Origin of the sequence: Reyranella sp. (assembly GCF_017305915.1) — a bacterium.
Lineage (GTDB): Bacteria > Pseudomonadota > Alphaproteobacteria > Reyranellales > Reyranellaceae > Reyranella.
On the sequence record NZ_JAFKJN010000026.1, the window covers coordinates 56,990 to 105,783 of the forward strand.

At 66.7% G+C, this 48,794-nt stretch carries 53 protein-coding genes and 1 tRNA gene (1 of these 54 cut by a window edge); 34 read left to right on the top strand and 20 right to left on the bottom strand.

Annotated elements, in window-relative coordinates; genetic code table 11:
* A protein-coding gene (locus tag J0J01_RS24420; RefSeq protein ID WP_296385483.1) for an enoyl-CoA hydratase crosses the window boundary here: on the top strand, window positions 1-545 show its 3' portion. The gene continues 241 nt to the left of window position 1, outside the view; only the last 545 of its 786 coding nucleotides appear in the window; its start codon lies off the left edge, out of view; the stop codon is at window positions 543-545.
* 2 nt (window positions 546-547) lie between these two features.
* On the top strand, window positions 548-2,344 hold the full coding sequence (locus J0J01_RS24425; RefSeq protein ID WP_296385485.1) for an acyclic terpene utilization AtuA family protein: 1,797 nt from the start codon (window positions 548-550) through the stop codon (window positions 2,342-2,344).
* A gap of 165 nt (window positions 2,345-2,509) precedes the next feature.
* On the opposite strand, the gene J0J01_RS24430 is transcribed toward J0J01_RS24425, so the two are convergent.
* Both J0J01_RS24430 and J0J01_RS24435 read right to left on the bottom strand, forming a co-directional pair.
* A complete protein-coding gene (locus J0J01_RS24430; protein WP_296385486.1) occupies window positions 2,510-3,220 on the bottom strand; it encodes an HXXEE domain-containing protein in 711 nt (236 codons plus the stop codon).
* A 39-nt stretch (window positions 3,221-3,259) separates the two neighbouring features.
* Window positions 3,260-4,144 (bottom strand): haloalkane dehalogenase, encoded by an 885-nt coding sequence (locus J0J01_RS24435; protein ID WP_296385489.1) that lies wholly within the window; start codon window positions 4,142-4,144, stop codon window positions 3,260-3,262.
* 19 nt (window positions 4,145-4,163) lie between these two features.
* On the opposite strand from J0J01_RS24435, the gene J0J01_RS24440 reads away from it, so the two are divergent.
* From J0J01_RS24440 to J0J01_RS24490, 11 genes are all read left to right on the top strand, one after another.
* A complete protein-coding gene (locus J0J01_RS24440) occupies window positions 4,164-4,307 on the top strand; it encodes a hypothetical protein (protein ID WP_296385490.1) in 144 nt (47 codons plus the stop codon).
* The gene (locus J0J01_RS24445; protein WP_296385492.1) at window positions 4,304-4,471 is read left to right on the top strand and encodes a hypothetical protein; all 168 of its coding nucleotides are present in this window, start codon (window positions 4,304-4,306) and stop codon (window positions 4,469-4,471) included. The genes J0J01_RS24440 and J0J01_RS24445 overlap by 4 nt, the downstream gene beginning before the upstream one ends.
* Window positions 4,472-4,538: 67 nt before the next feature.
* The gene (gene dcd / locus J0J01_RS24450; RefSeq protein ID WP_296385493.1) at window positions 4,539-5,093 is read left to right on the top strand and encodes a dCTP deaminase; all 555 of its coding nucleotides are present in this window, start codon (window positions 4,539-4,541) and stop codon (window positions 5,091-5,093) included.
* An 11-nt stretch (window positions 5,094-5,104) separates the two neighbouring features.
* Window positions 5,105-6,385 carry a UDP-N-acetylglucosamine 1-carboxyvinyltransferase gene (gene murA, locus J0J01_RS24455; RefSeq protein WP_296385495.1) on the top strand — a complete coding sequence of 427 codons (1,281 nt, stop codon included), beginning with the start codon at window positions 5,105-5,107 and terminating at the stop codon, window positions 6,383-6,385.
* On the top strand, window positions 6,385-6,810 hold the full coding sequence (locus J0J01_RS24460) for a DUF2948 family protein (RefSeq protein WP_296385497.1): 426 nt from the start codon (window positions 6,385-6,387) through the stop codon (window positions 6,808-6,810). Before murA ends, J0J01_RS24460 begins: the two co-directional genes overlap by 1 nt.
* Window positions 6,811-6,851: 41 nt before the next feature.
* Entirely contained in the window at window positions 6,852-7,520 is a 669-nt protein-coding gene (gene hisG / locus J0J01_RS24465; RefSeq protein ID WP_296385499.1) for an ATP phosphoribosyltransferase, read from the top strand.
* Window positions 7,510-8,811, top strand: a complete 1,302-nt coding sequence (gene hisD, locus J0J01_RS24470; protein WP_296385501.1) for a histidinol dehydrogenase — start codon at window positions 7,510-7,512, stop codon at window positions 8,809-8,811. The genes hisG and hisD overlap by 11 nt, the downstream gene beginning before the upstream one ends.
* A gap of 2 nt (window positions 8,812-8,813) precedes the next feature.
* The gene (locus tag J0J01_RS24475) at window positions 8,814-9,299 is read left to right on the top strand and encodes a UPF0262 family protein (RefSeq protein ID WP_296385503.1); all 486 of its coding nucleotides are present in this window, start codon (window positions 8,814-8,816) and stop codon (window positions 9,297-9,299) included.
* Window positions 9,296-9,739: an arsenate reductase ArsC gene (locus tag J0J01_RS24480; RefSeq protein ID WP_296385505.1), complete on the top strand. Its 444-nt coding sequence runs from the start codon at window positions 9,296-9,298 to the stop codon at window positions 9,737-9,739. Before J0J01_RS24475 ends, J0J01_RS24480 begins: the two co-directional genes overlap by 4 nt.
* A gap of 41 nt (window positions 9,740-9,780) precedes the next feature.
* Window positions 9,781-10,284, top strand: coding sequence for a matrixin family metalloprotease (locus J0J01_RS24485; RefSeq protein WP_296385507.1), 504 nt, complete (start codon window positions 9,781-9,783; stop codon window positions 10,282-10,284).
* A 277-nt stretch (window positions 10,285-10,561) separates the two neighbouring features.
* A complete protein-coding gene (locus J0J01_RS24490; RefSeq protein ID WP_296385509.1) occupies window positions 10,562-11,008 on the top strand; it encodes a matrixin family metalloprotease in 447 nt (148 codons plus the stop codon).
* A 4-nt stretch (window positions 11,009-11,012) separates the two neighbouring features.
* Here the strand turns inward: J0J01_RS24490 and J0J01_RS24495 are convergent, their stop codons facing one another.
* The 3 genes from J0J01_RS24495 to J0J01_RS24505 form a co-directional block, all read right to left on the bottom strand.
* Window positions 11,013-11,351, bottom strand: coding sequence for a DUF805 domain-containing protein (locus J0J01_RS24495; RefSeq protein WP_296385511.1), 339 nt, complete (start codon window positions 11,349-11,351; stop codon window positions 11,013-11,015).
* A gap of 69 nt (window positions 11,352-11,420) precedes the next feature.
* Window positions 11,421-11,951, bottom strand: a complete 531-nt coding sequence (locus tag J0J01_RS24500; RefSeq protein WP_296385512.1) for a hypothetical protein — start codon at window positions 11,949-11,951, stop codon at window positions 11,421-11,423.
* A 3-nt stretch (window positions 11,952-11,954) separates the two neighbouring features.
* Complete coding sequence (locus J0J01_RS24505) at window positions 11,955-12,686, bottom strand: hypothetical protein (RefSeq protein ID WP_296385514.1); 732 nt, start codon at window positions 12,684-12,686, stop codon at window positions 11,955-11,957.
* Between the two features lie 113 nt (window positions 12,687-12,799).
* On the opposite strand from J0J01_RS24505, the gene infA reads away from it, so the two are divergent.
* The 7 genes from infA to J0J01_RS24540 all read left to right on the top strand — a co-directional run bounded on the left by infA (window position 12,800) and on the right by J0J01_RS24540 (window position 16,118).
* Window positions 12,800-13,018 carry a translation initiation factor IF-1 gene (gene infA, locus J0J01_RS24510; RefSeq protein ID WP_296385517.1) on the top strand — a complete coding sequence of 73 codons (219 nt, stop codon included), beginning with the start codon at window positions 12,800-12,802 and terminating at the stop codon, window positions 13,016-13,018.
* 3 nt (window positions 13,019-13,021) lie between these two features.
* On the top strand, window positions 13,022-13,579 hold the full coding sequence (locus tag J0J01_RS24515; RefSeq protein ID WP_296385519.1) for a Maf family protein: 558 nt from the start codon (window positions 13,022-13,024) through the stop codon (window positions 13,577-13,579).
* A complete protein-coding gene (locus tag J0J01_RS24520) occupies window positions 13,576-14,760 on the top strand; it encodes a ribonuclease E/G (protein ID WP_296385521.1) in 1,185 nt (394 codons plus the stop codon). Before J0J01_RS24515 ends, J0J01_RS24520 begins: the two co-directional genes overlap by 4 nt.
* Before the next feature lie 96 nt (window positions 14,761-14,856).
* Window positions 14,857-15,258, top strand: a complete 402-nt coding sequence (locus tag J0J01_RS24525; protein ID WP_296385522.1) for a hypothetical protein — start codon at window positions 14,857-14,859, stop codon at window positions 15,256-15,258.
* 88 nt (window positions 15,259-15,346) lie between these two features.
* Window positions 15,347-15,571 (top strand): DNA gyrase inhibitor YacG, encoded by a 225-nt coding sequence (yacG, locus tag J0J01_RS24530; protein ID WP_296385524.1) that lies wholly within the window; start codon window positions 15,347-15,349, stop codon window positions 15,569-15,571.
* A 32-nt stretch (window positions 15,572-15,603) separates the two neighbouring features.
* Window positions 15,604-15,679: transfer RNA gene (locus tag J0J01_RS24535), tRNA-Phe, on the top strand.
* A gap of 130 nt (window positions 15,680-15,809) precedes the next feature.
* Entirely contained in the window at window positions 15,810-16,118 is a 309-nt protein-coding gene (locus J0J01_RS24540; protein ID WP_296385527.1) for a hypothetical protein, read from the top strand.
* A gap of 3 nt (window positions 16,119-16,121) precedes the next feature.
* On the opposite strand, the gene J0J01_RS24545 is transcribed toward J0J01_RS24540, so the two are convergent.
* Window positions 16,122-18,059 carry a primary-amine oxidase gene (locus tag J0J01_RS24545; RefSeq protein ID WP_296385529.1) on the bottom strand — a complete coding sequence of 646 codons (1,938 nt, stop codon included), beginning with the start codon at window positions 18,057-18,059 and terminating at the stop codon, window positions 16,122-16,124.
* Between the two features lie 111 nt (window positions 18,060-18,170).
* Between J0J01_RS24545 and J0J01_RS24550 the strand changes: the two genes are divergently transcribed.
* Both J0J01_RS24550 and J0J01_RS24555 read left to right on the top strand, forming a co-directional pair.
* Window positions 18,171-18,584 carry an SET domain-containing protein gene (locus J0J01_RS24550; protein ID WP_296385531.1) on the top strand — a complete coding sequence of 138 codons (414 nt, stop codon included), beginning with the start codon at window positions 18,171-18,173 and terminating at the stop codon, window positions 18,582-18,584.
* A gap of 16 nt (window positions 18,585-18,600) precedes the next feature.
* Window positions 18,601-19,581, top strand: coding sequence for a 2-dehydropantoate 2-reductase (locus J0J01_RS24555; RefSeq protein ID WP_296385533.1), 981 nt, complete (start codon window positions 18,601-18,603; stop codon window positions 19,579-19,581).
* Here J0J01_RS24555 and J0J01_RS24560 read toward each other — a convergent pair.
* Window positions 19,573-20,571 (bottom strand): LacI family DNA-binding transcriptional regulator, encoded by a 999-nt coding sequence (locus J0J01_RS24560; protein WP_296385536.1) that lies wholly within the window; start codon window positions 20,569-20,571, stop codon window positions 19,573-19,575. The genes J0J01_RS24555 and J0J01_RS24560 overlap by 9 nt on opposite strands.
* Window positions 20,572-20,700: 129 nt before the next feature.
* Here J0J01_RS24560 and J0J01_RS24565 point away from each other — a divergent pair, with 129 nt between their 5' ends.
* Genes J0J01_RS24565 through J0J01_RS24590 form a run of 6 tightly spaced genes read left to right on the top strand, consistent with a single transcriptional unit; the run spans window position 20,701 to window position 27,639 of the window.
* Window positions 20,701-22,281, top strand: a complete 1,581-nt coding sequence (locus J0J01_RS24565) for an ABC transporter substrate-binding protein (RefSeq protein ID WP_296385538.1) — start codon at window positions 20,701-20,703, stop codon at window positions 22,279-22,281.
* Window positions 22,278-23,102, top strand: a complete 825-nt coding sequence (locus J0J01_RS24570; RefSeq protein WP_296385539.1) for an alpha/beta hydrolase — start codon at window positions 22,278-22,280, stop codon at window positions 23,100-23,102. Before J0J01_RS24565 ends, J0J01_RS24570 begins: the two co-directional genes overlap by 4 nt.
* 33 nt (window positions 23,103-23,135) lie before the next feature.
* Complete coding sequence (locus tag J0J01_RS24575; RefSeq protein WP_296385541.1) at window positions 23,136-24,140, top strand: GTP-binding protein; 1,005 nt, start codon at window positions 23,136-23,138, stop codon at window positions 24,138-24,140.
* Window positions 24,140-25,561 carry an amidohydrolase family protein gene (locus tag J0J01_RS24580; protein ID WP_296385543.1) on the top strand — a complete coding sequence of 474 codons (1,422 nt, stop codon included), beginning with the start codon at window positions 24,140-24,142 and terminating at the stop codon, window positions 25,559-25,561. Before J0J01_RS24575 ends, J0J01_RS24580 begins: the two co-directional genes overlap by 1 nt.
* Window positions 25,562-25,575: 14 nt before the next feature.
* Window positions 25,576-27,024 carry an APC family permease gene (locus J0J01_RS24585; protein ID WP_296385545.1) on the top strand — a complete coding sequence of 483 codons (1,449 nt, stop codon included), beginning with the start codon at window positions 25,576-25,578 and terminating at the stop codon, window positions 27,022-27,024.
* A gap of 33 nt (window positions 27,025-27,057) precedes the next feature.
* Window positions 27,058-27,639, top strand: coding sequence for a VOC family protein (locus J0J01_RS24590; protein ID WP_296385547.1), 582 nt, complete (start codon window positions 27,058-27,060; stop codon window positions 27,637-27,639).
* A gap of 48 nt (window positions 27,640-27,687) precedes the next feature.
* On the opposite strand, the gene J0J01_RS24595 is transcribed toward J0J01_RS24590, so the two are convergent.
* From J0J01_RS24595 to J0J01_RS24640, 10 genes are all read right to left on the bottom strand, one after another.
* A complete protein-coding gene (locus J0J01_RS24595) occupies window positions 27,688-28,395 on the bottom strand; it encodes a response regulator (protein ID WP_296385549.1) in 708 nt (235 codons plus the stop codon).
* Window positions 28,396-28,517: 122 nt separating this feature from the next.
* The gene (locus tag J0J01_RS24600) at window positions 28,518-31,241 is read right to left on the bottom strand and encodes an ATP-binding protein (protein ID WP_296385551.1); all 2,724 of its coding nucleotides are present in this window, start codon (window positions 31,239-31,241) and stop codon (window positions 28,518-28,520) included.
* A 40-nt stretch (window positions 31,242-31,281) separates the two neighbouring features.
* Entirely contained in the window at window positions 31,282-31,767 is a 486-nt protein-coding gene (locus J0J01_RS24605; protein WP_365738192.1) for a molybdopterin-dependent oxidoreductase, read from the bottom strand.
* A 131-nt stretch (window positions 31,768-31,898) separates the two neighbouring features.
* Window positions 31,899-32,429 carry a 6-carboxytetrahydropterin synthase gene (locus J0J01_RS24610; protein WP_296385553.1) on the bottom strand — a complete coding sequence of 177 codons (531 nt, stop codon included), beginning with the start codon at window positions 32,427-32,429 and terminating at the stop codon, window positions 31,899-31,901.
* Complete coding sequence (locus J0J01_RS24615) at window positions 32,426-33,010, bottom strand: GTP cyclohydrolase I (protein WP_296385555.1); 585 nt, start codon at window positions 33,008-33,010, stop codon at window positions 32,426-32,428. The genes J0J01_RS24610 and J0J01_RS24615 overlap by 4 nt, the downstream gene beginning before the upstream one ends.
* 388 nt (window positions 33,011-33,398) lie before the next feature.
* On the bottom strand, window positions 33,399-33,746 hold the full coding sequence (locus tag J0J01_RS24620; RefSeq protein WP_296385557.1) for a hypothetical protein: 348 nt from the start codon (window positions 33,744-33,746) through the stop codon (window positions 33,399-33,401).
* 289 nt (window positions 33,747-34,035) lie between these two features.
* Entirely contained in the window at window positions 34,036-35,082 is a 1,047-nt protein-coding gene (gene selD / locus J0J01_RS24625) for a selenide, water dikinase SelD (RefSeq protein ID WP_296385559.1), read from the bottom strand.
* 53 nt (window positions 35,083-35,135) lie between these two features.
* Complete coding sequence (locus J0J01_RS24630) at window positions 35,136-35,933, bottom strand: N-acyl homoserine lactonase family protein (RefSeq protein WP_296385561.1); 798 nt, start codon at window positions 35,931-35,933, stop codon at window positions 35,136-35,138.
* 325 nt (window positions 35,934-36,258) lie between these two features.
* Window positions 36,259-36,639, bottom strand: a complete 381-nt coding sequence (locus tag J0J01_RS24635; protein WP_296385562.1) for a hypothetical protein — start codon at window positions 36,637-36,639, stop codon at window positions 36,259-36,261.
* A gap of 10 nt (window positions 36,640-36,649) precedes the next feature.
* Window positions 36,650-36,874, bottom strand: coding sequence for a hypothetical protein (locus J0J01_RS24640; protein WP_296385564.1), 225 nt, complete (start codon window positions 36,872-36,874; stop codon window positions 36,650-36,652).
* Between the two features lie 198 nt (window positions 36,875-37,072).
* Between J0J01_RS24640 and J0J01_RS24645 the strand changes: the two genes are divergently transcribed.
* Window positions 37,073-37,408 carry a hypothetical protein gene (locus tag J0J01_RS24645; protein ID WP_296385566.1) on the top strand — a complete coding sequence of 112 codons (336 nt, stop codon included), beginning with the start codon at window positions 37,073-37,075 and terminating at the stop codon, window positions 37,406-37,408.
* A gap of 329 nt (window positions 37,409-37,737) precedes the next feature.
* Here J0J01_RS24645 and J0J01_RS24650 read toward each other — a convergent pair whose 3' ends face one another.
* Entirely contained in the window at window positions 37,738-38,895 is a 1,158-nt protein-coding gene (locus J0J01_RS24650; protein WP_296385568.1) for a hypothetical protein, read from the bottom strand.
* A 59-nt stretch (window positions 38,896-38,954) separates the two neighbouring features.
* Between J0J01_RS24650 and J0J01_RS24655 the strand changes: the two genes are divergently transcribed.
* Window positions 38,955-39,725 carry a class II aldolase/adducin family protein gene (locus tag J0J01_RS24655; protein ID WP_296385584.1) on the top strand — a complete coding sequence of 257 codons (771 nt, stop codon included), beginning with the start codon at window positions 38,955-38,957 and terminating at the stop codon, window positions 39,723-39,725.
* Between the two features lie 250 nt (window positions 39,726-39,975).
* Here the strand turns inward: J0J01_RS24655 and J0J01_RS24660 are convergent, their stop codons facing one another.
* Window positions 39,976-40,422: a nuclear transport factor 2 family protein gene (locus tag J0J01_RS24660; protein WP_296385570.1), complete on the bottom strand. Its 447-nt coding sequence runs from the start codon at window positions 40,420-40,422 to the stop codon at window positions 39,976-39,978.
* Window positions 40,423-40,670: 248 nt separating this feature from the next.
* On the opposite strand from J0J01_RS24660, the gene J0J01_RS24665 reads away from it, so the two are divergent.
* Window positions 40,671-41,144, top strand: coding sequence for a (2Fe-2S)-binding protein (locus J0J01_RS24665; protein ID WP_296385572.1), 474 nt, complete (start codon window positions 40,671-40,673; stop codon window positions 41,142-41,144).
* Window positions 41,141-43,255 (top strand): molybdopterin cofactor-binding domain-containing protein, encoded by a 2,115-nt coding sequence (locus tag J0J01_RS24670; protein WP_296385574.1) that lies wholly within the window; start codon window positions 41,141-41,143, stop codon window positions 43,253-43,255. The genes J0J01_RS24665 and J0J01_RS24670 overlap by 4 nt, the downstream gene beginning before the upstream one ends.
* Before the next feature lie 57 nt (window positions 43,256-43,312).
* Here J0J01_RS24670 and J0J01_RS24675 read toward each other — a convergent pair whose 3' ends face one another.
* Window positions 43,313-44,407, bottom strand: a complete 1,095-nt coding sequence (locus J0J01_RS24675) for a hypothetical protein (RefSeq protein WP_296385576.1) — start codon at window positions 44,405-44,407, stop codon at window positions 43,313-43,315.
* Between the two features lie 200 nt (window positions 44,408-44,607).
* On the opposite strand from J0J01_RS24675, the gene J0J01_RS32760 reads away from it, so the two are divergent.
* Together J0J01_RS32760 and J0J01_RS24680 are read left to right on the top strand one after the other, a co-directional pair.
* Window positions 44,608-44,835: an RHS repeat domain-containing protein gene (locus J0J01_RS32760; RefSeq protein ID WP_365738195.1), complete on the top strand. Its 228-nt coding sequence runs from the start codon at window positions 44,608-44,610 to the stop codon at window positions 44,833-44,835.
* A 241-nt stretch (window positions 44,836-45,076) separates the two neighbouring features.
* A complete protein-coding gene (locus J0J01_RS24680) occupies window positions 45,077-48,649 on the top strand; it encodes a DUF6531 domain-containing protein (protein ID WP_296385578.1) in 3,573 nt (1,190 codons plus the stop codon).
* Window positions 48,650-48,794: the final 145 nt, after the last annotated feature.

A 48,794-nucleotide genomic window follows, 5' to 3' on the forward strand; every position in this document is an offset into this window, starting at 1 on the left:
ATCCCGAGGACGGGCGCCGCTTCCTCACCCAGATCCACAAGCTCTGCCAGGCGATCCGCGACGTGCCGGTGCCGGTGATCTGCAAGGCCGAGGGCTACACCTTGGGCGCCGGGCTCGAGGTCGCGGTGGCGTGCGACATGCGCATCGCCGCCGACGATGCCTGGTTCGGCATGCCGGAAGTGAAGGTCGGCCTGCCGTCGGTCGTCGAGGCGGCGCTGCTGCCGCGCCTGATCGGCTGGGGCCGCACCTCGTGGCTGCTGCTCACCGCCGAGAACATCGACGCCGCCACCGCCGACCGCTGGGGCCTGGTCGAGCAGGTCGTGCCGGCCGCCAAGCTCGACGCCGCGGTCGAGCGCTGCGTCACCTCGATCGTCGAGGCGACGCCGAAGGCCGTACGGGCGCAGAAGCGGCTGATGCGGCGCTGGGAGCGGCTGTCGATCGACGAGGGCATTCAGGCCGGCATTGACGCCATGGCCGAGTCGGTCGCCGACGGCGAGCATCTCGAGCGCATGACCGCGTTCGTCAACCGCAAGCGGAAGGAGTGAGCATGCCCAGGACCGTCCGCATCGGCTGCCACTCCGGCTTCTGGGGCGACACCGAGACGGCCGCCGCGCAGCTCGTGCGTCACGGCAACGTGGATTATCTCGTCAGCGACTATCTCGCCGAAGTCACCATGTCGATCATGGCCGCCCAGAAGATGCGCAATCCGCAGCTCGGCTACGCCACCGATTTCGTGACCGCTGTGATGGGTCCGCTGGCCAGGGAGATCGCCGACAAGAAGATCAAGGTCATCACCAATGCCGGCGGCGTGAACCCGCAGGCCTGCCGCGACGCCGTCATCAAGGCCTGCGACGAAGCGGGGGTGAGCCTCAAGGTGGCGCTGGTGCTGGGCGACGACCTGCAGCCGCGGCTGGAGGAGCTGCGCAAAACAGATATCCGGGAAATGGACACGGGCGCGTCGCTGCCGGGTCGCATCGCCAGCATGAACGCCTATCTCGGCGGCTTCCCGATCGCGCGGGCGCTCAGCGAGGGCGCCGATGTGGTGATCACTGGCCGCTGTGTCGATTCGGCGGTGACGCTGGGCGCGCTGATCCACGAATTCGGCTGGGGCATGGACGACCATGACCGGCTCGCCGCCGGCACCCTGTGCGGCCACACCATCGAATGCGGGGCGCAGTGCAACGGCGGCAACTTCACCGACTGGCGGCTGGTGCCGGGCTACGACGACATGGGCTTCCCGGTCGCCGAGGTCGAGGCCGACGGCAGCTTCGTGCTCGGCAAGCCCGACAATACCGGCGGCCTGATCACGCCGGCGACGGTGGCCGAGCAGATGCTCTACGAGATCGGCGATCCGCGCGCCTACATGGTGCCGGACGTGGTCTGCGACTTCACCGAGGCGCGCTACGAGCAGGTCGGCCCGGATCGCGTGCGCGTGTCGGGTGCGAAGGGCCGGCCGGCGACCGATACCTACAAGGTCTCGACCACCTTCCCCGATGGCTACAAGCTCTCGACCATCTTCATGCTGGGCGGCCGCGAGGCGGTGGCCAAGGGCAGGCACAGCGCCGAATCGATCATCAAGAAGACGCGCCGCGTCTTCGCCGAGAAGGGCTGGGCCGACTACCGCGACGTCAGCATCGAGATCATCGGCGGCGAGGCGACCTACGGCCCGCACGCGCGCACCGCCGACAGCCGCGAGGTCGTGGTCAAGATCGCGGCCAAGCACGACCAGAAGGAAGCGCTCGGCCTGCTCGGCCGCGAGATCGCGCCGATGTCGACCGGCGGCGTGGTCGGCATGACCGGCAGCTTCGGCGCCGGCCGCGTCTCGCCGACGCCGGTGATCCGCATGTTCTCCTGCCTGATCCCGAAGACCCAGGTGCCGGTGACCATCGATCTCGAGGGCCGCCGGATCCCGATGCAGGAGGGCGCGCGCTCCGGCGGCTTCACGACGGCGCAGCTTCCGGCCGAGGCGCCGGCCGCGCCGTCGAAGGTTTCGGGTGCGACCGAGACGGTGCCGCTGGCGGCGCTGGCTTACGGCCGCTCGGGCGACAAGGGCGACAACGCCAATATCGGCATCTTCGCCCGCGCGCCCGAATACGTGCCGATCCTGGAGTCGGAGGTGACCGAGGACGCGGTCGCGACGTACTTCGCCCATCGCATCGGCGGCCCGGTCACGCGCTGGCGGCTGCCCGGCATCGGCGGATTCAACTTCCTGCTGCGCCAGGCGCTGGGCGGCGGCGGCATGGCCTCGCTCAAGGCCGATCCGCTGGCCAAGGCCTTCGCCCAGATGCTGCTCGACATGCCGGTCAAGGTGCCGGCGGAGATGGCGAGGAGGCTGGCGGCCTGACGTCGACCAAGTCGGGGTGGGGGATGGCGTTCCAGGACGGCTGTTTTGACCCGCTTCGCGGTATCCTAACACCGTGGGGGAGGGGGTGTGTGTCGGCGGGATTCGCGAGAATCCCGTACGCCATCGACATCGGAGGCTTCCCACGAGTGTGGGAACTTTGTGGAATCAAGTCGCGAAGCGGCGCACGACCCGACGGCCGCTGAGGATCACGACCAGCAGCGCCGACAGCAGCGGATTGGCGATCTGCAGCAGCACCAGGGTGTCGAGGTCGAGCCGGCCGTTCACGAAGGACAGCAGCGATCCCATCAGGATTGCGTGCAGGACGGCGCCGGCGAACAGCGTCGCCAGCACGGCGCGCACGCCGAGATGGTAGCGCGTGATCGCCGCCGCGAAGGCCAGCAGCGACAGCGGCGGGAAGAGGGCGAGGGCGGTGAAGAGCCCGGGATTGTAGCTCTGCAGGGTGAGCGTCGGGAAAATGTGGGCGAACAGGTTGGCCGACGGGATGGCGAAGAAGCTGAGCCCGATCACCGGCCAGCGCGCCGCCAGCAGGGCCGACAAGGGGCCGGCCACCCACACCGCGGCGACATTGACGGCGGTGATGAAGGCGAGCGGCACCGGGCAGGTATTGGTATCGGCGAAGCCGATCTCGGCGCACAGGAAGCCGCGGAAGGCGTACACCCGATTCTGGACGTCGATGCCGTGCTCCTCGAACTGGTGCACGAGGTAAGCGAAGACTGCCGCCCAGGTCAGCCAGACCAGGTCGCGCCAGCGCGACACCGAACGGTCGCTGCGCAGCGCATTGGTCGACAGCAGAACGAACAGCACGCCCGCCGCACCGAGGCCGATCCAGGGCCAGACGTGGCTGAAGGCAAACATTCACGAAAAGGTAATGGCGTGGGATTCGGGCGTCGACGCCTAGAGTGTATCGCACGCGATACGAGCAATGGGTTGTCCCCATTCCTGCAGGAAATGGCCGCCGTCGGCGATCTCGAACGGCTGTGGACAGTTGCGGATATTGGCATGGAGCGCCTGCATCACCGGCGGCCCGAGCACCGGGTCCTTCATGCCGATCGCCATCAGGCTCTTGCCTGTCCAGTCGCGCCGCCAGAAGTCGCGGGCCTGTCGCGACAACGCCGCGCCAGGGGCATCGCGGGTCTCCGGCACCAGGTTGGGGAAGGCGCGCGCGCCCGCCTTGTAGGTCGCGTCGGGGTAGGGCGCGGCGTAGGCCGCCGCCTCGTCGTCGCCGAGGTGCGGGCAGGCGCGCTTCATCAGGCGCGCAATGTCCATGTCGGGGTTGCGATTGGAGAAGGCGCGCCAGTCGAGGAAGCCCGGGGAAAGCGGCTCGTCTCCAGTCGCCAGCATCGTGTTCATCACCAGCAGCGAGCGGAACCGCTCGGGCATGGCCATCGGCAGGGTGAGGCCGATCAGGCCGCCCCAATCCTGCACGACCAGGACAATATCGGTGAGGTCCAGCGCCTCGATCAGCTCGAGCAGGCTCTGGCGGTGGAGGTCGAAGCTGTAGGCGCTCTCTTCGGCCGGCTTGTCGGAGCGGCCGAAGCCCAGGAAATCCGGGGCGATCGCCCGATCCCCGCAGGCGACGAACAGCGGCATCATGCGGCGGTAGAGGTAGCTCCAGGTCGGCTGGCCGTGCAGGCAGAGCCAGGTGCGCGGCGGCCGGCGGGCGCCGGTATCGACATAGTGCAGGCGCAGCCCGTCCGGCTGCAGGTGATAGAAGGGCGCATAGGCCCAGCCGTGCAGCCCCTGGAATCGGTCATCCGGCGTGCGCAAGGCCTCAGCCAATGGTGTATCCTTCCGGCCAATGACCGCCTCTGCCAAAACGCCCCCATCGAAGGACGAGCGCGCCGAGCGGCTGGCGGCCGCTTTGCGGGAAAACCTCAAGCGGCGCAAGGCCCAGGCGCGCGCCAAGGAGCGGATCGAGGTCGCCGAGAAGGAGGAGCCGTGATCGCCTATACGCTCGCCGTCATTGGCGCCGGCATCGTTCTGGCGCTGGGCATTCCCCTGATGGAGCGTCTTCTGCGCTGGGTTCGGCCCCTGACGCCGCGACAGGAGGAAGCGGAGCACTTCCGCCGGCAGGCGCATCGCAGCATCGACGGGTTCCTCCGCTAGGAGTCCGGTTGAGCGGTCCTGTCCGCTCGTCTAGAAGCCTCGAACCCCCTCCCGGACAAGATCAAGAATGGCCATCCTTTCCGACCGCTGGATCCGCCGCATGGCGCAGGAAAAGGGCATGATCGAGCCCTTCGTCGACGCCCAGAAGCGCGAAGGCATCATTTCCTACGGCCTCAGCTCCTACGGCTACGACGCCCGGGTCGGCAGCGACTTCAAGATCTTCACCAACGTCGATTCGGCGGTGGTGGATCCGAAGAACTTCGCCGAGAACAGCTTCGTCGACCGGACCACCGACGTTTGCATCATCCCGCCCAATTCCTTCGCGCTGGCCCGCACGATCGAATACTTCCGCATCCCGCGCGACGTGCTGGTGATTTGTGTCGGCAAGTCGACCTATGCCCGCTGCGGCATCATCGTGAACGTGACGCCGCTCGAGCCCGAATGGGAGGGCCACGTCACGCTCGAGTTCTCCAACACCACGCCATTGCCGGCGAAGATCTACGCCAACGAGGGCGCCTGCCAGTTCCTGTTCCTCCAGGGCAACGAACCCTGCGAGGTCTCCTACCGCGACAAGGCCGGAAAGTACCAAGGCCAGCGCGGCGTCACCTTGCCCAAGATCTAAGGAACCCCCTCATGGATCGCATCAGGATCAAAGGCGGCAAGCAGCTCAAGGGCGAGATCGTCGTCTCGGGCTCGAAGAATGCCTGCCTGCCGCTGATGGTGACGGCGATGCTCACCGACAAGCCGCTGGTGCTGAAGAACGTGCCGCGGCTCGCCGACATCACTACCATGATCGCGCTGCTGCGCCAGCACGGCGTCGAGATCACCGCGGCGCCCGGCGAGAACGGCCACAGCCACGGCACGACGCTGACCCTGCAGGCGAGCAAGATCACCTCGACCACGGCGCCCTACGACATCGTGCGCAAGATGCGCGCCTCGGTGCTGGTGCTGGGCCCGCTGGTGGCGCGCGAGGGTGAGGCGAAGGTGTCGCTGCCCGGCGGCTGCGCGATCGGCGCGCGGCCGGTCGACCTGCATATCGCCGGCTTGAAGGCGATGGGCGCGGAGATCGAGATCGACGGCGGCTACATGGTCGCCAGGGCGCCGAAGGGGCTGAAGGGCGCGCGCTACACCTTCCCGAAGGTGTCGGTCGGCGCGACCGAGAACCTGATGATGGCGGCGGCGCTCGCCAAGGGCACGACCGTGCTCGCCAACGCCGCGCGCGAGCCGGAGATCACCGATCTCGCCGAGTGCCTCGCCAAGATGGGCGTGCCGATCAGCGGCATCGGCACCGAGACGCTGACCATCGAAGGCGTCGAGCAGCTCAAGCCGGCCACGCACGCCGTGATCCCCGACCGCATCGAAACCGGCACCTATGCGATGGCGATCGCCATGACGGCGGGCGACGTCGAGCTTGTCGGCGGGCGGCTCGACCTGATCGAGGCGCCGGCGCAGACGCTGCGCGCGGCCGGCGTGGTGCTCGACAGGACCAACCGCGGTTTCCGCGTCAGCCGCGCCAACGGCCTGCACGGCGTCGACGTCATGACCGAGCCCTATCCCGGCTTCCCGACCGACCTGCAGGCGCAGATGATGGCGCTGATGACCCGCGCCGAGGGCGCCTCGATGATCACCGAGACGATCTTCGAAAGCCGCTTCATGCACGTCCCCGAGCTGATGCGCATGGGCGCCAACGTCACCATCCATCACGAGTCGGCGCTGGTGCGCGGCGTGCCGCGGCTGCGCGGTGCCGACGTCATGGCGACCGACCTGCGCGCCTCGGTGTCGCTCGCCATCGCTGGCCTCGCCGCCGAGGGTGAGACCACGCTGCACCGCGTCTACCATCTCGACCGCGGCTACGAGCGGCTGGAGGAGAAGCTCGCCGCCTGCGGGGCGGAGATCGAGCGGCTGAAGGGCTGATGGACGGCAAGCTCAAGCTCTCGGCGCTCGACGCCGACGACCTCGGCGTCATCTCGGCGGCGGTCCAGGACTCGCTGGTGGCGGTGCGCGACTGCGCCTTTTTCGCCGCCGAGAACCGTTTTGTTCTCCTGCTCAACCGCTTCCGCTGGGAGGCCGACGCGACCGTCGAGACGGCCTACTGGCGGACCCATTCCGCCTTGGTTTTCAATGCGGTGCAGGCCGTCCACCATCACAAGATCCCGCTCCAGGAGCCCGACCGGGTGCTGGAGCTGCTGGCGCTGGGCATGGAAGGGGCCGGGACGGTGGTCCTGCGCTTTGCCGCGGACCGCGCCATACGGCTGGAAATCGACCGTCTCGCGTGCCATTTGGGGGATGTCGGGGAGCCTTGGCCCACCCCGTGGAAGCCCGCCCATCCGGCCGAGTGACGCCGGGCCCGGGGCGGGCGTTCGCGTCTTGGAGCTCTGTCGTGCGTAGCGAAGCCAACGAAAAGCTGATCCTGGCCCTGCCGAAGGGCCGGATCCTGAAGGAAGCCGCGCCGGTTCTGGCGGCGGCCAAGATCGAGCCGGAAGCGGCGTTCGCCGACCCGGACTCGCGCCAGTTGCGCTTCACCACCAACCATCCCGATCTCGACATCATCCGCGTGCGCTCGTTCGACGTCGCGACCTTCGTGGCGTTCGGCGCGGCCCATCTCGGCATCGCCGGGTCCGACGTGCTGATGGAGTTCGACTATCCCGAGATCTACGCGCCGATCGATCTCGGCATCGGCAAGTGCCGGCTGGCCGTCGCCGAGCCGGCCGAGATGGCGGGCAGCGACGATCCGCGGCGCTGGAGCCACGTCCGCATCGCCACCAAGTACCCCGAGGTGACGCGCCGCCACTTCGCCGCGCGCGGCGTGCAGGCCGAGTGCGTGAAGCTCTCGGGCGCGATGGAGCTCGCGCCGTCGCTCGGCCTCAGCCATCGCATCGTCGACCTGGTCGACAGCGGCCGCACGCTGCGCGACAACGGCCTGGTCGAGATCGAGCACATCGCCGACATCACCTCGCGCTTCATCGTCAACCGCGCCGCGCTCAAGACGCAGCCGCAGCGGGTCGGCGGCTGGGTCGATCGCTTCCGCGAGGTGCGCCGTGCCGCTTAGGCTCGACGCCTCGGCACCGGGTTTCGAACAGGACTTCTCGGCGTTCCTCGGCCGCAACCGCGACGCCGACGAGAATGTCGATCGCGTGGTCGCCGACATCATCGCCGACGTGCGCGCCCGCGGTGACGCCGCAGTGGTCGGCTACACGCGCCGGTTCGACCGTGTCGACACCGATGCCGCGGGCCTGCGTATCTCCGACGCCGAGCGACACGCCGCCGCGCAGAAGGTGCCGGCGGCGCAGCGCGAGGCACTCGAGTTCGCGGCCAAGCGCATCGAGACCTTCCATCGCGAGCTGCTGCCGCAGGACGTCGACTTCACCGACGACACCGGCACGCGGCTCGGCGCGCGCTACCGGCCGATCGATGCGGTCGGCGTCTACGTGCCGGGCGGCACGGCAGCCTACCCGTCGTCGGTTCTGATGAACGTCGTGCCTGCCAAGGTGGCGGGCGTGAAGCGCATCGTCATGGTCGTGCCGACGCCCGACGGCGTGCTCAATCCGCTGGTCATGCTGGCCGCCGAGATCGCCGGTGCCGACGAGGTCTGGCGCATCGGCGGCGCGCAGGCGGTGGCGGCACTCGCCTACGGCACCGCGTCGATCAAGCCGGTCGACAAGATCACCGGCCCGGGCAATGCCTATGTCGCGGCCGCCAAGCGCCGCGTGTTCGGCCAGGTCGGCATCGACCTGATCGCCGGTCCCTCGGAGATCCTGGTGGTCGCCGACCGGCACAACGATCCGGCCTGGATCGCCGCCGACCTGCTGTCGCAGGCCGAGCACGACGCCTCCTCGCAGTCGGTGCTGATCGCCGATCATGCGCCGTTCGCCGACGAAGTCGCGAAAGCCGTCGATGGCCAATTGAGGACGCTGACGCGAGCCGACATCGCCGGCGCGAGCTGGCGCGACAATGGCTGCATCATCCTGGTGCGCGACCTCGCCGCTTGCGCGCCGATCGTCGATGCCATTGCGGCCGAGCATGTCGAGCTCGCGCTGGAGCCCGACGCCGCCGAGGCGCTCAGCCAGACGATCGCCCATGCTGGCGCGATCTTCATCGGCCGCCACACGCCGGAAGCGATCGGCGACTATGTCGCCGGCACCAACCACGTGCTGCCGACCTCGCGCGCGGCGCGCTTTTCGGGCGGGCTGTCGGTCGCCGACTTCCTGAAGCGCACCTCGATCGTGGCCTGCACGCCGGAGTCGCTGGCGGCGCTGGGGCCCGCGGCGCTGGCGCTGGCCGAGGCCGAGGGCCTCGATGCCCATGGCCGCTCGGTGTCGATCCGGCTGAACCGCCGCTGACCATGGCCGCGGCCCCCACCCAGGTGCGGCGCATCGTCGACATCGCCCTCGACGAGGAATCGGTGGCGCGACGCACGCCCGAGGTCGAGCACGAGCGTGCCGTCGCCCTGTTCGACCTGCTGGAGGAGAACGACTTCTGCCTGATCGAGGGCGAGCCCGGCCCCTACAAGCTCCACATCGGCATCTTCGAGCAGCGGCTGGTGTTCGGCGTGCACTCGGGCGACGATCGCAAGCTGCGCGACATCATCCTGTCACTGACGCCGTTCAGGAAGGTGGTGAAGGACTACTTCCTGATTTGCGAAAGCTACTACGCCGCCATCAAGAAGCTCAGCCCCTCGCAGATCGAGGCGCTCGACATGGGCCGCCGCGGCCTGCACAACGAGGGCTCCGAGCTGCTACGCGAGCGGCTGGCCGGCAAGATCGAGGTCGATCTCGACACCGCGCGCCGCCTGTTCACGCTGATCTGCGCCCTGCACATCAAAGCATGAGCACGTTGCCTGCCAGCGTACTGTTCGCCTGCAGCCACAACGCCATCCGCTCGCCGATGGCCGAGGCGCTGGCCAAACGGCTGTACGGCCAGACCGCCTATCTCGATTCGGTCGGCGTCGCGCCCGACGCGCTCGACAACTTCGCCGTCGCCGTGCTCGACGAGATCGGCATCGACCTGCACAGGCATTACGGCAAGTCGTTCGAGGACGTCGATCCGAGCGAGTTCGACCTGATCGTGACCCTGTCGCCCGAGGCGCACCATTGCGCGCTCGAGTTCACCCGCAGCGCCTCGACCGACGTCGAGTACTGGCCGATCCCCGATCCCAGCGCCGTCGAGGGCTCGCGCGAGGCGCGGCTTGATGCCTACCGGCGCACGCGCGACCTGATCCTGGCGCGCCTCAAGGCGCGCTTCGGCGCGCCGTCGTCGCCTTCGATATGACGGCGATCTCTCTCCTGCGCTGCGGGCTCGCGGGATCGGCGATGATGCTGTCCACGGCATCGCCTGCGGCCGAGCTTCCGGCCACGATCGAGACCGTCATCATCGGCCCGTTCTCCGGCGACGATCGGGCGAGGATCGCGCAGGCCCTGGATGAATGGAATCGCGCTCTGAACGGCGTCGCCCGGTTCGCGCCCGCGGCCGACGCCAACGGCCGGCGGGTCTGGGCGATCACCGCGATCGCCCAGAGCCCGGTGCAGAACCGGCGCGAGACGCTGGCCGAGGTCAAGGCCCTGCCGGCCGGCGGCGGCCTTCTGATGATCTATCTCGATCGCATTCGCGGCAAGAACCTTGACGGCATCATGCTGCATGAGCTCGGGCACGTGCTCGGGCTGCAGCACGAGGGCAGCCGCGGCCTGATGGCGGCCGAATACAATCCGCACGATCAGAAGTGCGTCGACTATGCGGCGATGGCCCAGCTGGCGGAGCTCTACGATCTGCCGCTGCAGAAGCTGCGCTGGTGCGGCGAGGCCACGCCGGCGCGCTGATCGCGGCGCAATCCCTCCCTCCCTCTCTTCTTCTGAAGGCATATTTGACACGCAACGGATGTATCCACTGACGTGCATTCGTTGACTCTTTCTCTATATTTTACTTATAGTTGAAGAGTATTTTTAAACCATTTTCTCATGTTCATTTCTCGGGAGAGCCGATATGCCGGTTTCTCTGCTTCGCCGGTTCCTCGGACTGGCGGTTCTGCTGAGCGCGCTTCAGCTGCCAGGCCTCTCACAGGCCGAAGACCTCAAGTGGCGATCTCCGGTTGTGCCGATGACGCTGGTCGGCGCCTTCTCCGACGATCAGCGCGCCAAGATCCTGCGGGCCGTCAACGAATGGAACGTCGCTCTCAACGGCGAGATGCGCTTCGAATTGCAGATCGATGCCAACCGGCCGGCGATCTGGGCGATCATCGCGGTCAGCCACAGCGCCTACCGCAACGGGCCCGAACCGCTCGGCCTCACGACGCCGTTCCCGGCCGGCGGCGGCCTCGTGCTGCTCTACCTCGACCGCCTGGGCGGCCGCGATATCGGCGCGGTGATGCGGCACGAGCTCGGCCACGTGCTGGGCCTTAAGCACGACGTCAGCGGCCGGCTGATGGCGGCGGCCTACAATCCGCACGACCAGAAGTGCGTCGATTATCCGGCGCTCGCCCAGGTGGCGGAGCTGCACAGTCTCGTGCTGCGCGAGCTGAAATGGTGCGGCGAGGCGAAGCGGTAGGATCTCAGGCGCCGACCAGCTCGCGCGGGGGGCGCAGCAGGCCGCAATCGACCAGCAGCCATAGCCAGCCGAGCACTGGGATGAACAGCAGCAGTGCCCAGAAGCCCGACTTGCCGCGGTCGTGGCAGCGCTTGACCACGATCGCGCACTGCACCCAGATCAGCGGCGCGGCAAGCGCCAGTGCGACCGTCAACCCCTCGAACACGCTGTAGGGAAACCAGCGCGCGAGCAGAGGATCGACATGCCGGCCGTAGAGCCAGAACAGGGCCAGCACCGGCACCTGCACCGTCCAAAAGGCGACGCGGCCGATCCGGCCGTCGAATCCGAAAAGCAGCTGCCGCAAGACCGGCCAGCCTCCCATTCATTTCTTGGCCGCGAAGGTGCCCGATGGCAGCGCGGCCGTCGAGCGCCGCTACGGCTGCTTCGCCCCGGCATACCACGCCGCGCGATGGGCGGTTCGCCGCACCATCGGCAGGTTGACGATGTCGATGAACAGCGTTGCCGGCCCGTCGGCGTTTTCGAGGTCGCCCTCGATCGGCGTCGCCTCGAACATCAGCCGGTCGCCGTCGAGCTTGGGCGCCTTCAGCACCACGACGGCGTCGACCACGGCGCCCCGGACCCGGTCGAACACCGAGATGGTGGCGTTGGGTGGGTCCTTGGCGAAGCTGTCGGGCGCGCTGGCGCTCCATTCCTCGAGCAAGTGTGCGGTCAGGGCATGCCCGGCGGCGCGGACCGGCCGGTCGGCGAACACGATCGCATTGGGCGACACGCCGTCGAGCGTCAGCGTCCGGCCGGCGAGCTTCGCCGCCTTGGCGTTGAGCACGATCATCGACGGCACGATCTGCGGCTGCTGCGGCGTACCGATGGTCTTGGACGGAGTCTGCGCCGCGGCACCGGTGGCGACGGCGAGCAGGGCGGCGACGGCGAGAAGGGCGATACGCATGGGTCAGTAGCAGGGCTGGAGGGGCGGGGCGCCGCACGGCGAGCGATAGTCGGGCGGCGGCGGTGCGCCTCCCGGCAGGCGGCCGAGGGTGCCGCGGTTGTTGGTGGGCCGGCCGCTCGGGGCGGGATTGGACCAGCCGGTCATGCTGCTGGTGTCGTCGCGGCTGCCGAAGGCCGGCGTCGTGCCGCCGGTCGTCTGGTTCTGGCCGAGATAGGTGAAGCCGTTCGAGCCGACGCCGAACCAGATCGTGTCGATGAACACCGAGGCCGGCCCGTCGGCATCGCCCAGGCTGCCTTCGAGCACCGCGACGTCGAAGGTCAGCCGCTCGCCCGCGAGCTTGGGATTGCGCAGGGTCACGACCGCGTCGGTCACCTTCGAGCCGTCCTTGGCGAAGGCCGAGACCGTCGCATTGGGCGGATCCTTGGCAAAGCTGCCGGTGGTCCACAGCTCGATCATCTCGGTGGTCGTCATGTGGCCCGCCGCGCGCACCGGCCGGCTGGCAAACAGAATGGCCGAGGGCGCGACGCCTTCGAGGCTGAGGGTCGGGCCGGCGAGCCTGGCGCCGCGCGCATTGAGCACGATCAGCGCCTCGGAGTGCTTGCGCGCCTGCGGCACGCCGATGGTCTTCTGTGCAGGATGGGTGATCGCGTTGGGGGCGGTCGGTGGCGTCTGGGCGTGGCACAGGCCGGATACGAGAAAGCAGGCGACAAGGCCCGCCAGGCGAAGGACTGACATGCGGGCGATTTTAGGCGGTCCGGGGGACAAGCGGGAAGGGGAGCGTTGACTAACCCCTGGACCGAGCCCATTTTCCGGGCCGTTTCGCCTTTAGTCCCTGATTTGGAGCCCGGATGGCCAAGGAAGACCTGATCGAGTTCAATGGCGTGGTAGCCGAGCTGCTGCCCAACGCGATGTTTCGCGTCAAGCTCGACAACGACCACACCATTCTCGCCCACACCTCGGGCAAGATGCGCAAGAACCGCATCCGCGTGCTGGCAGGCGACCGTGTCACCGTCGAGATGACGCCCTACGACCTGACCAAGGGCCGCATCACCTTCCGCTTCAAGTAGGCGTTGCTCGTCCTGGCGTCCGCTTCGCCGCGCCGGCTGGACCTGTTGCGGCAGATCGGCCTGGAGCCCGACGCGATCGATCCCGCCGACACCGACGAGACGCCGGCCCCGCGCGAGCTGCCGCGCGCCTACGCATTGCGCATGGCCGGGGCGAAGCTCGCCGCCGTGGCGCCGCATCATCCGGCCGATGCCGTCGTGCTGGCCGCCGACAGTGTGGTCGCGGTCGGCCGGCGCATCCTGCCGAAGGCGGAGAGCGAGGCCGAGGCGCGCGCTTGTCTGGCGCTGCTGTCGGGCCGCCGCCACAAGGTGCTGGGCGGCGTCGCGGTCGGCTGCAACGGCAGGGTCCGCGCGCGCCTGGTCGAGACGGCGGTGCGCTTCAAGCGGCTCGAGCGCACGGAGATCGACGACTATGTCAGAAGCGGCGAATGGCAGGGCAAGGCCGGCGGCTACGCCATCCAGGGCCGTGCCGCGTCGTTCGTGTCGTTCCTCTCCGGCTCCTACAGCAACGTGGTCGGCCTGCCGCTGTTCGAGACGCTGGCCCTGCTGAAGGCCGTGCGATGAGCGGCATCGATCGCTTGATCTGCCACGTCCTGCCGCAGGCCTTCCTGATGGCGCTGACTGCCGCCGGCCGGCTGGTCGAGCTGCAGATCGCCCGCCGCGACAGGCCGTCGATCGAGGGCAGCGTGTTCCTCGGCCGGCTCGAGCGGGTGATGACCGACCTCGATGCAGCCTTCGTCGATATCGGCACCGGCCGCTCGGGCTTCCTGCGCGCCGAGGACCGCGCCGGCCTCGATGGCTGGCCGCAGGCCGGCGCACCGGTGCTGGTGCAGGTGCGCAGCGAGGGCGAGCACGACAAGGGTCCGCGCCTCAGCATGAACATCGCCGTGTCGGGCCGCTATCTCGTCTATCACCCGCTGGGCACGGGCGTGAGCTTCTCGCGCCGCATCGAGGGCGAGTCCGAGCGCGAGCGGCTGGCCGGCCATGTCGCGACGTTGCTCGAAGGCGGCGTGATCCTGCGCACCGCCGCAGCCGGTGCGACCGCCGAGCTGCTGCGCACCGACGCCACGCGCGTGATGGAGCGCTGGGAGCGCCTCCGCCGCCGCGCGCTCGACGCCGTGCCGCCGGCCGACTTGAGCGCGCGCATCCCCGGCGAGCGCGATCCGATCGAGCGCATGCTGCGTGACTACGGCGCCGGGCTCGAGGAGGTGATCATCGACGACCGCGCCATGGCGCGTACGTTGCAAGACGAAATGGACCGCCGCCAGGAGCGTATCCGCGTTCGCTGGCACAACGGACCCATGCCGGTGTTCGACGTCGACGACGTTGCGGGCCAGATCGACACCGCTCTGGCCCCGCGCATCGCGCTGCCGAGCGGCGTCGAAGTGCTGTTCGAGCCGGGCGAGACGTTGTGCGCGATCGATGTCGACAGCGCCCGTGCCGGGGGCCGGCAGGGCCGGGCGCCGCGGCGGCCGGTCGAGGTCAATCTCGAGGCCGCGCCGGCGATCGCCCAGCAGCTTCGCCTGCGCAATATCGCGGGCGCGGTGGTGGTCGATTTCGTGACCATGCGCAGCGCATACGATCGTGACAAAGTGCAGGCCGCACTGGCCGAGGCGCTGGGCGACGACCCGGTGCCCTGCCAAGTCTATGGATTCACACGGCTTGGCCATTTCGAGCTGACCCGGGCCCGCCGCGGGACCACCCTGGCGGGGCAGCTCCAGGCCCTCGAACACACGCAAGATTGAGGAACGAAAATCCGCCGTCCGGCGTTTATCGGTTAGCCGTCCGACTCCCCCCATTCGGTCAGCCGAGCGGCCACCATCCTCTGGAGGCCTGTAAAAATGTGTGACTATTCCCTCGAACTGTATCGTTCCGTCCCCGCCGCTGTTGGCGAGTCCTACAAGCTGGTCCGCTTTGGCACCGGCTCGATGGGCTTCGCGGCCGGCACGAGTTGCGACACCGCCGCTTGCGTGCCTGCCGGCGCGCATCTTCGCCTCGAAGGCATCGACGAGGCCCTGCAGCAGACCCTGGGCATCGGCGCCTCCGAAGAGGTCGTGATGACCCGCCTCGAAGGCGGCCTGCACAAGGACGCCGTGCGCTTCGCCAACGGCCGCGAGATCTCGCTGCAGAGCCTCAATCCTGGCCTGTCTGCGACGATGTTCATGCCGTTGCCGGACCTCGGCCTCGATAGGCTCGACAAGGTCGCCGACGAGATCGCCGAGCGCGATCTGATCGACGCCTGATTTCTGCGGGCGGGCTGCTCGATTGTCGTCGGGCAGCCCGCCGCTCCCTGTTGACGCTTCGGTCGGCCGGCGCGATTTTGGCGACGCCATGACACCGCCGGACCGACCCGTTCCGTTGCGCGCCGTGAGGACCCAGGCGGAATGCCCGGTCTGCGGCAAGCCGGCTGACGGAAAATACCGTCCTTTCTGCTCCAAGCGCTGCGCCGACATCGATCTCGGACGCTGGCTGAAGGAAAGCTACCGCGTGCCCACCGACGAGCCGCCCGGCGACGACGAGGGGCCGCTGCAGGGACCAACTGGACAGGAACGTTGACGCGTCCTATACAGCCGCCCGCCTAACGGCGCGCCCAGGTAGCTCAGTTGGTAGAGCATGCGACTGAAAATCGCAGTGTCGGTGGTTCGACTCCGCCCCTGGGCACCATTCCCTTTCAATGAGTTAGCCGACCGATCTGCCTTCGGCAGCGCGGCGCTCGTTGCGCCGGACATAGAGCACGATCCAGCCGGCGCTCGCGCCGTAAGGGCCATCTCGCTCAGGGCATAGAGCTCGATCCATGAGGCGTAGCACGCGGGAGCGGTTGTCGGCGTTCTTCGCCTGGGCGAAGGAGAACCGCATCCTTGTTGTCGGCACGCTGCCGCCGACCTACGACGACTGGCCCGTTCCGGCTTCCCGAGACGCATCGATCCGGCAACTCTATCTCGATGCGGGGCTGCCCTTCGTCGTGCCGCCGAACCGCAGCCGATATCCCCGCGACTGCTTCTGGGAGTCCGCCGTCCGGCTGAACGAGGAGTGCCAGGCGCTCCACTCGAGGACCCTCACCGAGGCACTGGCGCCGATCCTCGCGCGGAAAGCACCGCGATGAGGGTCAGTCGACGCAACAGCTCATGCCGCGATCCGATGGCGGTACATCGAGCGCCGGATTCTCGCTGAAGAAGCCGGCGGGGTGAAGGGCAAAGCCCGACGTCGTCACGGGCTGGACCGGGAAGTCCTCGGGACGGGGAATATGGTGCAGGCCGAAGCTGTGCCAGACGACGATATCGGTATCGATCAGCGGCCGGTCCGCTGCGGTCCAGGTTGGCAGGCCGTCGCCGCCGCCGCTCTGGTTGGGATAGCGGCCGGCGGCATGGAGCTCGTCAGGGTGATAGGCGGTGACCCAGAGCTGTCGAGTCATGAAAGCGGCGCGCTTGGCCACCATCGACTGCGGGTTGGAGAAGATCGGAACCGGACTCAGCGGCAGCAGCTTGTAGGCGGTCGGCTGGCCCATCGCGTTGCGACGCTCGGTGCTCTCGATCTTCCAGAAGCGGGCCGCGTTGAAGTCGACGTTGCGCTGCGCAGCCTGCTCGGTCCTCAGCACGTTCTCGCGGATCGTGAAGGCGTTGCCGTGCGGATTGTCGGGACCGATGGGCATCGCCACGGTATCCACCTCGACGACCCGGTTGCGCTCGCCGTCGATCGCCATGTCGAGGCGGACATTGAAGATGTGCTGGTGGTAATGCGCATAGACGCCGGGCGAGACGATCGTCCCATAGTCGGGCCGCTCACCGGGCTTGAGGCCCGATGTATTCAGGATGCCGGTCGCCTTCATCTCGAAATGGATCGAGCCGTCCTGGTGGAAGTACCAGAACGAGCCGTATTCGTAGTTGCCGACCGTCGAGATCGACGACACGACCAGACGGCGCGCGCGTCGCACGTCGACCTCGCCGGTGAACAGGTCGGTGTGCTTCCACAGGATGCCGAAATCCTCTTCGTGCAGGCACACCGCGTTCTCGATGCAGTAGGGCTCGCCCTTGCTGTCGGCCAGCCAGGTATCGAAATAGCGGATGGCGCCGAGGCAATCGCATCCCAGCGTCTGGGAGTTGGCGAGGACGCCGATGCCGTATTCGCCGACATCGAAGGCGTTCTTCCGATAGTGCCCGCCATCGGGATGGCCGTAGGGTACGACCATCTCGGACAACGCCGCGCGATGCAGCACCCGCCGTAGCCTGCCGCCATCCTCGTAGCCGACGGCATGCAGCACGAGGCCTTCGCGCGCGTTGAAGCCCACCCGCAAACGCCATTTCTGCCAGAGGACTTCGTTGCCCTCGACGCGAAAGCTGGGACCTTCCGACTGCACGATCTCCAGGGGCTTCACGTCGTTGCGGTAGACGGTGCGATAGCGGGCGGCGTAGTTGCGGCTCTGCATCGGGACATCGGCAATGCCGTAGTCATCGACGCGCAGCACCTCGGCCCGGTCGAGGTCGACCACCGGGCACAGTCCCTCGATGGGATGGGCGTAGGGGTTGTCGTTCTTCTCGGTCCGGTACCAGCAGAACGTATGGCAGAGCCGCCGGCCCGCTTCGTCCGGCAGCCCGTAGTTGCCGGCCGACCAGGGATCGACCTGGACATTGTCGATGTCGGTGATGCCGCGCTTGGCCAGCGCCGCCCGGAACCGTGGATCGGCCCGGGCGACCTCGCCGACCAGGGTGATGTCGTCGACCAGGATGCGCGGCCGAACGCCGGGGACGTGTCGCCAGTCGACGACCGTGTCGGTCGCCAGATCGACACGGGCTTCCCAGACCTGGCCGTTGGCGCGGTCGAACGCGCAGACGAAAGCCTCGCGCGGGAAGGGTGCGCCCGGGCGGAAGCCCTGCACGACATCCTTTTCGGGTTCGCGCAGGGTGATGGTCTCGAACATCATGCCGGCCCCGAGATCGTGCGCGGCCCGGACGGCTGCGGACGCCTGCCGGATCTCGTCAGGCGTCAGCGGGTCGAGCGGATGGCTGGGCGCCGGAATCGTGCGGGTCTCGGCAACGGCGTCTGGCATTCGGATTCCCCTCGACGGTCGGTGTCGGAGGGTACCTCGACGGGAGTTGCGCTCGCCACCCGGAGTTGGCAAAAGCGCGGCTTGTATCGTGAGGCAAGAGTTCGTCGAGCCATGGGGAAGCGCGTGTGGAGCAAGGCCCTGCTCTATCTGGGGCCGTCGAAGATCGATGGGATCGGGTGCTTTTCGGATATCGTGATCAGGAAGGGCGAGTTCGTCCGCGTCTTCTCGCCCGAGGACAGCCGGTGGATGCCGCTCAAGAGGGCGCATACCTCGCCGCAAAAGAACCTGATCAAGAAGTTCGGCATCCGGACCGAGGGCGGCTACTGGGCGCCGATCGACTTCCTGCGTATTTCCGTCGGCTGGTACATGAACCACTCCGAGACGCCGAACCTGCAGTCGGACGACGGCGACGTGACCTACTTTGCGCTCAAGGACATCCATCCCGGGGATGAGGTGACGATGGACTATCGGCGGATGGACCCCAAGCACGACAATCTCAGCCGGGATGTCGTGCTGCCCGGTTGATGGCAAGATCGGGCCCATGAAGATCTGCATCGTCGGCGCCGGCGCGGTCGGTGGCCTCATCGGCACGCGGCTTGCCATGCACACCGAGGCCGAGGTGTGCGCATTTGCCCGCGGCGAGACGCTGAAGGCCTTGAACACCCAAGGCTGGCGCCTCAAGCAGGGTGAGGCTCTGCTGAATACCCCGACGCGAGCCTCGGCGGAGGCACGGGAGCTCGGGCCGCAGGATCTCGTGGTGATCGCGGTGAAGGCGCCGGCCATGCTGGCGATCGCCAGCCAGATCGGCCCGCTGCTCAAGCCGGACACGATCGTGCTGCCGGCGATGAACGGCGTGCCGTGGTGGTTCGCGCAAGGGCTCGAGGCAGTGGGCGGGAAACCCCTGCAGAGCGTCGATCCCGGCGGCGCCATCGCCCGAGCCATCCCGCTCCGCCATGTCGTCGGCTGCGTCGTCCATCTCAGTGCCGCGACGGCCGAGCCGGGCCTGGTCGTGCATCGCAACGGCAACGGCCTGATCGTCGGCGAGCCCGACGGGACGATGTCGCCACGCCTGAAGCAGGTGCATGACCTGCTGAGCGAGGCGCGCTTCGAGGTGACCTCCTCGCCCGCCATCCGTCACGACATCTGGTACAAGCTCTGGGGCAACATGACGATGAACCCGGTGTCGGCGCTGACCGGCGCCACCGGCGATCGCATGCTCGACGACGTGCTGGTGCGCAATTTCTGCTCCGCGGCGATGCTCGAGGCCTCGGCGATCGGCGCCCGGATCGGCTGTATCATCGATCAGGATCCCGAGGCGCGCCACGCGGTCACGCGCGAGCTCGGCGCCTTCAAGACCTCGATGCTGGTCGATGCCGAGCGCGGCAAGCCGATCGAGCTCGATGCCCTGGTGACCGCGGTGCACGAGCTTGGCCGGCGAACCGGCGTCGCCACGCCCTTCATCGACGGCCTGCTCGGGATCACGCGGCTGTTCGCGCAGACCCGCGGGCTGCTGTCAGCCTGAGGTCACCCGCGGCGGCGCGCAGGACTCGCGCAGCACCAGGTCGACCGGCAGCACCGCCCGGGATTGCGGGCCGTCGACATCGCCGCGCAGCCGCTGCAGCAGCAGCTCGGCGGCCGCACGCCCGACATCGTCGAGGCTCCAGCGCAGCGCGGTGATCGCGGGCGTATGGGCGGCGGCAAGGTCGGTGTCGCCGACCGACAGCACGGAGAGGTCGTCCGGCACGGAAAGCCCCGTGTCGCGCGCCGCCCGCAACGTGCCGGCGAGGATGCGCGTGCCGAGCGCGATGATCGCCGTCGGCCGGGCCGCGTCGCGGAGCAGGGCGAGCGTGTCGGCGTGCGCGAAGTCCATCGGCGAAGCCTGGATGCAGAGCTGCGCGCCGCCTGGATCGAGGTTCAGCTCGTTGAAAGCCTCGTGAAAACCCGCGATGCGCTCGCGGCTGGGGCGCATGCGTGCATCGGCCGTCAGGAGCGCGATGCGTCGATGCCCGAGGCCGATCAGGTATCGCGTCGCCGCCTGTGCGCCGGCGCGATGGTCGACCAGGACGGCGGGGTCTTCATCCAGCGGATCGCGATCGACGATCACGACTGGGGTGCCGGTGGCGGTGAGCTCTCGCCAGGTCGTGTCGTTGGCGTCGCTCCCGGGTGCCACCAGCATGCCGTCGAGCCGCCGCCCGCGGAACTCGCCGGCGGCCGAGCGCTCGCGTCCGGGATCGTTCGCCGTGCTGGCGACGACCAGCATGTAGCCGGCCTCGCGCAGACGGGCCTCCGCCGCGCGCACGATGGTGGCGTTGAGGGGATTGGCGATGTCGGGCACCAGGCAGCCGACCATCCCGGTCGATCGCGTGCGCAGGCCACGGGCCATGAAGTCGGGCTGGTAGCCAAGCTTGCTGGCCGCTGCGCTCACGTCGCGCGCGATCTTGGCACTTACGTTCTTGCCGCCATTCAGCGCCCGTGAAACCGAGCTGAGCGAGACACCGGCGGCTTTCGCCACGTCGTGGATCGTGACGATACGCTTGTTGGAAACGATTTCCTCCAGTCCGACTCGATAGTGTTGACTCCAAGTGTCGGCATCGGGAGGATACTGGAAACGATTTCAACAAAACAATAACCGGGAGGTCACATGCTCAAGATCAATCGCCGCCTTCTCGCGGCAGGAACGGGCGCGCTCGCCTTGCTGGCCGCGGCACCGGTGCTGGCCCAGGGCAAGGCCCTGAAGTTCGTGCAGAACGGCAATCTGACGATCCTCGACCCGATCTGGACGACGGCCTACGTCACCCGCGACCACGGCTACATGATCTACGACACGCTGTTCTCGACCGACGAGAGCAACGCGGTGAAGCCGCAGATGGTCGACAAGTACGAGGTGTCTTCTGACAAGCTGCTGTGGACCTTCACGTTGCGCGACGGCCTGGAATGGCACGACGGCGCGCCGGTGACGGCGGAGGATTGCGTCGTGTCGCTGAAGCGCTGGGGCGCGCGCGATCCGATGGGCCAGAAGCTGATGGACTTCGTCGCCGAGCTGAAGCCGGTCAACGACAAGACCTTCACGTTGCGACTCAAGGAGCCGTACGGCCTGGTGCTCGACACGCTCGGCAAACCCTCGTCGAACGTGCCGTTCATGATGCCCAAGCGGATTGCCGGCACCGATCCGTTCAAGCAGATCGACAGCCAGATCGGCTCCGGCCCGTTCATCTATGTCAACGCCGAGTCCAAGCCGGGCGAGAAGCACGTCTACATCAAGAACCCCAAGTACAAGCCGCGCAGCGAGCCCGCCTCCGGCCTCGCCGGCGGCAAGATCGCCAAGGTCGATCGCGTCGAGTTCATCGACATGCCCGATCCGACGCAGCAGGTGAACGCGCTGATCGCCGGCGAGGTCGACATGATCGAGCAGGTGCCGCACGACCTCATTCCGCTGCTGAAGAAGGACAAGGCGGTGCAGGCGGTCGACTGGAACCCGCTCGGCCAGCAGTTCGTGCTGCGCATGAACCATCTGACCAAGCCGTTCGACAATCCGAAGATCCGGCTGGCCGCGCTCTATTCGATGCGCCAGGAGGACTACCTCAAGGCGACGGTGGGCGAGCAGCAGTACTACAAGGTCTGCACCGCTGCCTTCGTCTGCGGCACGCCCAACGGCTTCGAGATCAAGGGCGACCTGCTGACCAAGCCCAACTTCGAGAAGTCCAAGGCGCTGCTCAAGGAGGCGGGCTACGATGGCTCGCCGGTGGTGCTGATGCAGTCGACGACGCTGCCGGTGCTGACCAACATGGCGCCGGTCACCAAGGCGCTGCTCGAGCAGGGCGGCTTCAAGGTCGACATGCAGGCGATGGACTGGCAGACCGTGGTGTCGCGCCGTGCCAAGAAGGATCCCGCCGACAAGGGCGGCTGGAGCGCCTTCCACACCTACGCCATTGCCGCCGACATCCTCAATCCGATCGCTGCCAACTTCACGGTCGCCAACGGCGACAAGGCGTGGTTCGGCTGGCCCAACGATCCGGAGATGGAGAAGCTGCGCGACGCCTATTCAAAGGAGACCGATCCGGCCAAGTCCAAGGCGCTGGCCCTGGCAGTGCAGAACCGCGCGCTCGAGACGGCGCAATATGCCTGGCTCGGCCAGTGGTACGGGCCGGGCGCGGCGCGGGCCAACGTCGTCGGCTGGTTGAAGGCGCCGGTCACCGTGCTCTGGAACATCGAGAAGAAGTGAAGCCGCAGCGCAGCGAGGTCCGCGCGCCCGACGGCACGCGGCTGGCGGTCTACGAATGGGGCGATCCGGCGGGGCCGGAGGTGGTGCTGATCCATGGCTTCGCCCAGTGCCACCTCTGCTTCACGCCGCAGATCGAGGCGCTGGCGACGCACTTCCGCGTCGTCGCCTTCGACCAGCGAGGACACGGCGAGTCGGAGCAGCCCGCCGATCCTGCCGCCTATCGCGGCAGCCGCGTCTGGGCCGACGACATCGCCGCCGTCATCGCCGCCAAGCGGCTGCGGCGGCCGGTGCTGGTCGGCTGGTCGATGGGCGGGCGGGTGATCCGGCAGTACCTGATGGTGCACGGCGACGCTCGCCTCGCCGGCATCAATTTCGTTGCCTCGCTGGTGGTCGAGGACCCGCGCGGCCGTGGGCCGTCGGGGCTCAAGCCGCTACCGGAGACCCTGTCGCGCGCCGAGGAGATCGAGGCGGCGATCGCCTTCGTCGATGGCTGCTACGGCAGGAAGCCTCCCGAGGCGGAGTTCCGCCGGGTGCTGGCCTACAACATGCGCGTGCCGGCGTCGGTGCGCCGCGCGATCGGCGGCTGGTCGACCGAGCCCGGGCCGACGATCGAGGCACTGGAGAAGGTGCGCGTGCCGGTGCTGATCACGCACGGCCGCGCCGATGCCGTCGTGCTGCCGCTCGCCGTCGACTCCAGCCTGGCCGCAATGCCGCACGCCGAGGTGTCGTGGTTCGACGGCTGCGGGCATTCGCCGTTTGCCGAGGACGCTGTGAAATTCAATCGCGAGCTCGTGGCCTTCGTGCAGTCCTGCCAAGGTTGACCGCGGTCTGACGGCCTGCCCAAATCGCAGGCCGTGAACCCGAGCTTCGCCCGTCTCACCGAGGTCCCTGCCGAACCGATCCCGCTGACGGTGCTGACCGGCTTCCTCGGCAGCGGGAAGACGACGCTGCTGTCCCGCGTTCTCGCGCTGCCGGACCTGCGTGACACGGCGGTCGTGATCAGCGAGTTCGGCGCCGTCGCGCTGGACCATCTGCTGCTCGAGGCCACCGCCGACGACGTGGTCGAGCTGCCCAACGGCTGCACCTGCTGTGCGGTGCGCCAGGGCCTGGCTGACGCCTTCTACCGGCTGCTGCGGTCGCGTCCGTCGGCGGCCAAGCCGTTCCGGCGCATCGCGCTCGAGACCAGCGGGCTCGCCGATCCCGGGCCGGTTCTCTACACCCTCTCGGCCGACTCTTTCCTCGAAGCGTCGCTCACCCTCGATCGCGTCGTGACGACTGTCGATGCCGTCGCCGGCCCGGCGACGCTTGATCGCTATCCGGAGGCGGTAGCACAGGCGGCCGTCGCCGACCTGCTGCTGCTCACCAAGACCGATCTCGCGTCTCCGCCGGACGGGTTCGTGCAGCGGCTGGCGTCGCTCAATCCGACCGCGCCGATCGTCGATGCCGGCGAGGTCGACGCGGGCGACCTGCTGTTCGGCGGCTCGCCCCGGGCGCTCCCGCGGCCGCGGCCGAGTGCTGCGGCCGCGCACGCCCATGGCATCTACGCCCTGGCGCTGCGGCTGCAGCGGCCGATGGACCGCCTGCGCTTCGCCATGGCGCTGGGCGGCCTGGCGCGCGATCACGGCGAGAAGCTGCTGCGCGTGAAGGGGCTGGTCGAGTTCGCCGATCGGCCGGGCGGGCCGGCGGCGATCCACGCCGTGCAGCACACGCTCTATCCGCCGCGCTGGCTGGAGCGCTGGCCGGACGCCGACCATGCCAGCCGCCTCGTCTTCATCCTCCGTGATCTCGAGCCGGACGAGATCCTGCGCCGCTTCGCCGAAGGCGAGCCGGCGATCGTCGCTCCGGCGGGAGGCTCCTGATGCTCGACCTCGCCATCACCGGCGGCACCTGCGTGCTGCCGACCGGAACCCAGGCCGCCGACGTCGGCGTCAAGGATGGACGCATCGTACTGGTCGGCGGGCCGGGCTCGCTGCCCGACGCTGCCCGTACGGTCTCGGCCAAGCACCGCCTGGTCATTCCCGGCGGCATCGATCCGCACATCCATTGCCTGATGCCGGTGCGCGCGCCGGGCCGGCCCGATGTGCTGACCGATCCGCCGTCGCAGGTGAGCAAGGCGGCGCTGCATGGCGGCACCACCACCCTGATCGACTTCGTGCAATGCGTGCACGAGCGCACCGTCCAGGAGTCGATCGCGGCGACGCAGGCTCAGTGGAAGGGCGCCTGCTACTGCGACTACGGCTTCCACCTGACCCTGATGGGCGAGGTGCCGCAGCCGCATTTCGGCCAGCTCGCCGACGCGATGCAGGACGGCCATGCCAGCATCAAGATCTTCACCACCAACATCCGGCCAGGAAATGTCGGCCGCATGGTGCCGCACGGCCATATCTGGGAGGCGCTGAAGGTGGTCGCCGGTGCGGGCGGCATCGCCTGCATCCATGCCGAGGACAACGACATCGTGATGTTCATGTACGAGAAGCTGATGCGCGAGAACCGCGTCAGCTTCGAGCACATGGCCGAGGTGCACAACGCGCTGTCGGAGGAGCTGTCCTTCAACCGCGTGATCCGGCTCGCCGAGAACGTCGAGGGCGCCGCGCTCTACATGGTGCACGTCTCGGCGGCGACCGGCGTGGCGGCGCTCGCGGCGTCGCGGGCGAAGGGCTTCCCGATGTACGGCGAGACCCTGCACCAGTACCTGATGTACAACGCCGAGGACTACAAGCGGCCGGGCGGGCAGATGTTCCACACCTACCCGTCGCTCAAGTATCCCGAGGACCAGAAGCGGCTGTGGGAGGCGACCAACCGCGGCGCCATCCAGACCATCGCCACCGACGAGCTGTGCTGTCCGCTGCGGGTCAAGCTGCAGGGCAGCCGGATCGACGACACGACCGGCGGCAACTCCGGCGTCGAGCCGCGGGTCGGGCTGATGTATACGCAGATGGTGACCAAGCGCGGCTATTCGGAAGCCCATTTCGTCGACATGATCTCGACCAACGCGGCCAAGATCATGGGCCTCTATCCGAGGAAAGGCGCGCTGGCGGCAGGCTCCGACGCCGATATCGTGCTGCTGCAGACCGGGCTCGAGAAGACGATCAAGGCCGCCGACCTGCACGAGACCGACTACACGCCGTGGGAGGGCCACGTCGTCACCGCGTGGCCGACGGTCACGATCAAGGGCGGCCACGTGGTCGTGGAAGAGGGCACCTTCCACGGCGACCTCAAGCATGGCCAGTTCCTCGAGCGTCGCGTCAGCGACGACATCCGCAGCCGGCCGGCGGTGTAGAGATGCCTGCCGATATGTCCACCGACATGCCGGTCGGCGCCCTGCGCAAGGACGCGCTGGGCGTCCCCCACATCGTCTTCTTCGTGGTCGCCGCCGCTGCGCCGTTGACTGCCGTCATCGGCGTCACGCCGGCCGCATTCATGCTCGGCAACGGGCCGGGCGTGCCGTTGACCTTCCTGCTGGTCGGCGTCCTCTATCTGCTGTTCAGCGCCGGCTTCACCGCCATGAGCGGCTTCGTCGGCAGCTGCGGCGGATTCTATTCCTACATCGTCGCCGGGCTGGGGCCTACCGCCGGCGTGGCCGGGGCGATGATCGCGCTCGCGACCTATTCCGCCATCGAGATCGGCTTGTGCGGAATGTTCGGCTTCTTCCTCAACGACATGGTGACGTCGCACGGCGGGCCCGAGATTGCCTGGTGGCTCTATCCTGTCGGCCTGCTGGCTCTCGTCTATGCCTGCGGCCGCCGCAGCATCGAGTTCAGCGGTACCGTGCTCGCCTGCTGCATGATCGCCGAGGTGACCATCCTGCTGCTGCTGGGCGTGGCGATCCTGCTCATGGTCACGGGCGGCCCGGCGGAACCGGTCGTGGTCGCGCCGTTCGGCACCGCGGCGCTCATGCCGGGGCTCGGCATGTCGCTGGTCTTCGTCGTCACCGCCTTCGTCGGCTTCGAGGCGACCGCGATCTTCGGCGAGGAGGCGCGCGACCGCGGGCGCACCATCCCGCGCGCGACCTACATCGCCGTCATCCTGATCGCGCTGTTCTATGCCTTCACGACCTGGACGGTCTCGCTCTACTACGGGCCGGACCGGATCGCGGACCAGGCGGCGCAGCACACCGCCACGCTCTATTTCACGCCGGTCAAAGTCCTGATGGGCCTGACGGCGGGCCACGTCATGGAAGGCCTGCTGGTCGCCAGCCTGTTCGCCTGCGCGCTGTCGTTCCACAATACCCTCAACCGCTACCTGTTCGCGGCCGGCCGCGAGGGGCTGCTGTGGCGGGGCCTCGGCCGTACCCATCCCGACCACCACTCGCCGCTGCTCGCCGGCGCGGTGCAGACCGCGGTCATGCTGGTCGGGATCGCGCTGTTCGCGCTGGCTGGGGCTGACCCCTATGCTGTCGTGTTCTCCTGGATGGGCGCGTTCTCGAGCCTCGGCATCCTGATCCTGCAATTGCTGGTGTCGCTCGCCGTCATCGCCTTCTTCTGGCGCAACAGCCGCGGCCTCAGCGTTTGGCGCCGCCTGGTCGCGCCGGCCCTGAGCGCGCTGGGGCTTGCGGCCTGCTTCGTGATGATGGCCGGCAATCTCGAGTTGATGAGCGGCTCCAACTCGCTCATCGTCCGGAGCTTTCCGGGGCTGCTGCTCGCGATCGGGCTGGTCGGCGCCGGCCTAGCCGTCTGGGTCAAGGCGCGCGACCCCAAGGTCTATGCCCATCTCGGGCGGACGTTCCATCAGGAGCTGGGGTAGGATCGCGTCACGATCACAGCCCGCGAGCCCACCATGTCCCGCATCCGTCCGTCGCGCTTCGTCCACGTCGTCTATCGCACCCGCCAGTTTGACAAGATGATCGACTGGTACCGCACGGTCTTCGACTGCCGGGTGCAGTACCAGACCCCGGTCCTGGCCTTCCTGACCTATGACGACGAGCACCACCGCGTGGCGCTGATCAATCTCGCTGCGGTGGCGCCGGATGCGAGCCATGACGGCCCGCGCGGCGCGGTCGGCGTCGACCACGTCGCCTACACCTATGGCAGCGTCGACGACCTGATGGAGAACTACGCCCAGCTCAAGGAGAAGGGGATCCTGCCGTACTGGTGCATCCACCACGGCGTGACGATGTCGATGTACTACGCCGATCCCGACGGCAACCAGATGGAGCTGCAGGTCGACTCCTTCGACTCGGCCGACCAAGCCAATGCCTTCATGACCGGCCCGGGCTTCGCTGCCAACCCGATCGGCGTCGAGTACGACCCGGAGGAGATCCTGGCCAAGATCAGGGCCGGTACGCCGGGCTCGGCCTTCTTGCGGCGCAAGAGCGATCTACCGGTGTCGCCGATCCGGGGAGCGATGACGCCCGCCTGAAGCGCGGGCCTCACATCGGTGCCGGGCGCCGGCGGTCGATCTGGCCGGCTAATCCTGCGGCGGGACGAACATGTAGCCGACGCCCCAGACGGTGCGGATCGCCGTCGGATGCTCGGGATCGACCTCGATCTTGCGGCGGATGCGGTTGATGCGCAGGTCGATGGCGCGGTCGAACGCCGCCATCTCGCGATGGCCGATGCGCTCCAGCATCCAGTTGCGCTCGAGCGGCCGGTTGGGATTGTCGGCGAACAGCTTCAGCAGATCGAACTCGCTAGCCGACAGCGTCTCCTCGTTGCCGTCCTGCTCGATCAGGATGTGGCGCTCGAGGTCGAGCACACGGCGGCCCATGCGGACCCGCTTGCTCGGCGCCGCGGCCGGCGCCTCGCCGGTGCGGCGCAGCACGCTCTTGATGCGGGCCAGGAGCTCGCGCGGCTCGAAGGGTTTCGGAATGTAGTCGTCGGCGCCGGACTCGAGGCCGACGATGCGGTCGACCGTCTCGCCGGCCGCCGTCACCATGATGATGCAGATCTTGCCGCTCTTCTCGCGCAGCCAGCGCGCCAACGCGAGGCCGTCCTCGCCGGGCAGCCCGATATCGAGCAGCACGAGATTCGGGATTTCGCGCTCCACCAGCCGGCGCAAGCCGACCCCCGAGGCAAAGCCCGTGACCCGGTAGCCGCGCTTGCTGAGGTAACCGATCAGTAACTGGCGGCCCGCAGCCTCATCTTCAACGACGACGATATGTGGGCGCCAATCCATTCTTCACAACTCTGGCCCGGGGAGCGCACCTGGCGCCAAGGCGAAAATGTTAGAGGACTCCAGCAGTTTAGCCAAGCTTCTGAGGCCGTTTCATCAGGCGACTCAGGCGCTTCATTAGCGACTCAAGCGTCGATCTGGCCGCGTACCCGGTCCATCTCGACCACGAGATGGCCGAACTGGCCCTCGCAGGCCACCCGGTCGCCGGTCTTGGCCGCCGTTTCAAGGGCTGCCGCGGTGCTGCTCAGCAGGCGGGCGCCGACCGCCAGGGCGCCGCTGCGTAGCCGATGGGCCGCCGATTGCAGGGTCGCGAGGTCGCCGCAGGCCATCGCCTGCTCGAGGTCGTGGGAGGAGGCCGATACGGTCTCGCTGAACCGCCGCAGGATGCTGCGCCGCGCATCGTCGTCGTTCTCGACCCAGGGATCGAGGACCGTCGGATCGATCGCCGGCGTATCGTCGGCCGGCCGCACCGCCTTCTTCACGGCCGCCACGGGCGGCAGCGGCACCTCGGTCTCTTCCGGCAGCCAGCGCCGCAGGGCGGCACGCAGGCCGTCGAGTCCGACCGGTTTGGCGAGATAGTCGTCCATGCCGGCCGCCTTGCAGCGCTCTTCCTCGCCCGCCATCGCGTCGGCGGTCACCGCCACGATCGGCGTGCGCTTGCGGCTCTCGCCCTTCTCGATACCGCGGATCTCGCTGGTCATGGTGAAGCCGTCCATCACCGGCATGTGGACGTCGGCAAACACGATGTCGTAGCCGCCGCTGCGCCACGAGCTGAAGCCGGCGAAGCCGTCGGCCGCCGAATCGGCCGGCATGCCCAGCACCTTGAGCTGGCGCAGCATGACCTCGCAGTTGATCGGATTGTCGTCGACCACCAGCGCCTTGCGATTGCTGGCAGCGGGGGCGGCGGCCGGCTGCGTCGGCTGGGCGGCGGCCTTGGGCGCCGGCAGCGCCGGCTGCTCGACCACCGTCGGCTTGAGCTTCAGGGTGACGATGAAGGTGGCGCCCGAGCCCGGCAGGCTCGACACCGTGACGTCGCCCTGCATCAGCTCGGCGAGCTGCTTGACGATCGACAGGCCGAGGCCGGAGCCGCCGAAGCGGCGGGTGATCGAGCTGTCGACCTGGCTGAACGGCCTGAACAGCCGGGCCTGCTGCTCGGCCGAGATGCCGATGCCGGTGTCGGTCACTGCCAGCACCACGCGCGCCATGAGGTTGTCGATCGGCTCGGCCGAGGCGCGCAGCATGACGCCGCCGCGGTCGGTGAATTTCAGCGCGTTCGAGAGCAGGTTGAAGATGACCTGCCGCACGCGGGTCGGGTCGCCGATGAAGGCGTCGGCCGGGCTGGAGGCGACGATGCCGACCAGCGACAGGCCCTTGCGGGTCGCCTGCGGCTTGAACACCTCGACGGCGCCGTCGATCAGGTCCTTGAGCACGAACGGCAGCTCTTCCAGACGCAGCGCACCGGCCTCGATGCGCGAGTAGTCGAGCAGATCGTTGATGTTGCGCAGCAGCACCTGGGCCGATTCGCGCATCATGTTGAGGGTGTGCGTCTGGTCCTTGCCCGGGCCCTCGGCCTCGAGCACGTCGATCATGCCCAGCACGCCGTTCATCGGCGTGCGCAGCTCGTGGCTCATGGTGGCGAGGAACTGCGACTTGTGCTGCAGCGCGCGCTCGAGCTGCCAGCCCTTTTCGCGGATCTCGTTGATCAGGCGCACGTTCTCGATGGCGATCGCGGCCTGGTCGGCGAACACCGTGGCGAGCTCGATCTGCTTGGCCGAGAAGGGCTCGACCGCCTGGCGGGCTATCGCCAGCACGCCGATCAGCTGGCCGTCGCGGGTCATCGGCAGGCCGAGCATGGTGCCGAAGCCGTTCGAGTTGGCCGATTCGCCGGCGGCGTTGGCGATCGACACGGTGCGGGCGCCGCCGGCAACGCGCACCACCAGGTCATCCCAGGCAGGCGCAGCGGGAGATGCGCCCAGCATGTCCATGCCCGAGCCGCCGCCGGCGACCCAGCGGAAGGTGCCCTCCTGGAACTGGTAGATGCCGGCCATCTGGGCGCGGCACAGGCGGGTGGCGGTGTCGACCACCGCCTGCAGCACCGGCGCGAGGTCGAAGGTCGAGCGGCTGATCGCCTTCAGCACGTCGGAGATCGCGGTCTGGTAGTCGAGCGATTCGCGCAGCTCCGCGGTGCGGTCGCTGACCTCGCGCTCGAGCTCGACGCGGGAGCGCTGCTGCGCCGAGGCGAAGCGGTAGAGCAGGACCACGATCAACAGGCCGGCGGTGACCAGCAGGCCGGTCAGCAGCCAGTGCTGGAAGGAGAGGTCGTGCTGGTCCTGCGCGACGATGTCGCCCGAGCGCACGTTGGCCGCGGCGGCGAGCTGCAGCATGCGCGGCACCTGCGGCTCGAGCAGGTTGCGGATCCTCAGCACCACCTCGGGGTTGGGCAGGCCCGGCACCAGTTTGTCGATGGTGGCGAGCGTCGCCTCGAGCTCCTCGACGTTGCGCTTGAGGTCGGGGCGCTCGGCGATGAACTCGGCGGCCTCGCCGGTGCGCAGCAGCACGAGGCGGTTGACCAGCACGTCGAGCCGGAGCGCCACGGCATCGGCGTCGATGTTGGCGCCGGGCAGGGCGGAGGCGGAGATCGTCTCCTCGAGCCGCAGCACCTCGTGCGCGGCCTGGCTCAGGAGCCAGGTCAGGTTGTAGCGGGAGACGCGACCCAGCGCCTCCTGGCGATTCACGATCAGGACGGAGTTGGCGATCACAGCGACCGCCAGGAATCCCAGCAGCAAAGCGAGCAACAGCCGCTTGATATTGGAGAACCGGCCGAACCCGGCAGCCAGTACCTTCCACATCGATCGGTCGCCCGCTTCTTCCGCCCCCGGGTCGCGCTGCCTACTTCACGACCATGCGCGCGACCTGCCATACCGAGCGGCTGTAGAAGCGCTGGTGCTGCAGTTCGGCGTTGGAATCGTAGTTGTAGACGATGAACAACGGACCCTTGTCGCGCACCGGCATGTAGTTGCCGTCGCGCTTGAAGGCGAGGACCACCGGATGGGTCTTGAAGTCCTCGACCGGCACGTCGGTGGCGTAATCGTTGAGCGCGGTCACGGTGAGGCTGGTGCCCTTGGCGCCGACCGCCTCCATCAGCTTGCTCATCGGCACGCCGGTGAAGGTCACCGGGTCCTTGTACCAGGGCGTCTTGGTGGTGAACGAGGAGCTGCCGAGCGCCTCGATCATCGGCATGTCGAATTCGGCCTTGTCGCCGTTGTTGGTATTGCCGATCAGGCCGGAGATGGTGAGCACCACCTTGCCCTGAGGCTTGGCGAGCGTGGCTGCCCAAGCCCGTGTCGTAGCCATGCCGGCGGCCGTCAGCGCCATGCCGGCCAGGCCGGCAAACTTGCGTCGCGTGACGATCATCTTCATCTCCTCGTTCCCCATTGACCAAAGGTCTTGCTCAGACGGCAGACCCTGCCGGGACGCCGGCATTCGTAGTGCTTCCGTCGAGTCCCTCAGATCGGAGGTTCGGCGTGGCGGTGTTCCTGATAGATGGCGGAGTTGCCGCTATGCTCGCGCACTTCGACCGATTCCACCCAAACCCGGCCGTCAGTGTCGGCCTTCACCATCTTGCCCACCTGGCCATGAACGTAGCGGGCGACTTCCTCGCATCCCACGGCGGGCAGGATGCGAAGGTTCATGAGTCCGATCTCGGCCATCCGCTCGAACTCGCCGATCATCGGATCGTCGGCGGCGACCAGGACGGTGTGGTCGAACATCTCGTGCAGCCAGGCGCGCACTTCCTTGAGGCCGCCGAAGTCGAGGCACCAGTTGTTCTCGTCCAGCCGGTCGGTGGCGAACACGAAGCGGAAGGCCAGCGCATAGCCGTGGATCTGCTGGCAGTGCGAATGCTCGGCTCGCCACTGGCGGAAGCAGCACGACAGACCTTCGTTGTGGTCGTAGGTCTTGATCGAGCGGTAGAGCGTCCCGGCGCGCGAGGGCTGGGACACGGACGTGAGCTGCACTTTGTCGAACACGGCCGTCATACTCCGGCCCTCCGCTCGAGGCCCCGGCATTCCTCGAGGAACTCCGACTTGAGCTTCGGATCGTCCTTGAGCAAGCCGTAATAGGCGCTGCTGATCATCTGCGATTCGTGGCTGGCAAGCACGCCGCGATGGGTCTTGCACATGTGCACGGCGCGCAGCCGGACGGCAAGGCCGCGCGGCGCGGTGCGCTCCATCAGGTAGTCGCCGATCTGACGGGTCAGCTCCTCCTGGACCTGGAAGCGGCGGGCGAAGTGGTGGACGACGCGGTCGTACTTCGACAGGCCGATGACGCGGCCGTCGGCGGCGATCACGCCGATGATGGCGCTGCCGAAGATCGGCATCAGGTGATGGGCGCAGGTCGAGCGCATCTCGATCGGCCCGGTGACCATCAGCTCGCTGGAGGTCTCGGTGCAGTCGAACTCGGTGAGCCGCGGCGGCGCGCTGAAGCGGCCGGCGAGCAGCTCGTTGACGTACATCCGCGCCACCCGCTGCGGCGTATCCTGGGTATTGGGATCGGCGCGATGATCGATGCGCAGGACTTCCAGCAGCTCGGTGAGCTTCTGGGCCGCAGCGTCGATCATGGACTTCTTTTGTTCCTGGGTGAGCGGCGCATCGAGCGCCTGATTCGCCGGCGTCCCCAAGTACAAAGTGTCGATTATATCCATGCAGTATCCTCGTGCTGCGGCTTCCCTCCACGGCACCACGATCAGCGCCGTGGCCCAGTCCGGCCAAGAGCGTTGACCTCAGATACATTTTACCATTTTTGCGTGTCATGCGGCTAGGGCTACCGCAGGCTGCGGTAGAACTTTGTTTCGCATGGTCTTTTTTTGCCGCCCTTCCCGTGAGGGGCGGACAATCGGCCGTCGCGGGCCCGCACGCCTTCCCGTTCATCACCGATGCCCCCTCACGTCGCGGCGTTCACTCCCTCCGCCGCCCGGGATGGAATGCCCATCCCGGTATCGCCCCAGGCTACGCGTCGCGATTGAGATCGCGATACATGCGCTCGAGGCGTTCGTCGTCGACTTCGGGCTGCGGATCGCTCTCGACCTCGTCGATGGCCATCCAGGGCCGGATGACGCGCCGGGCTCTTTCGAGTCCGAGGCGGGCTAGATTCATTGTCATGGGGGGAACGTCCTCCGACTCGCGGGTGAGTTCCTCCAGTTCCGTCAGCAGTCGGGCAATCCGCGCCACCTGCAGATCAACCGGGCTACTCGGCTCGGCGCCCTGCGAAGGCACGCGCGGAACAGGCTGCTGACGATAAAGTTGGCCTCTGCGGAAATCTCGGCGTCTCTCGAACTGAATAAGTTCGGCAGTCATACCCAGCCCCTTCAATGGGAATGAACGAAAATAGTCGGACCGGCAATTTGGACGCGGTACGCGTTACGCAAAACACATGGAGAAAAGCCCCCCTTTCCCCTCTCGGACCTAAATTGGTCACAGGTGTTTCGTAACGACCGCGTGTTTTGCGGCGATATCGTCCGTTTACGGAAGTTGTATCATCCGTATCGAGGCCACAGATTTGTTGCAGGGCCGGCTGGTTTCTCGGGCTCATTGCCGCGGTTTTAGTGCGCAATCGCACCTTTCAACTGCGACGCCTTTGAAACGATCAGACGACCGTGATCGACGGTTTGCCGGACTCGACGCGGCCGATGATCGCCGCCGACGGCAGGCCCGCCTTCTTGATCGTCTCGACGAGGCGCGGTGCCGCCGCCGACGCGCACGAAACAAGCAGGCCGCCCGAGGTCTGCGGATCGGCCAGCAGGTGTCGTTTCCATTCCGGCATGCCGCTCGGCAAGGCGACGTCGTGGCTATAGCTCGCCCAGTTGCGATGCGAGGCGCCGGTCACGAATCCCTGCTCGGCAAGCATTGCCGCATCCTTGAGCAGCGGCACCTGGTCGACCTGCAGAACGACCGAGAGCTTGGAGCCGCGCGCCAGCTCCAGGGTGTGGCCGAGCACGCCGAAGCCGGTGACGTCGGTGATGGCGTGCACGTCCTTGTCCTGGCCGAGCTCGGCGCCGACCTTGTTGAGGGTCGTGGTCGCCGTGATCATCTCCTGGTAGGCGGCGGGCGGCAGGGCACCCTTCTTTATCGCGGCGGAATAGATGCCGACCCCGACCGGCTTGGTCAGGATCAGGGCGTCGCCGGCCCTGGCGTCGGCGTTGCGCCGGACCTGGCTCGGATGGCAGGTGCCGATGACCGCCAGGCCATAGACCGGCTCGGGGCAGTCGATCGAATGGCCGCCGGCGATCGGGATGCCGGCCGTGGCGCAGACCGAGGCGCCGCCCTTCAGGATCTCGCGCACCATCTCGACCGGGATCTTGTCGACCGGCATGCCGAGGATGGCCAGCGCCATGATCGGCTTGCCGCCCATGGCATAGACGTCGGAGATGGCGTTGGTCGCGGCGATGCGGCCGAAGTCGTACGGGTCGTCGACCATCGGCATGAAGAAGTCGGTGGTGGCGATCACGCAGGTATTGTCGTCGACCTGCCAGACCGCGGCGTCGTCGGAATTCTCGGTCCCGACGAGCAGCTGCTTGTAGATCGCGGTGGCCGGCTGGTCGGCCAGCAGTTCCTGCAGGACGGACGGGGCGAGCTTGCAGCCGCAGCCGCCGCCATGGGCAAGGCTCGTAAGGCGAAGAGGGTAGGTGGTCATGGGCACTAGACTAGCGCCACCGGGCCGATAGAGCTAGGCGCGTCGCGTGCTGCCTAGTCGTAGTATTGCGGCGAATGCTTCTGCCCAGCGCTGGTGGGCTTATCATGATTGATCCAGAGCTGCGCCTTGTTGTCGGCCAGCACCTTGACCAACTTGGCATGCGAGGCATGGGTCTGGTCGGCACTGGTGTTCATCGACGGCACGCGGTCGTTGTCCCAGTTGTCCTTGAAGTGCGCGAGATCGCCGGTCAGCACCACGTAGCCGGTCTTCGGCAGATGCACGAGCAGCGACTGATGACCAGGCGTGTGCCCGGGCGTCGACAGGATCACGGCGCTGCCGTCGCCGAACACGTCTGTATCGCCAGCAAGCGGCTTCATCGGCCGGTCCTTCTTGAACGGCGGCGGCTTGCCGTCGGCGAACGCCCAGTCGACCTCGGCTTTCTGGATCAGCAACGTCGACTTGGGGAACATGTCGACATTGCCGACATGGTCGCCATGGCTGTGCGAGACGCCGACGAAGGTGACGTCGTCCGGCTTGACGCCGATCTCGGCAAGCTGGGTGGCCAGCTTCCTGGTCCGCGTCGCTGTGCCGATCGGGCCGGTGACGGGCTTGTCGGCGACGGCGTCCGGGTAGCCGGTGTCCCACAGCAGCCACTGCGCACCGTGCTTCATCAGGTAGCAGTTGTCGGAGAGCTCGAGCGGCTTGCCGACATTGATGCCGGGCGACCAGCGCGACTGGTCGGTCGCGGCGTTGTGGCCGCAATCCATGATGTAGAGCTTCTCGACAGCTTGCGCTGGCGCGGGGGTCTGGGCGGCGGCCGGTGACGCGAACGCGGCGGCGAGAACAACCATGGGAGCAACCATGAGGGCGCGCATGAGATCCTCCATGCAATCGACGGCGGGAGGTTAGCGCGCGCGCCGTCGGCGCCCGTTTCACGTTTTCGTTGGCCGCAGCTCCTCGGGCGCATCGTCGCGCGCCATTCGCCTTAGAGTAAGCCTTCCTCCCCATTCAAATGGGAAGGTGGCGGCGTCCGAGCGATTTTCGAGCTTCGCTCGAAAACGCGTGGCCGACGGAGGGGTCATGGGTGACTGCGGCCCATGACCCCTCCGCCCCCGTAAGACGTGGGCACCTCCCCATATGAATGGTGAGGGATTGCTTTGCGCGATTCATGTCGCTCTAGCTACCGGTGCTGTCCTGCTCGTCGAGCCAGCGGCGCGCGGCGTGCATCTCGCGAAAGATCTGCAAGGGACGTTCGGCCATCGCCGCCGTTGCGAAGATCTGCGCCTGGGCGAAGCTTGCGTCGGACCCGGCGACGAGCGCCAGCGCGCCGACCTGGCCGTGCTGGGCATACAGCACCACGCGTTGGCCCAGCCTCTTCAGATCCTCGTCGCTCACCGCGATCGGCTCGGCGCCGATCTCGAAGATCTTGCGATAGGCCATGGCGCCTTCGGTGGTGACGGCGGTGAAGTACTGCTCGATGTCCTGGACTTTCACGTCGTCCTTGCCGACCGCGATCACGAGCCGGGCGGGATGGGAGATCGTCCAGTGAACCGGCATTGCGTATCGGTCAGTCGCCGCCGCTGCTCATGCTCGGCCGCGCGTCCGTCCGGCAGCGCGTCGCGCCAAGCGGTGTCAGGCGGATGCGGCCCTCGTGCTCCTCGACCAGCGCCAACAGCTTGAGGCGCGCAACCGACGCGGCGCGCAGGTGCTTGGGCTTGGAAATCCCGCTGGCGACCCGACGCAGGGCCGTCTGTTCGTTGGGGCTGAGCGGGGCGAGCAGGCCACGTTCCATGGGCACCTCCGGCTCACGGGGAACCATCAAAGACCTTTCGGCCGGGCGTGGCAATGACGCCGATGTGAATATCGCGTGGCAAAGAACGGGCGCCCGGGGCCGGCAACGGCGAAAGGCCCGCCGCGTTGTGTGCTAAAGTACTGAACCGACGAAGAAACGCGGCACGAGGATTTTCCCTTGCCGGCGCGGGAATGAGCCATGGAGATCGACAGCCTCGTCACCGCCCTGGAGCGGATCGATCAGGCGACGCGGGACTTCCTGCGCCTGTCCGACATGCCGGGCGCGCCGCGCCAGTTGCATGAGGCGCTGTCGCGTTGGTGCAGCGACCTCGACAGCGGCGGCAGCCTCGATCCGGCGTTCGACCGGCAGCGCGAGGCGGTGAAGGCGGCCTGCCTTTCGACGCGTGACGCGCTCGAGGTGCTGGCGGTCGAAGTCGGGCCGCTGCCGCATGCCGTGGTGCGCCACGTGCGCGAGCTCTCCGAGATGATCGGCACGATGTTGCCGGCGCTGGTGCGGGTTGCCGATCGCGGCTAGAGCATATTCCGTTCGGCTGGAATCAGCCGAACGGAATATGCCTGCTGCAACAACAACCCCCGTGCGCGCATTTCCGGGCAGATGGAACCGCGAGCGGTTCCATCTGCCCGGAAATCGCTCTAGCGCATCGCCTTCCTCCCCCGTCTTCGGAAGCGGTGGCAGCGTCCGAGCGATTGTCGCGCTTCGCTCGAAAACGCGTGGCTGACGGAGGGGGCATGGGCCGCGACGCGCCGACTCCTGACCCCATCGCCCTCGTATGACGAGGGCACTTCCCCTTGCCGGACTCCGGCAAGGGGAAGAAGGCTGAACCAGATTGCTCGGACTTTGTTCTAGCGGATCGCGGCCAGCGTGTCGGCGAATGCTTTGGCCACTGGTCGCAACAGAGCCGGGTCGACGGCGGCGGCCGAATCGGCGGGCGTATGGAAGTATTTGTGGATGCCCGCCATGCCGAAGAAGTTGGCATAGCCCGCGGCATGGACCTCGCGCAGCTCGCCGATCGCCGCCTTCTCGGCGGTGAACCGCGTGCCCGCGATGCCGGCGAAATGCCGATCGACCAGCGGCGTCAGCGCCGCCGAGCTGTTGATCGCGCGCACCACCGGATCGCGGCAGGCGAGCGAGGAGCCGAAATGTGCCCACGCCGCCGTCGCCGCCGGTTTGGGCGCGCCGTCGCGCATGAAATGCTCCATGCCGCCGTGGCCGATCTCGTGGCCTGACGTGGCGACGAACACGAGGTCGTGCGCGGGGAACTTCTCCTTCGCCAGCCGCGCCATGGCGAGGAAGCCCGCGATGCCCGGCCCGCGCTCGCAGGTGCTGGTGAACCAGCTGGTCACCGGCGTCGAGATCACCAGCCACTTGCCGCGGCCGCGATCGAGCCTGGCGACGACGTTGCGGCCCTTGACGTCGCGGCGATAGGCGGCGCGCACCGAGACTGACGCGCTGGCGCCGGCCTGCAGCAGGTTGGCGTCCTTGGGCGCGACCAGCAGCACCGGCACCGGCCACGGCGCGGCGGCCTGGTCGACGTTGTAGGTGAAGATCTCGCCGCTGGGATGGGCGATGTCGAGCAGCACGGCCTGCGGCTTTTGCGCGAAGGCTTCGGCGAGCCGGGCGCGATGGCCGTCGTTGAGATAGGCACCGCGGTCGTAGGGCAGGCTGACGCGAGCCAGGCCGCCAGGCGCGATCGGCGCGGTGATGTCGAAGCTCGTCTTGTCCTCGGGCGGCCACCATTGCGGCACGACGTCGATCAGCTTGTCGCCGATCCGGAGCGTGCCGACCTTGAGCACGTACTGGCGATCCATCCGGAAGCGCTGCTCGCTGACCCGCAGGCCGGCGAGGGTGAGCTCGGACGCGATCCAGTCGAGGGTCGCATCGGCCGATTCCAGGCCGTAGCGATGGATGCCGAAGGTCTCGTAGCGGGTGACGTCGGCCATCAGCCGGCCGGTGTCCAGCGGGTCGGCGCGAGCCGGAACAGGGGCCGGAAGACTTGCCATGGCGGACCCCACGAGAAGGACGGCAAGGAGGTGGCGCAGCATCGGATCAGAGTGGCATGATGGTGCCGCCGGCCCAAGAGGAGGGTTCCATGCGCAATATCGATCCGCAGGAATGGGAAGTCCGCTGCGACCTCGCCGCCGCCTACCGGCTGATCGCCCATTACGGCATGGACGACCTCATCTTCACCCATCTGAGCGCGCGCCTGCCGGGCAAGGAGCATCGCTTCCTGCTCAATCCCTTCGGGCTGCTGTTCGACGAGATCACCGCCTCGAGCCTGGTGACGGTCGATCCCGAGGGCCATGCGATCGAGCCGGTCGACGAAGCCAAGATCAACAATGCCGGCTTCACCATCCATTCCGCCGTGCACATGAGCCGCGACGATGCGCAATGCGTGATGCACACCCACACCACCGCCGGCATGGCGGTGGCGGCGCAGGAGCAGGGGCTGCTGCCGCTCAACCAGATGTCGATGCAGTTCTTCGGCCGCCTGCGCTACCACGACTACGAGGGCATCGCGCTCGACCTCGACGAGCGCGAGCGGCTGGTGAACGACCTCGGCGACAGCGACGTGATGGTCCTGAAGCACCACGGCCTGCTGACGACCGGCCGCAGCGTTGGCGAGGCCTTCTACAACATGTACTACCTCGAGCAGGCGTGCCGGCTGCAGGTCGCCGCGACCCAGGGCGGCCAGAAGGTCACGCTGCCGTCGGATGCGACGGCGGAGCACACGGCGGGGCAGTTCAACCGGATCGGCACGATCAAGGGCGAGCGGCCGTGGACGGCGCTGCGAAGGAAACTCGACCGCATAGCGCCAGATTACGCCAGCTAGCTGGCGTAATCTGGCGGGCGGTGCCGTAGCGGTAGGCGCCCTCCGGGCGCCGGTCGGTCGAAGGCCGAACCGCAGGCACCGCGGTGTGGAGGCTTGCGCACGAACTTGAGCTCAAGTCCGTGCGCAAGCGGCACGGTGCGGGCCCTGCGGTTCGGCCTTCGGCCGACAGAGCGTTTCCGACTGCGTCGGAAACGCGTAGGCGCGACGGAGCGCGCCTACCGCTACGGGCCCGCCGGTGTGATGCTTCGCATCACACCTTGAACGCCTGTCTCGCGAGAAGCCGCCATCCGCCGGCTTCCTTCTGCCAGACCTGCAGCACGCCGATCTTCGACACGTTCCACTTGCCGTCGCCGGCGCCGCTTTCGCTCTCCCAGGCATGGCGCACGATGGCGTTGTTGCCGGCGACCGCGACCGTCTGCTTCGACAGCTCGATCGACTTGTAGACCGTCTTCCTGCTGGCGATCACCTCGACGAAATCCTTCTTGTCCTGGATCACGCCGCCGGAATGGCCGTAGCTCAGGCTGTCCGAGACGAGCGCCCCGAGCTTGGCGCGGTCGGCGGCGAGCATCGCCCTGGTGAGCGCCGCGACCGCTTCGGCGACGGCCGCCTGGTCGCTGGTTTCGGCCGACGCGGGCAGGGTGGCGAGACCCAAAGCGAGGAACGCGAACGCGCCGGCCTGACGGCGGGAGATGGCCATGTTTCCTCCGTTCTTCCCAACTGCGTGGGATGGATGGCAATGCTATCACTCGGCGCGATGCAATGCATCGCGCCGCTGTGTGGAGGCTTGGCCAGCGACTTGAGCTCAAGTTCGTGCGCAAGCGGCACGGTGCGGACCCTGCGGTTCGGCCTGCGGCCGACAGAGCGTTTCCGACTGCGTCGGAAACGCGTAGGCGCGACGGAGCGCGCCTACCGCTACGGGCCCGCCCATGCGATGCTGCGCATCGCATGACCATCGCATTCACAGTGAACGGCAGCGTCAGGAACGTCGACGTGCCGGAGACCACGTCGCTGCTCGAGGCGCTGCGCAACCACCTCGGCCTGATGGGCACGCGCTACGGCTGCGGGCTGGAGCAGTGCGGCGCCTGCATGGTGCTGGTCGACGGCCAGCCGGTATTCGCCTGCACGCGCGAGACCGGCACCGTCGCCGGCCGCAGCGTCACCACCATCGAAGGCCTCGGCACGCCCGATAGCTTGCATCCGCTGCAGCGGGCCTTCCTCGACGAGCAGGCGGGGCAGTGCGGCTACTGCCTGTCGGGCATCATCGTGTCGGCCAAGGCGCTGCTCGACCGCAACCCCAAGCCGTCGCGTGCCGATATCGTGGCCGCGCTCGATCGTCATCTCTGCCGCTGCGGCGCCCATCAACGCATCATCCGCGCCGTCGAGCGCGCTGCGCCCTTGATCGAGAAGGGGGCGGCATGAACGCGCCCAACCTGCCGACCAGCCTGGTCGACAATCCGCGGCTCGACCGCTGGATCCATTTCAACGACGACCGCACGGTACGCATCGCCTCGGGCAAGGTCGAGATCGGCCAGGGTGTCGTCACGGCGCTGAGCCAGATCGCCGCCGACGAGCTCGACCTGCCGCTCGAGCGCGTCCAGCTTCTGTCGGGCGACACCGATCACGGTCCCGACGAGATGTACACGACCTCGTCGCTGTCCATCGAGATGTCCGGCAGCTCGATCCGCCTGGTCTGCGCCGAGGTGCGCGCCAAGGCGCTCGACCGCGCCGCGCTGCGGCTGAATTGCAGCCCGGAGGATCTCACGGTCGTCGACGGTCAGTTCCTGCGCAACGGCGAGAAGACCGATCAGGATTACTGGACCGTCGCGCACGAAATCGACCTCAGCCAGGCGCCCAGCGGCACGTCGCGGCCGAAGAAGGCGGACGGCTACAAGGTGGTGGGCCAATCGGTGCCGCGGCTCGACCTGCCGGCGAAGGTCACTGGCGGCATCGCCTATGTGCACGACGTGCTGCCGCGCGACGTCCTGCATGCCCGCGTGCTGCGCCAGCCCAATCCCGGTGCCACGCTCGCTGCGCTCGACGAGGCGGCGATCCGGCGCGCGGCGAAGGGCGAGCTGCAGATCGTGCGCGAGACGAACTTCGTCGCGTTCGTGAGCCCGGTCGAGAGCGTCGCCCAGGCCGCCGCCGCGGCGGCGCCGGCGCATGCGCGCTGGGACGACCTGCGCCGGCTCACGCCGGCGCATCAGGAGGCGGCGTGGCTGAAAGGCCAGCCGGCCGAGGATCGGCACATCGGCGCGCCCGCGCGCGAGACCGCGCCGAAGAACCTGGCGCAGATCACCGTGTCGCGGCCCTACATCGCGCATGCCTCGATGGGGCCGTCCTGCGCGCTGGCCGAGTTCCGCGATGGCCATCTCACCGTGTGGTCGCACGGGCAGGGGATGCATCCCCTGCGGAAGAACCTCGCACCCGCGCTCGGCCTGCCGATCGAGGCGATCACGGCCAAGCACCTGCACGGCCCCGGCTGCTACGGCCACAACGGCGCCGACGATGCGGCGCTCGACGCCGCGCTGGTGGCGATGCGGCTTCCCGGCAAGACGATCCGCCTGCAATGGCGGCGCGAGGAGGAGTTCGGCTTCGAGCCGGTGGGACCGGCGATGCTGGTCAGCTTGCACGTCGATCTCGACGACAAGGGCCGGCCGGCCGACTGGACCACCGAGATCTGGAGCGCCACGCACGTGCAGCGCCCGGGCAGCGGCAGCGGCTATCTGCTGGCGACCGAAGCGCTGCCCAACCCGCCGCCCGAGGTGAAGCCGACCGATCCGCCCGAGGCGCGCGGCGGCGGCGGCACGCGCAACGCCGTGCCGCTCTACGACGTGCCGGCGCATCGCATCCTGCATCATCTCGTGCAGCGCGGGCCGGTGCGCACCTCGGCGCTGCGCGGCCTGGGCGCGCTGCCCAACGTCTATGCCATCGAGATGCTGATGGACGAGCTGGCGGCGCGCGTCGGCGAGGACCCGGTCGCCTATCGTCTGTCGATCCTGTCCGAGCCGCGGGGGCGGCGGCTGGTCGAACACATCGCGGCGATGAGCGACTGGAAAGGGCGCGGGCCGTCAGGCTCGGGCAGGGGCCTCGGCATGGCGTTCGCCCGCTACAAGAACAAGGCGGCCTACTGTGCCGTCGCGGCGGCGGTGACGGTCGAGGAGGTCGTGCGGGTCGACCGCGTCTGGTGCGTCGCCGACGCCGGCCTGGTGATCAATCCCGACGGCGCGCGCAACCAGCTCGAGGGCGGCATCGTCCAGGCGCTGAGCTGGACGCTCAAGGAGCAAGTCCGCTTCGACGACCACGGCATCGCCTCGCTCGACTGGGACGGCTATCCGATCCTGCGCTTCAGCGAGGTGCCGGAGATCGAGGCCGAGCTGGTCGACGGTGCGGGCAACCCGACGCTGGGCGTCGGCGAATGCTCGTGCGGCCCGACCGCGGCGGCGGTCGGCAACGCGGTCGCGCACGCATTAGGCGTGCGCATCCACGACATGCCGCTCACCCGCGAGCGCATCCTGAAGGCGCTGGGATAACGTCGATGTTGAGCTCAAGACCCTTGAGTCCGTCGCCCGCCGTCAGCTCGATTCAGTCTACCATCCTCTGTTGGCGTAGAACTTGTACTTCCAGTTGCCGGCGGTCAGCCCCGATTGAGCGCCAGACGTCTTGTTCAGCATTATCCACGGGCTCGAGTTGCTCTGCGTGGTAATGGCTGACATCGTCAGTCGACTGGCGGAGAGACTCACGGTTCCAAGGATCGTGGACGGATTGGACATCAACGAATAGGCGTGGATCTGATCGCCTACTGCGTAGTTCAGCTCGGTAGTCGTGTTCTCGATGATCCAGTCTATGACTCGGGGCGTCACGCCAATGTTGTGATACGCGGATGCTGCGGTGTTTGCGGCAGGGAGCGTCGCCGTAAAGGCACTTTCATAGAGCCCGTTGTATGCGTAGGCGACAGTGCTTGTGACCGTGCTCGCATTCGTCACAGCTTCTCCGACAAAGACAAGTGAGGCTTGCGGAGCGCTGGTGCCATTTCCGAGATAGCCGCGCATTTCCCCGATGTTGAAGGTGAACTGACCGCTGGTCGTCGCCGGAGTGCCACCCATTTGATAAATTGGCGCCAGCGTCGTCGATCCTGCGGCAAGCGCACCCGATGAGATGGTGACATATAGATAGTTCGCGGCGCTGGCAGTCAGGCTGCTCCAGGTCAGGTTGCTGGTGCTCACGCCGGTCGTATCCTGAGAAGCTCCGGTACCCGACGCGACGTTGTTGGCGGCCGTTGCTGCGAACGGCGCTGTGCTGCTGACGTTAGCAGACGTCAGAGAAAGGCTGGCCGATGTCGACGGCAAGAAGTTGGGAAGGCCAGCAGTTGTCACTGGTCCTGCGGCCACTGTTTGACGGCGATCACCGCCGCCGCTAGCTCCACCGCCAGCGTCAACGTATTGCTTTGTCGCCGCCTGAAGGGCCGAGGTCGGATTGCCCGGTAGGGTCTGCGCCCCGGTGAACGTGTTGGCCCCAAGAGTGGCGAAGCAAGTGACGATATAGTTGAAGTTAGCCATCACCTGCGTGGCATCAGCGTTAGTACCGTTGGTGAGATTGTAGGGAAGGCCACTGCCGCAGGTCTGAGCGATACTCGCAGTCGGTATCAAGAAGGCAGCGACAATCGCGGCAACGCGCTTGATCATCCTTAACTCCCCTTATCCAATTCAACATCTTTACTATGCGGGCTTGGTTAAATTCTCGCTACAACCTAAAGAGGTGGTCAAGATGTGCGAATCTGGATATGTATGTTTCGGCATTGCTCGTCTTAGGGTAGTGGGCGGAGGTAGCCATGCAGCGGGGCAGATACTGGGCGACTATTGGTGCGGCCCTCGCGCTTTCCAGCATGGGTTTCCTGGATTCGGATACTGCGCGCGCGGCGAATGGTTCTGTAGCTTACACATATGACGCGTTGGGCCGCTTGATAACGACGAGCTACGACACCGGCGTATGCATCGCATACAGCTATGATCCCAATGGCAACCGGCTGAGTGAGAAAATACTAGTAATTTCCTCAAGCAGCACCGGTGTGTGGGGTTGCTTCAATTGGAATGGCGCGAAATGGGGACCCTGACGCTGCGGCAGCTCCTCGCGAGCCTTCTATTGGTAGTAGCAGTTGACCCAGCAGTGGCACAAGCGCCCCCGGCACCCGCGCCTCCACCACCGGTCCCCAAACCCGAGCCGGCGCCATATGCCGAGGATGCTAAGGACATTGAGCGACGCGACAGGCTCCGGCCAAAGGCCGTCAAGCCAAAGGCCGCGGAAGAAATCTCGACGCATGGCCAATCATCTACGAAGTAGCTTAGGAGCCACCAATGCTGGGCCGTCTTGTGCGCTCTGTCGTCATCACATTAGTCGGCTTGCCTTTGCTTCTATTTCCGCCGCAAGTCCGCGCTCAAGCTGTTGCTCCGGAAATCGTCGAGCTGGCGCGGTCGCTCAAAGGCGACCCCGATCTGATCTTTGAATACGTCTACAACAATATTCGCACCCTCCCGATGCGCGGCAGTATCAAGGGCGCCCTCGGAGCGCTCTTGGATGGGTACGGGACATCGTACGATCAGGCCGAGCTTATGGTGTTGTTGCTGCGCCAATCCGGATACACCGCGAACTTTGCATTAGGATCTGTCCATCTTGCGGGAGCAGAGGCCGCCAACTGGCTTGGAACCGACACGACGCCAGGAAGCATCACAGCCGCGATGTTTTATGGGGGGTTTACATACGGATTCGACCTCAATCCGGATGGCTCCCTCCACGACATCAATTTCTCATGGGCATGGGTCCAGGCCAACATCCCCGGAAGCAGCTGCAGCACGACCTGTGTCTTCGATCCTGCAACCAAATTTGGGATGGGAGCCGCAGGGTACAGCCACGTAAGCGGCATGAGCGTGTCCGTGCTGCAGTCAGCGATGGGATACAATCGCTCGAGCTTTTTGACCAACGCCGCGGCAGTCACAACGACCAGCCCATGGGCGCTGACCTCGCTCAACCGAACCAACATCCGCAATGATCTGACGGCCTATGCAAGCAATCTTGTGCAGTACATCCGGTCCAACAATCCCGCGGCGTCAACGACCGATATTATCGGAGGAGTGACCGGAATTACCGCTCTCCCGCTCGGTACTCAATATCGATCAGGAGGAATCCCGCGGCAGTTCGCCTCTAGCTACACTGTATCCCCCGACATTCCATCTAGCGCGCGCGTGACTTTGACTCAGCAGTTTGGGTATATCAATTCGAGCGGGGCATTCGTATCGCTCGTTCCCTCTGCGCTCACGCTCAACGCAGCTGACGTCTACGGCCATCGAATGACGGTCGCGTTCTCATCTTCGTCGGTAGCGAGTCTGCTAGTCGACGGAGTTGCGCAGATGACCGCAACCGCCGCTCCGCCGTCAGGGACTGACCTAACCATTCGTACTTCGATGTCGTATCTGTGGCGCTCGGATCTGAACGGCTATCCGGGCTACACAAATAAAGATGATGCTCATGTCAGGCCTGGCCCAAACGCAGTCTACGCTGTCACTCCCAGCTGGGGCCCGGTAGGGAGGAGTACCGTCGAACGGCGGAAGCGGTTGTTGCAGCAGGCTATAGCCGATAACCCCGGAAACCCGGTAGCCGAGGCAGTAATCGGAGAGAGCTATTCAATCCTCGCCTACACGTACGCAGCAGAGTACTGGCAACACCAGCGGTTGCTTTCTCAGCTCTCTGGCGTCGTTCCAATGCAGTACTACCTATATGGCACTTACGGAAGCCAGACCTTGGGCGGCGTGACCGGACCGTTCATGAGTCTGTGGGCGCGAGCTGAGCGATACAGCCAAGCCATCGGTCGATCGTCGCCCCTCCCCATTGGATTCACTCAGGTCGAGACGAACGCCTTCCTAGTAGAGAGTCTGGCGAGCAGCGTAACTGAGTCAGCGATGCTGCGGCAGACACAATCGGGCATGCCTGCTGTGTCGACGGTCGAAGTGATCGACCGTGCAATCCAACAGGGAATTCGGATCTTCGACATCAATAACAACGCTATCTCTGGCAACGATGTGACGTACTACAACAACGTGGTTAAAGGCCTGATGACAGCCAGCGGATGGTCGACGGGCGACCAGTCAGCAGTCACCGCGAATGTGAACAACAGCGAACGTATACTTGCACCAGAAAGTGGGTCGATTGCGATTAGCCAATTTCGCGGCACAGGTTGGTTCAGGCTTGTCCAAGCGCAAGGCTATGACGGCGGAATGGGAGGTTCCATCAGCGGCAATCTTCATGGAGGCATGTCAGGCGACCCGGTTCAAATCGACCATATTCCCCCTAATGGGGTCTACAACAATGGAGCGCCGACGTATGATTTTTCTGTCATTTTGATCCCCGGAACCGGTCAGGGAGATGCAGGAGGCCTCCAAGGAGATAAGCCTTCGAGTGTAGATCCCATCAATCTCGTCACAGGCGACAGTTTCTTTGACACTACCGACCTGCGAATCGGCTCAAGGGACACGCCGTATGGGCTGGCTTTCCGGCGATACTATGACTCGGGCACCCGTCTGGAGGCCGGCACACTGGGCAACGGTTGGACCCACAGTTTCGACGTCACAGCCCTGGTCAATAGCGATCCTTACGAAGGGCTTGCGGCGAACTCTCCAATTAATGGAGCGGCCGCCATTGTCGGCACCATAGTAGCCCTCGACATGGGCAGCATGGACAATCTCCCAGTAGGTAGGCCCATTGAGCGGTTTGTCACCGGAGCGGTCATCTATCGCTGGGTTAGCGACAATGTGACGGACAACATCGTCGCAGTTAAACAGCCCGGTTCCATTGAGCATTTCGTCAAGCTAGCAGACGGTACGTATAATCCTCCGCCTGGCTCAGGTGCGACGCTTAGTTTCAATGGTGCTGCCTTTACCTATGCAGCGAAGGATTTGATGAAATGGGCTTTCAATGCGGATGGCGCTTTGGGGACGTTGACCAGTCCAGCCGGACCAGTTGTGACGTTATCCTACAGTGGCTCTCCCAGCATTCTTTCTACTGTCACGAACAATCTCGGCCGATCGCTCTCTTTCAGCTACACCTCCGGTCAGCTCACCCAAGTCACCGATGATTCTGGCCGCAGTGTGTCATATGCGTATGACGCATCTAACAATCTGACGTCGTTTATCGACACCCTAGGTCAGGCGACCACGTACAGCTACGACCTACCCGGCCGCATGACGCAAATGTTCTATCCGTGGGCACCAAATCAGGCCTATGTCACGAACGTTTACGACTCGCTGAGCCGTGTTCGAACGCAGGCGAACGTTTTTGGTGCGACCTGGAACTACTTCTTTGCGGGCTCCCGAAGTGAAGAAGTCGATCCTTTGGGAATGCGCCATGTGCTGTACAACTCCACGCGCGGCAAGACGCTCATGGAGATTCAGGATCTGCAAGGCCCCAATCAGTCGATAATGACCAACAGCTGGGACGCGCTCGATCGCTTGATGCAGTCGACGATGCCAGAGGGCAATAGCGCTTCCTACACGTACGACATCAAGAGCAACGTTCTGACGGTGACCAAGACGCCTAAACCCGGATCGCCGCTTACAGCGCTGACCGCGACGGCTACGTACGATCCAACGTTCAACAAGCCGCTCACGGTTACAGAACCGTTAGGCCGCGTGACCACGATGTCCTATGACGCCATCACCGGCAGCTTACTCTCAGTCATCGGAGATGCTGCGACCCTCAAAGCCACGACGCGCTATACCTACACTAGCCTTGGCCTGCCCCGCACTACGACTGATCCGGTCGGCACGGTGACCCTGAACAACTATGACGGCTTCGGCAATCTGACCTCGACGGTGCAAGACTCGGGGGCCGGACGACTGAACCTCATGACCTCCTATGTGTATGACGCGCGGGGCTGACCTGCCCCTGGGTTTTCGGGCCATCGATTAGTTGAGAGACTGGCCTCCGCGAGGAGGCAGGATGAAGAAGTCGAGGTTCACGGAAGAGCAGATCGTATCGATCTTGCGGGAGACGGATCGGGACACGGTGCCGGTGGTATCGAAG

Excerpts from the sequence above, each read along its gene's own strand:
- J0J01_RS24425 (WP_296385485.1), top strand. The coding sequence starts at position 548 with ATGCCCAGGACCGTCCGCATCGGCTGCCACTCCGGCTTCTGGGGCGAC.
- J0J01_RS24430 (WP_296385486.1), bottom strand. The coding sequence starts at position 3,220 with ATGTTTGCCTTCAGCCACGTCTGGCCCTGGATCGGCCTCGGTGCGGCG.
- J0J01_RS24440 (WP_296385490.1), top strand. The coding sequence starts at position 4,164 with ATGACCGCCTCTGCCAAAACGCCCCCATCGAAGGACGAGCGCGCCGAG.
- dcd (WP_296385493.1), top strand. The coding sequence starts at position 4,539 with ATGGCCATCCTTTCCGACCGCTGGATCCGCCGCATGGCGCAGGAAAAG.
- murA (WP_296385495.1), top strand. The coding sequence starts at position 5,105 with ATGGATCGCATCAGGATCAAAGGCGGCAAGCAGCTCAAGGGCGAGATC.
- J0J01_RS24460 (WP_296385497.1), top strand. The coding sequence starts at position 6,385 with ATGGACGGCAAGCTCAAGCTCTCGGCGCTCGACGCCGACGACCTCGGC.
- J0J01_RS24475 (WP_296385503.1), top strand. The coding sequence starts at position 8,814 with ATGGCCGCGGCCCCCACCCAGGTGCGGCGCATCGTCGACATCGCCCTC.
- J0J01_RS24480 (WP_296385505.1), top strand. The coding sequence starts at position 9,296 with ATGAGCACGTTGCCTGCCAGCGTACTGTTCGCCTGCAGCCACAACGCC.
- J0J01_RS24485 (WP_296385507.1), top strand. The coding sequence starts at position 9,781 with ATGATGCTGTCCACGGCATCGCCTGCGGCCGAGCTTCCGGCCACGATC.
- J0J01_RS24490 (WP_296385509.1), top strand. The coding sequence starts at position 10,562 with ATGACGCTGGTCGGCGCCTTCTCCGACGATCAGCGCGCCAAGATCCTG.
- J0J01_RS24500 (WP_296385512.1), bottom strand. The coding sequence starts at position 11,951 with ATGCGTATCGCCCTTCTCGCCGTCGCCGCCCTGCTCGCCGTCGCCACC.
- J0J01_RS24505 (WP_296385514.1), bottom strand. The coding sequence starts at position 12,686 with ATGTCAGTCCTTCGCCTGGCGGGCCTTGTCGCCTGCTTTCTCGTATCC.
- infA (WP_296385517.1), top strand. The coding sequence starts at position 12,800 with ATGGCCAAGGAAGACCTGATCGAGTTCAATGGCGTGGTAGCCGAGCTG.
- J0J01_RS24520 (WP_296385521.1), top strand. The coding sequence starts at position 13,576 with ATGAGCGGCATCGATCGCTTGATCTGCCACGTCCTGCCGCAGGCCTTC.
- J0J01_RS24525 (WP_296385522.1), top strand. The coding sequence starts at position 14,857 with ATGTGTGACTATTCCCTCGAACTGTATCGTTCCGTCCCCGCCGCTGTT.
- yacG (WP_296385524.1), top strand. The coding sequence starts at position 15,347 with ATGACACCGCCGGACCGACCCGTTCCGTTGCGCGCCGTGAGGACCCAG.
- J0J01_RS24540 (WP_296385527.1), top strand. The coding sequence starts at position 15,810 with ATGAGGCGTAGCACGCGGGAGCGGTTGTCGGCGTTCTTCGCCTGGGCG.
- J0J01_RS24545 (WP_296385529.1), bottom strand. The coding sequence starts at position 18,059 with ATGCCAGACGCCGTTGCCGAGACCCGCACGATTCCGGCGCCCAGCCAT.
- J0J01_RS24550 (WP_296385531.1), top strand. The coding sequence starts at position 18,171 with ATGGGGAAGCGCGTGTGGAGCAAGGCCCTGCTCTATCTGGGGCCGTCG.
- J0J01_RS24555 (WP_296385533.1), top strand. The coding sequence starts at position 18,601 with ATGAAGATCTGCATCGTCGGCGCCGGCGCGGTCGGTGGCCTCATCGGC.
- J0J01_RS24565 (WP_296385538.1), top strand. The coding sequence starts at position 20,701 with ATGCTCAAGATCAATCGCCGCCTTCTCGCGGCAGGAACGGGCGCGCTC.
- J0J01_RS24580 (WP_296385543.1), top strand. The coding sequence starts at position 24,140 with ATGCTCGACCTCGCCATCACCGGCGGCACCTGCGTGCTGCCGACCGGA.
- J0J01_RS24585 (WP_296385545.1), top strand. The coding sequence starts at position 25,576 with ATGTCCACCGACATGCCGGTCGGCGCCCTGCGCAAGGACGCGCTGGGC.
- J0J01_RS24590 (WP_296385547.1), top strand. The coding sequence starts at position 27,058 with ATGTCCCGCATCCGTCCGTCGCGCTTCGTCCACGTCGTCTATCGCACC.
- J0J01_RS24595 (WP_296385549.1), bottom strand. The coding sequence starts at position 28,395 with ATGGATTGGCGCCCACATATCGTCGTCGTTGAAGATGAGGCTGCGGGC.
- J0J01_RS24600 (WP_296385551.1), bottom strand. The coding sequence starts at position 31,241 with ATGTGGAAGGTACTGGCTGCCGGGTTCGGCCGGTTCTCCAATATCAAG.
- J0J01_RS24605 (WP_365738192.1), bottom strand. The coding sequence starts at position 31,767 with ATGGCGCTGACGGCCGCCGGCATGGCTACGACACGGGCTTGGGCAGCC.
- J0J01_RS24610 (WP_296385553.1), bottom strand. The coding sequence starts at position 32,429 with ATGACGGCCGTGTTCGACAAAGTGCAGCTCACGTCCGTGTCCCAGCCC.
- J0J01_RS24615 (WP_296385555.1), bottom strand. The coding sequence starts at position 33,010 with ATGATCGACGCTGCGGCCCAGAAGCTCACCGAGCTGCTGGAAGTCCTG.
- J0J01_RS24620 (WP_296385557.1), bottom strand. The coding sequence starts at position 33,746 with ATGACTGCCGAACTTATTCAGTTCGAGAGACGCCGAGATTTCCGCAGA.
- selD (WP_296385559.1), bottom strand. The coding sequence starts at position 35,082 with ATGACCACCTACCCTCTTCGCCTTACGAGCCTTGCCCATGGCGGCGGC.
- J0J01_RS24630 (WP_296385561.1), bottom strand. The coding sequence starts at position 35,933 with ATGGTTGTTCTCGCCGCCGCGTTCGCGTCACCGGCCGCCGCCCAGACC.
- J0J01_RS24635 (WP_296385562.1), bottom strand. The coding sequence starts at position 36,639 with ATGCCGGTTCACTGGACGATCTCCCATCCCGCCCGGCTCGTGATCGCG.
- J0J01_RS24640 (WP_296385564.1), bottom strand. The coding sequence starts at position 36,874 with ATGGAACGTGGCCTGCTCGCCCCGCTCAGCCCCAACGAACAGACGGCC.
- J0J01_RS24645 (WP_296385566.1), top strand. The coding sequence starts at position 37,073 with ATGGAGATCGACAGCCTCGTCACCGCCCTGGAGCGGATCGATCAGGCG.
- J0J01_RS24650 (WP_296385568.1), bottom strand. The coding sequence starts at position 38,895 with ATGGCAAGTCTTCCGGCCCCTGTTCCGGCTCGCGCCGACCCGCTGGAC.
- J0J01_RS24655 (WP_296385584.1), top strand. The coding sequence starts at position 38,955 with ATGGTGCCGCCGGCCCAAGAGGAGGGTTCCATGCGCAATATCGATCCG.
- J0J01_RS24660 (WP_296385570.1), bottom strand. The coding sequence starts at position 40,422 with ATGGCCATCTCCCGCCGTCAGGCCGGCGCGTTCGCGTTCCTCGCTTTG.
- J0J01_RS24665 (WP_296385572.1), top strand. The coding sequence starts at position 40,671 with ATGACCATCGCATTCACAGTGAACGGCAGCGTCAGGAACGTCGACGTG.
- J0J01_RS24670 (WP_296385574.1), top strand. The coding sequence starts at position 41,141 with ATGAACGCGCCCAACCTGCCGACCAGCCTGGTCGACAATCCGCGGCTC.
- J0J01_RS24675 (WP_296385576.1), bottom strand. The coding sequence starts at position 44,407 with ATGATCAAGCGCGTTGCCGCGATTGTCGCTGCCTTCTTGATACCGACT.
- J0J01_RS32760 (WP_365738195.1), top strand. The coding sequence starts at position 44,608 with ATGGGTTTCCTGGATTCGGATACTGCGCGCGCGGCGAATGGTTCTGTA.
- J0J01_RS24680 (WP_296385578.1), top strand. The coding sequence starts at position 45,077 with ATGCTGGGCCGTCTTGTGCGCTCTGTCGTCATCACATTAGTCGGCTTG.